Annotated in this window: 53 protein-coding genes (2 of these 53 running past the window's edge); 36 read left to right on the top strand and 17 right to left on the bottom strand. The window is 40.7% G+C overall.

Annotated elements, in window-relative coordinates; translation table 11 throughout:
* The 3 genes from EXT43_RS17405 to EXT43_RS17395 form a co-directional block, all read right to left on the bottom strand.
* Positions 1-36, bottom strand: partial view of a sulfotransferase gene (locus EXT43_RS17405; RefSeq protein ID WP_130167559.1) — the 5' portion only. The gene continues 1449 nt to the left of window position 1, outside the view; 36 of the gene's 1485 nt are visible here — the first part of the coding sequence; it begins with the start codon at positions 34-36; the stop codon falls past the left edge of the window.
* A 145-nt stretch (positions 37-181) separates the two neighbouring features.
* Positions 182-2767 (bottom strand): TonB-dependent receptor, encoded by a 2586-nt coding sequence (locus EXT43_RS17400; RefSeq protein ID WP_062565544.1) that lies wholly within the window; start codon positions 2765-2767, stop codon positions 182-184.
* A gap of 297 nt (positions 2768-3064) precedes the next feature.
* Positions 3065-3217, bottom strand: a complete 153-nt coding sequence (locus tag EXT43_RS17395; protein WP_082401749.1) for an oxidoreductase-like domain-containing protein — start codon at positions 3215-3217, stop codon at positions 3065-3067.
* A 106-nt stretch (positions 3218-3323) separates the two neighbouring features.
* Here EXT43_RS17395 and EXT43_RS17390 point away from each other — a divergent pair, with 106 nt between their 5' ends.
* The gene (locus tag EXT43_RS17390; protein ID WP_054563995.1) at positions 3324-3734 is read left to right on the top strand and encodes a hypothetical protein; all 411 of its coding nucleotides are present in this window, start codon (positions 3324-3326) and stop codon (positions 3732-3734) included.
* An 88-nt stretch (positions 3735-3822) separates the two neighbouring features.
* A complete protein-coding gene (locus EXT43_RS17385) occupies positions 3823-5184 on the top strand; it encodes a leucyl aminopeptidase family protein (protein WP_130167558.1) in 1362 nt (453 codons plus the stop codon).
* A 1-nt stretch (position 5185) separates the two neighbouring features.
* Here the strand turns inward: EXT43_RS17385 and EXT43_RS17380 are convergent, their stop codons facing one another.
* Entirely contained in the window at positions 5186-5572 is a 387-nt protein-coding gene (locus tag EXT43_RS17380; RefSeq protein WP_062565543.1) for a VOC family protein, read from the bottom strand.
* A 69-nt stretch (positions 5573-5641) separates the two neighbouring features.
* Complete coding sequence (locus EXT43_RS17375) at positions 5642-6715, bottom strand: ketoacyl-ACP synthase III (protein WP_054563970.1); 1074 nt, start codon at positions 6713-6715, stop codon at positions 5642-5644.
* Between the two features lie 151 nt (positions 6716-6866).
* Here EXT43_RS17375 and EXT43_RS17370 point away from each other — a divergent pair, with 151 nt between their 5' ends.
* The 14 genes from EXT43_RS17370 to EXT43_RS17305 all read left to right on the top strand — a co-directional run bounded on the left by EXT43_RS17370 (position 6867) and on the right by EXT43_RS17305 (position 21700).
* Positions 6867-8177: an amidohydrolase family protein gene (locus EXT43_RS17370; protein ID WP_130167557.1), complete on the top strand. Its 1311-nt coding sequence runs from the start codon at positions 6867-6869 to the stop codon at positions 8175-8177.
* A gap of 8 nt (positions 8178-8185) precedes the next feature.
* The gene (locus EXT43_RS17365; protein WP_054563972.1) at positions 8186-8590 is read left to right on the top strand and encodes a DUF4440 domain-containing protein; all 405 of its coding nucleotides are present in this window, start codon (positions 8186-8188) and stop codon (positions 8588-8590) included.
* A 17-nt stretch (positions 8591-8607) separates the two neighbouring features.
* Positions 8608-9819: an ATP-binding protein gene (locus EXT43_RS17360; RefSeq protein WP_130167556.1), complete on the top strand. Its 1212-nt coding sequence runs from the start codon at positions 8608-8610 to the stop codon at positions 9817-9819.
* The gene (locus EXT43_RS17355; protein WP_130167555.1) at positions 9816-10349 is read left to right on the top strand and encodes a response regulator transcription factor; all 534 of its coding nucleotides are present in this window, start codon (positions 9816-9818) and stop codon (positions 10347-10349) included. Before EXT43_RS17360 ends, EXT43_RS17355 begins: the two co-directional genes overlap by 4 nt.
* Positions 10350-10501: 152 nt before the next feature.
* Positions 10502-10906, top strand: a complete 405-nt coding sequence (locus tag EXT43_RS17350) for a DUF1761 domain-containing protein (RefSeq protein WP_130167554.1) — start codon at positions 10502-10504, stop codon at positions 10904-10906.
* 39 nt (positions 10907-10945) lie between these two features.
* Entirely contained in the window at positions 10946-11197 is a 252-nt protein-coding gene (locus EXT43_RS17345) for a hypothetical protein (RefSeq protein WP_054563976.1), read from the top strand.
* Positions 11198-11309: 112 nt separating this feature from the next.
* Positions 11310-11771 carry a hypothetical protein gene (locus EXT43_RS17340; protein WP_130167553.1) on the top strand — a complete coding sequence of 154 codons (462 nt, stop codon included), beginning with the start codon at positions 11310-11312 and terminating at the stop codon, positions 11769-11771.
* Positions 11772-11929: 158 nt separating this feature from the next.
* Entirely contained in the window at positions 11930-12199 is a 270-nt protein-coding gene (locus tag EXT43_RS17335; RefSeq protein WP_054563978.1) for a hypothetical protein, read from the top strand.
* 183 nt (positions 12200-12382) lie between these two features.
* Positions 12383-14365 (top strand): TonB-dependent receptor, encoded by a 1983-nt coding sequence (locus tag EXT43_RS17330; protein ID WP_240701531.1) that lies wholly within the window; start codon positions 12383-12385, stop codon positions 14363-14365.
* Positions 14366-14388: 23 nt separating this feature from the next.
* A complete protein-coding gene (locus EXT43_RS17325) occupies positions 14389-16128 on the top strand; it encodes an ATP-binding protein (protein ID WP_130167552.1) in 1740 nt (579 codons plus the stop codon).
* Positions 16125-17495 carry a sigma-54 dependent transcriptional regulator gene (locus EXT43_RS17320; protein ID WP_130167551.1) on the top strand — a complete coding sequence of 457 codons (1371 nt, stop codon included), beginning with the start codon at positions 16125-16127 and terminating at the stop codon, positions 17493-17495. The genes EXT43_RS17325 and EXT43_RS17320 overlap by 4 nt, the downstream gene beginning before the upstream one ends.
* 213 nt (positions 17496-17708) lie before the next feature.
* Positions 17709-18668, top strand: a complete 960-nt coding sequence (locus EXT43_RS17315; protein ID WP_058584269.1) for a porin — start codon at positions 17709-17711, stop codon at positions 18666-18668.
* 57 nt (positions 18669-18725) lie between these two features.
* Positions 18726-20156: an SLC13 family permease gene (locus EXT43_RS17310; protein WP_240701534.1), complete on the top strand. Its 1431-nt coding sequence runs from the start codon at positions 18726-18728 to the stop codon at positions 20154-20156.
* Between the two features lie 191 nt (positions 20157-20347).
* The gene (locus tag EXT43_RS17305) at positions 20348-21700 is read left to right on the top strand and encodes a coniferyl aldehyde dehydrogenase (protein WP_130167583.1); all 1353 of its coding nucleotides are present in this window, start codon (positions 20348-20350) and stop codon (positions 21698-21700) included.
* A 21-nt stretch (positions 21701-21721) separates the two neighbouring features.
* Here the strand turns inward: EXT43_RS17305 and EXT43_RS17300 are convergent, their stop codons facing one another.
* Complete coding sequence (locus tag EXT43_RS17300; protein ID WP_054563984.1) at positions 21722-22444, bottom strand: tetratricopeptide repeat protein; 723 nt, start codon at positions 22442-22444, stop codon at positions 21722-21724.
* 546 nt (positions 22445-22990) lie between these two features.
* Here EXT43_RS17300 and EXT43_RS17295 point away from each other — a divergent pair.
* Together EXT43_RS17295 and EXT43_RS17290 are read left to right on the top strand one after the other, a co-directional pair.
* Positions 22991-23839, top strand: a complete 849-nt coding sequence (locus EXT43_RS17295; protein WP_130167549.1) for a DUF6279 family lipoprotein — start codon at positions 22991-22993, stop codon at positions 23837-23839.
* A 224-nt stretch (positions 23840-24063) separates the two neighbouring features.
* Positions 24064-25095, top strand: a complete 1032-nt coding sequence (locus tag EXT43_RS17290) for a GGDEF domain-containing protein (RefSeq protein ID WP_130167548.1) — start codon at positions 24064-24066, stop codon at positions 25093-25095.
* A 21-nt stretch (positions 25096-25116) separates the two neighbouring features.
* On the opposite strand, the gene EXT43_RS17285 is transcribed toward EXT43_RS17290, so the two are convergent.
* Positions 25117-26061 (bottom strand): LysR family transcriptional regulator, encoded by a 945-nt coding sequence (locus EXT43_RS17285; protein WP_055199166.1) that lies wholly within the window; start codon positions 26059-26061, stop codon positions 25117-25119.
* Positions 26062-26179: 118 nt separating this feature from the next.
* Between EXT43_RS17285 and EXT43_RS17280 the strand changes: the two genes are divergently transcribed.
* From EXT43_RS17280 to ppiC, 7 genes are all read left to right on the top strand, one after another.
* Positions 26180-27346, top strand: coding sequence for an efflux RND transporter periplasmic adaptor subunit (locus tag EXT43_RS17280; RefSeq protein WP_130167547.1), 1167 nt, complete (start codon positions 26180-26182; stop codon positions 27344-27346).
* A gap of 6 nt (positions 27347-27352) precedes the next feature.
* Complete coding sequence (locus tag EXT43_RS17275) at positions 27353-30499, top strand: multidrug efflux RND transporter permease subunit (RefSeq protein ID WP_130167546.1); 3147 nt, start codon at positions 27353-27355, stop codon at positions 30497-30499.
* The gene (locus EXT43_RS17270) at positions 30492-31898 is read left to right on the top strand and encodes a TolC family protein (protein WP_130167545.1); all 1407 of its coding nucleotides are present in this window, start codon (positions 30492-30494) and stop codon (positions 31896-31898) included. The genes EXT43_RS17275 and EXT43_RS17270 overlap by 8 nt, the downstream gene beginning before the upstream one ends.
* A 13-nt stretch (positions 31899-31911) precedes the next feature.
* Positions 31912-32934, top strand: a complete 1023-nt coding sequence (locus tag EXT43_RS17265) for a zinc-binding dehydrogenase (RefSeq protein ID WP_063529861.1) — start codon at positions 31912-31914, stop codon at positions 32932-32934.
* Positions 32935-32936: 2 nt separating this feature from the next.
* On the top strand, positions 32937-33335 hold the full coding sequence (locus tag EXT43_RS17260; protein ID WP_062565528.1) for a DCC1-like thiol-disulfide oxidoreductase family protein: 399 nt from the start codon (positions 32937-32939) through the stop codon (positions 33333-33335).
* Between the two features lie 136 nt (positions 33336-33471).
* Positions 33472-34026, top strand: coding sequence for a lysoplasmalogenase (locus EXT43_RS17255; RefSeq protein ID WP_165385117.1), 555 nt, complete (start codon positions 33472-33474; stop codon positions 34024-34026).
* A 63-nt stretch (positions 34027-34089) separates the two neighbouring features.
* Positions 34090-34368, top strand: coding sequence for a peptidylprolyl isomerase PpiC (gene ppiC / locus EXT43_RS17250; protein ID WP_054552145.1), 279 nt, complete (start codon positions 34090-34092; stop codon positions 34366-34368).
* Positions 34369-34537: 169 nt separating this feature from the next.
* Here ppiC and EXT43_RS17245 read toward each other — a convergent pair whose 3' ends face one another.
* Positions 34538-35194, bottom strand: coding sequence for a hypothetical protein (locus EXT43_RS17245; protein WP_130167543.1), 657 nt, complete (start codon positions 35192-35194; stop codon positions 34538-34540).
* An 88-nt stretch (positions 35195-35282) separates the two neighbouring features.
* Positions 35283-36965 carry a hypothetical protein gene (locus EXT43_RS17240; protein ID WP_130167542.1) on the bottom strand — a complete coding sequence of 561 codons (1683 nt, stop codon included), beginning with the start codon at positions 36963-36965 and terminating at the stop codon, positions 35283-35285.
* Positions 36966-37487: 522 nt separating this feature from the next.
* On the opposite strand from EXT43_RS17240, the gene EXT43_RS17235 reads away from it, so the two are divergent.
* The 3 genes from EXT43_RS17235 to EXT43_RS17225 all read left to right on the top strand — a co-directional run bounded on the left by EXT43_RS17235 (position 37488) and on the right by EXT43_RS17225 (position 38766).
* On the top strand, positions 37488-37775 hold the full coding sequence (locus EXT43_RS17235) for a type II toxin-antitoxin system RelE/ParE family toxin (RefSeq protein WP_130167541.1): 288 nt from the start codon (positions 37488-37490) through the stop codon (positions 37773-37775).
* 10 nt (positions 37776-37785) lie between these two features.
* A complete protein-coding gene (locus EXT43_RS17230; RefSeq protein WP_058584281.1) occupies positions 37786-38115 on the top strand; it encodes a HigA family addiction module antitoxin in 330 nt (109 codons plus the stop codon).
* Between the two features lie 129 nt (positions 38116-38244).
* On the top strand, positions 38245-38766 hold the full coding sequence (locus EXT43_RS17225) for a YcxB family protein (protein ID WP_130167540.1): 522 nt from the start codon (positions 38245-38247) through the stop codon (positions 38764-38766).
* A gap of 112 nt (positions 38767-38878) precedes the next feature.
* On the opposite strand, the gene EXT43_RS17220 is transcribed toward EXT43_RS17225, so the two are convergent.
* Positions 38879-40285, bottom strand: coding sequence for a TIGR00366 family protein (locus EXT43_RS17220; RefSeq protein ID WP_130167539.1), 1407 nt, complete (start codon positions 40283-40285; stop codon positions 38879-38881).
* A gap of 152 nt (positions 40286-40437) precedes the next feature.
* On the bottom strand, positions 40438-41658 hold the full coding sequence (locus EXT43_RS17215; protein ID WP_130167538.1) for a Xaa-Pro peptidase family protein: 1221 nt from the start codon (positions 41656-41658) through the stop codon (positions 40438-40440).
* Between the two features lie 129 nt (positions 41659-41787).
* Between EXT43_RS17215 and EXT43_RS17210 the strand changes: the two genes are divergently transcribed.
* Positions 41788-42867 (top strand): Xaa-Pro peptidase family protein, encoded by a 1080-nt coding sequence (locus tag EXT43_RS17210; protein ID WP_130167537.1) that lies wholly within the window; start codon positions 41788-41790, stop codon positions 42865-42867.
* A 15-nt stretch (positions 42868-42882) separates the two neighbouring features.
* On the opposite strand, the gene EXT43_RS17205 is transcribed toward EXT43_RS17210, so the two are convergent.
* Together EXT43_RS17205 and EXT43_RS17200 are read right to left on the bottom strand one after the other, a co-directional pair.
* Positions 42883-43491 carry a flavin reductase gene (locus EXT43_RS17205; protein ID WP_130167536.1) on the bottom strand — a complete coding sequence of 203 codons (609 nt, stop codon included), beginning with the start codon at positions 43489-43491 and terminating at the stop codon, positions 42883-42885.
* Positions 43492-43501: 10 nt separating this feature from the next.
* Complete coding sequence (locus EXT43_RS17200) at positions 43502-44248, bottom strand: SDR family NAD(P)-dependent oxidoreductase (RefSeq protein WP_130167535.1); 747 nt, start codon at positions 44246-44248, stop codon at positions 43502-43504.
* A gap of 422 nt (positions 44249-44670) precedes the next feature.
* Here EXT43_RS17200 and ppc point away from each other — a divergent pair, with 422 nt between their 5' ends.
* Positions 44671-47316, top strand: a complete 2646-nt coding sequence (ppc, locus tag EXT43_RS17195) for a phosphoenolpyruvate carboxylase (RefSeq protein ID WP_062565520.1) — start codon at positions 44671-44673, stop codon at positions 47314-47316.
* Here the strand turns inward: ppc and EXT43_RS17190 are convergent.
* Positions 47313-49352, bottom strand: coding sequence for a tetratricopeptide repeat-containing sensor histidine kinase (locus tag EXT43_RS17190; protein ID WP_062565519.1), 2040 nt, complete (start codon positions 49350-49352; stop codon positions 47313-47315). The two genes, ppc and EXT43_RS17190, sit on opposite strands and share 4 nt — an antisense overlap.
* Positions 49353-49689: 337 nt before the next feature.
* On the opposite strand from EXT43_RS17190, the gene EXT43_RS17185 reads away from it, so the two are divergent.
* Both EXT43_RS17185 and cdd read left to right on the top strand, forming a co-directional pair.
* Complete coding sequence (locus tag EXT43_RS17185) at positions 49690-50058, top strand: hypothetical protein (RefSeq protein ID WP_062565518.1); 369 nt, start codon at positions 49690-49692, stop codon at positions 50056-50058.
* Positions 50059-50223: 165 nt separating this feature from the next.
* Entirely contained in the window at positions 50224-51150 is a 927-nt protein-coding gene (cdd, locus tag EXT43_RS17180; RefSeq protein ID WP_130167534.1) for a cytidine deaminase, read from the top strand.
* On the opposite strand, the gene udp is transcribed toward cdd, so the two are convergent.
* Positions 51142-51897 (bottom strand): uridine phosphorylase, encoded by a 756-nt coding sequence (gene udp / locus EXT43_RS17175; RefSeq protein WP_058584290.1) that lies wholly within the window; start codon positions 51895-51897, stop codon positions 51142-51144. The two genes, cdd and udp, sit on opposite strands and share 9 nt — an antisense overlap.
* A gap of 145 nt (positions 51898-52042) precedes the next feature.
* Between udp and EXT43_RS17170 the strand changes: the two genes are divergently transcribed.
* From EXT43_RS17170 to EXT43_RS17155, 4 genes are all read left to right on the top strand, one after another.
* Complete coding sequence (locus EXT43_RS17170) at positions 52043-52822, top strand: DUF2189 domain-containing protein (RefSeq protein WP_054564098.1); 780 nt, start codon at positions 52043-52045, stop codon at positions 52820-52822.
* A gap of 289 nt (positions 52823-53111) precedes the next feature.
* On the top strand, positions 53112-54221 hold the full coding sequence (locus EXT43_RS17165; protein WP_055198846.1) for an arginase family protein: 1110 nt from the start codon (positions 53112-53114) through the stop codon (positions 54219-54221).
* A gap of 124 nt (positions 54222-54345) precedes the next feature.
* On the top strand, positions 54346-55038 hold the full coding sequence (locus EXT43_RS17160; RefSeq protein WP_130167533.1) for a transporter substrate-binding domain-containing protein: 693 nt from the start codon (positions 54346-54348) through the stop codon (positions 55036-55038).
* Positions 55039-55177: 139 nt separating this feature from the next.
* Positions 55178-56464 (top strand): hemolysin family protein, encoded by a 1287-nt coding sequence (locus EXT43_RS17155; RefSeq protein WP_130167532.1) that lies wholly within the window; start codon positions 55178-55180, stop codon positions 56462-56464.
* 28 nt (positions 56465-56492) lie between these two features.
* Here EXT43_RS17155 and iadA read toward each other — a convergent pair whose 3' ends face one another.
* Entirely contained in the window at positions 56493-57659 is a 1167-nt protein-coding gene (gene iadA, locus EXT43_RS17150) for a beta-aspartyl-peptidase (RefSeq protein ID WP_130167531.1), read from the bottom strand.
* 11 nt (positions 57660-57670) lie between these two features.
* On the bottom strand, position 57671 holds a 1-nt sliver of the coding sequence (yfcC, locus tag EXT43_RS17145) for a putative basic amino acid antiporter YfcC (protein ID WP_130167530.1). Its footprint extends 1409 nt past the window's final position; a 1-nt sliver of its 1410-nt coding sequence is all that appears in the window; its start codon lies off the right edge, out of view; only part of the stop codon is in view: it crosses the right edge, with 1 base visible at position 57671.

Here is a 57671-nt window from a genome sequence, read left to right as displayed (position 1 = left end):
TTCATTCAGTAGTTGATTCGCTTTTTGTAACAGCATAGGAATGGCGGGTTATTTGTTATTTTTATTTACTATAAAACGAAAAAGGCGAAATGTCTTTCGCCTTGGTTAACTATAAATATCCAGAATAAATCCGGGGTATCGACTTTCTAGGTTGATTGCTCAACCTAGAAAGCTGTTCTATTTAGAAAGTATACGTAGCTTTCACGTAATAGAAGCCGCCGTTGATACCATATGGCGACGTTTCGTAGTATTTACCACCCCAGTTATTGTTAGGGATGCCAGTACTGTCATAGAAATCAAGTTTCTCTGCTTCTTGGTCGAATAAGTTTGTCGCACCTACAGAGAAGCTAAGCTCTTCAGTTAGGAAGTAAGTCACTTCTGCATCAATCGTTACTGCAGCATCAGCTGTTTTCGCTGTTGCATCGTAATCTACGTGTACGCCTTGGTATTCGCCATAGTAGTTAACACGTGTAAATGCAGAGAAATTCTCCCACTGTTGTGCCCAGCTAAGCGTTGCTCGGTGATTTGGTAAGTCATTTTCTAAACGGCTTACTTTAAACTCACCAGTAATGTCTGTTGACTTAGTTACTTCAGTGTCGTTCCAGTTGTACGCTAAGCTGAATGTTGAACTACCGCCTAGTAGGTCAGTTGAATAGTTAGCTACAGCATCAACACCTTGCGTTGTTGTATCAAAGTCATTCGTGAAGAAGCTTACTTGAGCTAAGTTTTGTACGTTTGGTACACCCGCTGCTTCAAGTGTATCTTTATCAGCTTGGCTTAACTCAATTTTATCTGATTGACTGATACGGTCATCTACTTGGATGTTGTAATAGTCAACAGTGAAGAATAAGTCACCAATTGTCCAAACTGCACCAAATGTATAGCTTTGTGATTCTTCAGGTTCAAGCTCTGTACCACCTAATTGCACGGCAATTGGGTTTGTTGGTGGTAAAAGTGCTGAGTCAACAAGAACACCGCTGCTTAGGTTTGTTTGAACGTTACTTACATTTGCTTGACCAACAGTTGGTGCACGGAAACCTGTACTGATTGAACCACGAATGTTTAAGTCTTCAGTTAAGTGGTATTGACCAGTTAACTTGTAGTTAGTTGTTGAACCAAATGAATCATAATCTTCATAACGTAACGCTAAGCCCATTAGGAAGTCTTCTGTGAATGGTGCTTCAACATCAACGTATGCAGCATAGTTACGACGTGTATACTCGCCCGCATCAGATGGTTTGAAACCAGGGAAACCATTTGAACCGATACCAAAACCTTGTTCTGTTAGTGGGCCAGCTGTGAAAGACGCTTCGTCACCAGAAACAACTGTGAATGTTTCTTCGTGCCATTCTAGACCACCGGCAACGTTTACATCGTAAGCTAAGCCAAAGTCAAAACCTTTTGATAAATCAGCATTAAAGTTTTTCTCTAACTGTGAGTATTTACCTGGGCTGAAATCGCGCGGGCTTTCTGGGCCTAATGATGCATTGATTGTGTCGTAGATGAAGTAACGAGATTCGTTGTAACCAACTGTACCGCTTAAGTCATAGTAAGCACCTTCAAGGAAACCAGAAGTGATTTCACCTTTAGTACCAATTGTTAATGCAGTATCTGTGATGTTACCACCGAAGTTAGGTGTAAAACCGCCTGGAAGCATTTCGTTAAATGCAAAACAGTCTGGGTTGTTAGCAACTAGATCGATGTATCTTTGGTTATCTAAAACGTTATCATCAATCATGATATCGGTAGGACAGTTACCGCTCATATCGCCAGTTAAATCACCAACAAGCAGTGTTTCACCGCCGTCATTTGAGTAAACACCTGGACGAGTGTGTGGGTTACGATAGTAGAAACCACCACGTACGTCACGCTCAGAGTAGTTACCAAACATGTAGAATTCAGATGAGTTGCTTAACTCAAGACCAATGTTACCAAAGATTGTAATATCATCATCAACTTCAGGTGCACCCCAAATTTGTGCTAAAGAAGATACTTCAGGTACGCCTGCAGCGTTAAGTGCCGCCGCATCAGGGCGTTGTACTGAACGGCTAGTTGCATCAGCTGTTTTATATTGGAAGCTTAAGTTAGCAAAACCACTATCGGTAAATGGTAGACCCACGTTACCTGAAATTTGTGTTGTATCGCCATCACCTTCGTAGTATTCGCCTTGACGAATTTCGAATGAACCACCTTCAGAGGCATCTTTTAATACAAAGTTCATTACACCAGCGATTGCATCAGAACCGTACTGTGCCGCAGCACCGTCACGAAGTACTTCTACTTGCTTTAGGGCAATACTTGGAATAACTGAGATATCAGCACCTTGAGCACCATCATTGATACCACCACCTAAGAAGGCAATAACTGATGCGCGATGACGACGTTTACCATTAACAAGTATTAATGTGCTGTCAGAAGGAAGACCACGTAAGTTAGCAGGGCGTACAAGTGACGCTGCATCACTAATTGGGTTTTGGTGAACGTTAAAAGAAGGAACTGAGCCTTTTAAAAGCTCTAGCATATCGGTGTTGCCGCCTTTATCTAGCTCTTCACCACCAATGATATCAATTGGCACCGGTGAATCACCGATTGAACGTGGCGCAGAACGAGTACCTACCACGGCAATTTTTTCTACGTTTTTGTTAACTTTCGTTTCTTCTGCTGCTTGCTCTGCAGCAACAACCGAACCCGACACAAACAGACCTGCTGTTGTTGTCGCTAGAGCAAATTTAATTGCTTGTTGTAGCGCATTATTTTTGAATTTCATTCTGACTTCCCCAGTTAGAATATTTATGATTATGTCACCGAAGTTAAATAATAAACTTGGTGTAAATCTCTTATACAGCCTGTAAATTTATTTTGCAAATTGTTAATATGATGTTGTTTTTGGCGTTTTTATTTGCACGTTATTATTGTTTTTTTAATTATGTGCATGAAATAAAAGGGGATAATTTATTCTTATTTTTTCTTTTAAGCGTAAGAAAGTATATAAAATATCTAAAAATATTTTAAAAAAGGAATTTTTTGATTGGTTTTTAAGCGAAATTGGATTTGGAACGGTCTATTAGGCTTGTTGCGGAATGTTGTTTAATTGCCATTGCTTTAATTTTTCTCGGTATTCATCCCAAACACATGGGCAACAACTACCACCACCACAACATTCATCTGGGGCCGGCTTTTGGGGTTTTGGCTCAGCCTGTTGTATAGGTGTGTTCATGTTTAATACTGAAAAATAATTACGAATAGAGTATTAAGAATAAAACAAAAACTAATATAAGTAAATTATGCTTTGTGAACTTCACATGCTGTGTGAAAATAACCAAATGCGATTATACAAAGTTATTCATCGAGCCCCATTCAGAGTGGCTAAAATTACCAAAAAGCGTCAGACTCTACGCTTCAAGCGCGCTATGGTAGCACTTAAAATCGCACTTGCCCAAGAAAAGCAAGAAACAAAAGAGATGCTTCATATCTATAGGCGATACACCCAAGGCCAAGCTACTAAAGAAGAATTGCATACTGCCAATGAGCAATTTTTAGATATATTAAAAGGACTCGGTTTAGGCGTATTTGCTGTATTACCCTTTGCACCCGTGACAATTCCTTTGGTTGTAAAACTGGGTCAATGGGTTGGTGTTGATGTGCTACCTAGCTCATTCAATATTAATAAGTCGATTAAAGAGATTGATCAACAAGTAGAAAAAGAAGAAAAAGAGAAGCAAAACAAAGACTGATTAGGTTTTGCTTATCTGATTTTGCCTATACCTTTTGTATCAAGATATTGGTATGCTTAAATACCTTTTCTTTATATCGAGTCGTTTAATGAGTTCATTAATTCGCCATTCTTCTACGGGAATTCCCCTGTCATTTATTGCTAAAGCTGACCTATCAACGTGGTTAACCGAGCAGCCGCAAGCCTTACAAAATTGGCTAACGAATTGTGATTTTAAAAACAAAGGCATGGCCTTAATTGCTGATAGTGAAACCGGTTCACTTGAGCATGTGTATTGTTTAGTTAATGATTTACAAGACTTTTGGTTAGCAGGTGACTTATCAAAAAAACTGCCAGCAGGTTGTTATCAAATTCAAGGTGATGACAAATTTGTAGAACAAGTAGCGCTGGGTTTTGTGTTAGGTGGTTACGAGTTTAGTGAATATAAAGAAAAACCATCGCCACGTGCCACACTAGCTATTAAAGATGAAAGCTTAGTTAAGCGTTTATCGCAGCATGCAAGTGCTATTAATTTAGTGCGTGATTTAGTTAATACGCCTGCTGCAGATATGATGCCGCAACACCTATCACAAGTGATGGCTGATTTAGCCGACACCTTTGATGGTGAGTTTAGTGAGTGGGTTGGTGATGAATTATTAGAGCAAAACTACCCTACAATTCATATGGTTGGTCGTGCGTCTGAGAATAAGCCTCGCTTACTTGATTTACGCTGGGGCGCAAAAGATGCTCCACAGATTACCTTAGTCGGTAAAGGCGTGTGTTTTGATTCAGGTGGTTTAGATTTAAAACCAAGCTCAGGCATGCGTAATATGAAAAAAGACATGGGCGGTGCCGCGCATGTTATTGGTCTTGCCCAGTTAATTATGGCTGCCAACCTACCAATTCGCTTACGAGTACTGGTACCTGCAGTTGAAAATGCGGTTTCTCGAAATGCATTTAGACCAGGTGATGTGATCAAAACTCGTAAAGGGATCACAGTAGAAATTGATAACACGGACGCTGAAGGTCGTTTAGTGCTGTGTGATGCACTTGCTGAAGCGCAAAACGATAACCCCGATCTTATCGTTGACTTTGCAACCCTCACTGGTGCTTGTCGTGTAGCCCTAGGTACTGAATTACCGGGCTTTTTCGCAAATAACCGTGATGTTGCTAACAAATTGATGGATGCAGGCGAAAGCTGCCATGATCCTGTATGGCAACTTCCGTTATTTGATCAATATAAAGCATTATTAAAAAGTGACGTAGCTGATATTGCTAACTGTGCTTCCACTCCTTTTGGTGGTGCGATCACTGCTGCTCTTTATTTAAAAGAGTTTATTGAGCCAAGTACTCCTTGGGTTCACTTTGATGTTATGGCTTGGAACTTACGTGCATTACCAGGTCGCCCTACAGGTGGTGAGGCATTGGGTATTCGCGCCGTGTTCAATTACTTACAAGATCGCTTCCAATAATCTAGAGTTGGTAAAGCTCTAACGGTAAATCATCGGGATCGGCAAAAAACGTAAATTGCTTCCCGGTGATTTCATCCACTCTTATTTCTTCAACCGAAATGCCTTGTTGTTCTAAGTACTGCTTAGATTTTGCAATATCAGCAACTTTAAACGCCAAATGGCGTAGCCCTTGTGCCTCTGGATAGCTGGGTCTTTGTGGCGCTCCAGGAAACGAAAACAATTCTAATTGGCTACCATCAGGAAGTGCTAAATCTAACTTATACGAGTTACGTTCAGCACGGTATAGTTCGTGGATAATCGGCAGTTTTAATACTTCATTATAAAAATGCTTTGATTTTTCATAGTTGCTACAAATGATTGCAGCGTGATGTATGCCTAATAATTCCATTATATAGTCCATTTTTTGCTCATAAAAAAACGCGGACTAAGCCGCGCTTTTCTATAAATAATAGGGGTATTATTCTGCCGCTTTACATGCTGCAACAGCTGGTGCAACAAGTTCAAGGCCTGTTTTATCACACTCAGGTAAGGCTGCATCAGACACTGCAATAGGTGTCACGCGTTCGCCCCATTTAATGTAACTTGCCGCCCACGTTAAACCTGCACCAAAGGCCGCTGACATAATGTTTGAGTTAGGTTTGATAAGGCCTTGCTCAACAGCTTCACAAATTGCAATCGCAATTGTTGCAGCAGACGTATTACCGTAGTCGGCAATGTTCACCATTACTTTTTCATCAGCTACTTTCAAACGTTGCTGAATAGCTTGGATAATACGTAAATTGGCTTGGTGAGGAACTAATACGTCAATGTCATCAAGCTCTAACTGTGCTTGGTTCAGCACGTCGTCACAAGCTTCACTCATACCTTTAACAGCACGCTTGAAGATTTCGCGACCTTCGAATAATAAGTTAGACGGGCCAATTGGCTCATACTTATTTAAATCGCTACCAAAGTTTTCGATGTGCAAGATATCGCGATCTTCACTGTCACAGCCTGTTTTAGTTGCAAGTAAACCTGATGGTGTATCTGAGGCTTCTAATACAACGGCACCAGCACCATCACCGAATAATACAGCACTGTCGCGGCGCGCCCAGTTGATGTACCAAGTCATGCGCTCAGCAGCAATAACAACCGCTTTTTTGATCATGCCCGCACGAATTTGTGCCGTTGCTGCTTGTAATGCATATAAAAAGCCTGAACATGCAGCGTTAGTATCCATTGCTGCTGCGCCAACTGCACCAATATTTTTTTGCACTAAAGAGGCTGTATTTGCCACCATAGTTGAAGGTGTACAAGTCGCAAGAAGTACAAGATCAATGTCTTTACCATCAACCCCAGCACAAGCAAGCGCTTGCTTTGCGGCAACGGTCGCTAAATCGGCAGTAGAAACATGGCTGACACGGCGAGATTTGATGCCTGTACGTGTTGTGATCCATTCATCATTGGTATCAACAATATTGCTAATTTCATCATTGCTGATGCTTGCTGGTGGTATACATTTACCCCAGCCAGTAATTTGGGCATAAGACATAATGTGTTCTCTTTATGTGGTCAGACTTGTTAAATTTTTCCGAAGTTATATCAAAATTCACTTGTTAACACTAGTTCATTGCTGCGCTATGTCGTAAATAATGGCATTTACTGAGTATTTAAGTTAAACCTAGTATAAAAAAGAGGCGATTATGAAAAAAATAAACCTAAAAATAAGCACATTATCGGTACTGTCTTTATTATCTACGTTTGCTGTTAATGCACAAACCACCATTATTCATGCTGGAAAGATGCTGGTAGGCACTGATCAAGATGTCAAAGAGCAGCAAACGCTGGTTATTGAAGACAATAAAATTGCCGCAATAAAAGCTGGTTTTCTAACAAAGCAGCAATTAAACCTCAGTGATGCAGATGTTATTGATTTAAAAAATCAGATGGTATTGCCGGGTCTGATTGATATGCACGTTCATGTTACCTTTGAGCGAGATGCAAAACGTAACCCTCACCAATGGGCAACTGAATACGAAGCCGATTACGCTCTGCGTTCTCTAAAGTACTTACAACGTACGGTTGATGCAGGTTTTACCTCTGTGCGTGACCTAGGTAGCAGCTATCAAGTTATCTTCCCATTAAAGCGAGCGGTTGAACGTGGCGACATTGTTGGCCCGCGCATTTTTGCAGCAGGGGATATGATCACACCGACCGGTGGTCACGGTGATATGCATGGCTATCGCCGTGATATCACCAAAGCGACAGAAGGGGCTGGCTTAGGTGTGTGTGATGGCGCAGCCGATTGTACTCGAGCAGTGCGCGATGTAATTAAAAGCGGTGCCGATGTGATTAAAATAACCGCGACAGGTGGTGTTTTAAGTAATACAGCGGCAGGGGTTAATCAGCAATTTACTGATGAAGAACTCAGTGCCATTGTAAACACAGCCCATCATTTAGGCCGCAAAGTGACCGCTCATGCTCATGGCACAGAAGGTATAAAAGCAGCACTTAGAGCAGGTGTTGATTCAATCGAACATGGCTCTTTTTTAGATAAAGACACGGTTAAGCTTTTCAAAAAGCAAGACGCGTATTTAGTTCCAACCTTACTCGCTGGCGCAACAGTTAAAGAAGAGGTACTTAATAATCCGAATATGCCAAAAGCAATTGCTGATAAGGTCGAAGTAGTTGCGCCAAAAATGGAAGCATCGTTTAAATTGGCGTTAAAAAACAAGGTTAAAATAGCCTTTGGTACAGATTCAGGCGTATCTAAGCATGGTGATAATGCTAAAGAGTTCGAGTTATTAGTTAAATATGGCATGACACCAAAACAAGCTATTAAATCAGCCACCGTTGAAGCTGCTAAACTATTAGGTCAAAGTGATAACCTCGGTGACTTGAGTGTTGGTAAACAAGCAGATATTATCAGCGTGAATATGAATGTACTTGATAACATTAGTGAACTTAGTCAGGTTCAGTTTGTTATGAAGGGCGGTAAAGTGCTCAAACAGTAAGGGTTACTATGGGCGGTAAAATTAAAGAGACGTTATTTAATCATTTAATTGATGCAGAGCGACAGCTCCTTGAGCCAGAGGTACGTCAATCTGCTGAAGCGCTTGATGCATTACTTGATGATGATTTTATTGAAATAGCCGCTGATGGCACGTCATTTAATAAGTTCCAAGTTTTAACCCGCCTGCCAACTGAGGTGGTACCGCAGTTTTATAATCAACATTTTAAAGGCCGAATGCTTAGTGATGATATTGCACAGCTAAGCTATCAAGCAGCCTTTAGACGTTCAGCTCGCTCAGAGTTTAACTACTCAGTTCGTATGTCACTGTGGCGTTTTAATGGTAAACAATGGCAAATGGTGTTTCATCAAGGAACGCCTTGTGCTGTTTTTACAATTTCAATGGACGATGATTAAGCTTTAAAGAGTCCGTTATGCAAACCGATCCGGCGATCAGTCGCCTACTAATTTTAAGAAGCGCCGCAATCGCCGTGCAGTTTGTTGCTGTGATTGCAGTGTATTTTCTTTTTGAATACCAAATCCCCTTACTGCCTTTACTTGCTGTAATTTGTATTGAAGCAATCTTTCAGCTGTTAAGTATATTCGCTTACCGAAATGTCACGAAAGCAAGGCCAGCAGGTGTGTTAATGCAGTTGACAGCCGACTTATTGTTTTTAACTATTTTGCTCTCCTTAAGTGGTGGAGCAACAAATGCATTTGTTTCGTTATTACTGTTACCAATCATGATAGCGGCGGTGACTGTTAATGCGAAAGGGCTTGCTTACACAGCTGTGCTGGCAATCGCAGCTTATAGTTTTTTACTGATAAAAATGCCCGAACACACCATGCACCAAATGCAGATGACTCATCATTTTATTGGTATGTGGGTTAACTTTGTTATCAGCGCCATCGTTATTGCCTTTGTAATTGGCACATTAAACAGCACGTTAAGAGCCAGAGAAGCTACTATTTCCCGTACCCGCGAGCAACAATTAAGGCATGAGCAATTATTAACGCTTGATGGCGCTGCCGCACAAGTAACGCATCAACTTGCAACGCCGATAGCAAACTTACAGCTGTTATTTGAAGAGCTTAAAGAGCAACAAGCTGATGACCCCATTGTGCACGAAATGGCCAAGCCATTAGCTCAGTGTAAAGAGCAACTTGCTCATTTTAGGTCACTTTCAAATGCACTAAGAACCGGTGAAACACAACAAGTGATTAGTGCTAAAACACTGCAAAACACTATTCAGGATGCGATGACACTGCATTTTCCTGAGCAAAGCTTACAGTGGCTAAATGACGCCCCTGATTGTTCGATTTTAAGTGATGCCATGCTGTTACCGGCTATTTTAAACTTGTTGCAAAACGCCGTATCGGCAAATAACCATAATCAGCAACACTGCATCGAAGCTAAGTGGCAAATCGATGAGCAAATACTTTCATTGTCGTTACGTGATTTCGGTCAAGGATTTAGCGAGCAACAAATGGCATCATTAGGCGGTCAGCTCATGCCAAGTAGCGATGGAATGGGAATGGCAGTTATGCTTTCTAATGTAACCTTAGAGCGCTTAAATGGCTCATTAACACTAAGTAATCACCCACAGCAAGGCGCGATTGCGATGGTTAGTTTAAAAATTGTATGAAACTTTTAATTATTGAAGACGATGTAAACCTAGCCAGCACGCTTGCGAGGCGCTTTACAAAACAAGGCTTCACATGTTCACTTGCTCATAACGCTGAGCAAGCTTTACAAAAAACAACCACTTTTGAGGCAAGCCACTTTCTGGTGGATTTAAAACTCGGGGATGATAACGGCCTTGCGCTAATTAAACCTTTAAGAGAACAATTTCCTTCAGCTCGTATCGTATTGCTCACGGGGTTTGCCAGTATTGCCAGTGCAGTAGAAGCGATACGTTTAGGTGCTGATGACTACTTACCAAAGCCTGTCGATTTCAATTCATTATTAAAAACAATCTTGGGTGATGTTGAAGCTGGTGCCTCATCGGTAAACCCAGAGCCAAGCCAAATAATGTCGCCAGAGCGTCTTGAGTGGGAGCATATTCAACATGTATTGCATAGCAACAATGGAAATATCTCTGAAACTGCGCGCCAACTGAATATGCACAGAAGAACCCTACAACGTAAATTGCAGAAAAAACCCGTACAACACTAAATTGATTGTTTATTAAACTGAAATAATTCTGCGGTTAATCCTAAAGTATGGTTTAGATATTAATAGGTACAAAACTCAGCCTTTTTGATTTGCTGCATCGCTGATCCTTAACTAAAGTCAAATTAAACCTGTTAGTTGTATGAGTCTGGCGTATGCATTTTTCAGAACTTAATTACTTCGCGATCTTTTTTGCTGCCCTTGCATCTTTCTTATTGGGCACTGTGTGGTATTCACCTTGGCTTTTTAAACGTATTTGGATGGAAAGCTGTGGTTTAACTGAACTTGACCTACAGAGTATTAACCCAGTTATGGTGTTTGGCGGCAGCTTTGTTTTATGTTGTTTAATTGCATTTAGTTTATCGTTATTTATTGGCGCAAATGTCAATGTGGGAGTAGCTGTTGGCACAGGGTTTATTATTGGCTTGTGCTGGGTTAGCTGTGCTTTAGGGATTGGCTATATTTTTGAACAACGCCCATTAAAATTGTTCTTAGTTAATGCAAGTTATTCAATATTACAGTTTTCTGTTATCGGCTTAGTTTTGGGGCTCTGGCCCTAACATGTTAAGGTAAGGTTTTATTTTAGCAATGTAGTTGTAATGGCAAAACCAAATAAAAAAGGCCCGACCAAAACAGTCGATATTTTTTGCTCACAATGTAAAACTCAATTATTTAAATACCGTAAAGGCGGAAAAGGGGCGTTGGTTAAATGTTTTGTTGAACGTATTAGCCAAGACTTTACCAATGAAACAGGTATCTGCCCTGACTGCCAACGTCAATTCGCCCGCGAAACCATGATCCGCGGCGCACCTGCTCTAAAAATTATCGGTGGTAAGGTAACGCATAAGTAGATTAGTATTTGCCACATCTTTGATGTTTAATTTAATGTTAGTTAAAGAGTATTAATACCATTTCTGTAAATTGGCTTTACTGGGAAACAAAATCAACAAGGAAAACATTAACTTGGTTAAACATGCATTTGCTGCTTTGCTTATGGTTTTTGGCGTTTTGCCCATTTTGACTTCATGTGGAGAGACAGCTTCAAAAATAAACAACAATGAATATGTGTTCGTAAGAGCTATAAACCCAAGCGATAACCTATACAAATATGGCGCATTTAGACTTAAGCCTATAAAAAATGAAGCTAATGTCGTTAAATTCGATTGGATTACTGTCGAGTCCTCAAACAGCATATTGAAAATAGAAAGTGACACTACTCATTTAGGCAAATCATCCTTTTATGTGGCAGATGGTCTAAAGTTTGATGTTTTTTACCTTTCTTTATCTATTGCTGATCAAGCCTCTTGGTGGGTAAATGAAGTGCCTGCGGAGTTTAAAACCATGTATACTACTGAATTTTGTCAATCATCTTTGACAAAGCTAGAGCAGCTTAACCATGAAGATCTGAGTATTTGCTTTGAGTAAATATTAACTGTAATTAAAATACGGACATTTATCCTCGTTTATCCCTCATGCTCTGGTACTATTGACCGGTTTGCTGTTTCAATGAATGAAAACAACCCTCCCCATGGATTGGGCCAGTTGTATGGGTATAAACACATGAACAAAATGGACTCACGCACGTGATAGCACTTTTATTTGATATTATTGGCATGACAGGCACATTCTTAGTGGTTGGTGCTTTCTTTTTATTACAACTGAATAAAGCATCGCCAACCGGCCTTGTGTATAACATGATGAACTTAACAGGTGCAATTCTGTTACTGATTAGTCTTTGTTATAACTTTAACCTTGCTAGTTTTGTTATCGAAATTTTCTGGATAGCGGCGTCACTTATTGGTTTATATAAGTACATCAAGGCAAAGCGTACTGCTAATGTTGAAACAGCTTAATTAAGCTTAGCTCAATAAAATTAAAACCCATTTTTAGCTGAAAGTGGGTTTTTTTGTATCTACTTCCGAGAACTCTTCAACTAAAACTATAAAAACATTGCAAGCTTGCCAATCTTTTGTATTAATAGTGTAAACAAGGTGTTGCTTTTGCAGCATGGGCTATTAGTACAGGTATCTCGCAGCGTGAAGCTTTTAAGATGTTCAGCACTTTTTTCAATTGCAGTTGCCTCAACCATTCCAATGGTTGCAAATGCGACTGACGAGCAAGACTTATTCTCTTTAAGTTTTGAAGACTTGCTTAATGTGCAAGTCGATATTGCTAGTAAAACCAGCGAAACCTTGTCATCTGTTCCTTCAACCATGAGTGTATTTAGCCGTAAACAAATTCAAGCGCTTGGTGTTGATAACGCCTATGAGGTAATGAATTTTGTGCCAGGTATGCAATCAACCCGTGGCGATTGGGTTGGTGCTGTGCCTAAAGATCATGCTCGAGGTGTATACCTTGATAGCGGCAATGTACTGGTGATGATCAATGGTGAGCGTGTCAATGAATCATCATTTGGTAAAGCCTCTGTTTACATGCCTTATATTCCTATTGAAATCATTGAAAAAATAGAGTTTATTCGCGGTCCAGGCTCGGCGCTGTATGGCAGTAATGCGTTTTTAGGGGTGATGAATATTGTTACCTCTAAAGAGCGAAATGCTCTGCAACTTGTGGTTGGCAATAATGGTCGCTACGGGGCAACAGGGCAGTTCAATACCTCTTTAAGTGATGATACCGAACTCTTTGCGATTTTTTCGTATGATCAAAAAGACGGCGAAAGCTACCCGCAAGGAGTAAAAGATCCTCTTGAGGCGCTTTACCTAGAAGCAGGTGTTGATTACAAAAAGCTGCAATTACGTGCTCGTTACAACGAAACCTCTCTTGATGAATTTTTAAACCTTGCCGGCTATTCAACGCAAAATCAACACACCAGTGATAACACCTTTGTTGGCGTTAAATATAACTGGATTAATAACGATAAGTTAAAGCTAGACTCTAGTTACTCGTACACTAAACATAATATCTCAAGTGCTGGTTTAATCGCTGCGTTTGACGATATACCTGACTTTTTACTTGGTCCAGCTTGGCAAACGACCGATAGCAAATTTGAGACTGAACTGAGTTATCAATTTGAAAATCAATGGCAGCTTGCAGCGGGTATAGAATACGCAGAGGCTAAACAGGTCGAAGCTGGGGTGCGTACTAATTACTATGATGATGAGTCGATGTTAGTCATTATTGGCCCCGCTTATTATCAGCAAGGTATCGTGACTGTGATGGACTTTCCTGAATTTGCATCACTTAAATATACCTTCGAAACATATAGCGCCTACGGGCAGTTAAAAGTACCTTATTCAGATGCACTTACTTTATTTGTAGGGGCACGCTATGACGATGTGAAAGACATCGACAGCAAACTTTCGCCTCGCCTTGCGGGTGTTTATGTAATAAACCCAGAGCATACCGTTAAAGTGCAATATGGCGAATCGTTCAGAACACCCGTTACGAATGAGCTTTTTTCAAATGATGATGTCACAGTAGGTAACCCATCGCTTCGCTCTGAGTCGGTAAAAACCACTGAGCTTGTTTGGCATTATCAGACCTCAGAGTTACAAGCTAATGCGGTGCTTTTTTATAATGAACTCAATGATTTTATAAATATTGAGCCAACGCAATCTAATGATGCCTTGTTTACTTTTACAAACTCATTTAACACCCAAAACAGCGGTATTGAGCTCGATGCTACTTGGCAATCAAGTAAAGAGTTCTCTGTAACAGGTACCTATACGCAATACTTTGAAGACCCAATTAATGCGAGCTTTAAGCGTTTTGCAAGCTTAGTGAGTAGTTATAATTTATCTGACAGCTGGCAAGTGAGTTTAAACCTACTATGGCGTGATAAAGTAGAAGTAAGTTCAGTTACCGGTGCTCACTTTAAACAGTCTGCCTATAGCTTATTAGGTGGCAGCTTAAAATGGCAACTAAACGCTAACAGCAAACTAATGCTCAAAGTAGAAAACCTGTTAGGTAAAAAATATAATGTGTTTGATCCACGAATGGACAATGGCGCTGTCGCTGGTACAACAGAAGATTTATCGTTACACTACCAGTTCAATTTTTAGTTGCTCTGCTCTCAAAGGTTTGAATGTCGTCATTAAGTAAAAAGTTAGTTATTGCAGGTGCAATGCTTTTATTGTTGCTTGTATTAGTTTTTTACGTTGGACGCGCTCACGACTATCAACAAGCAGAGCAACAAAGCCGTGTTCAAGCTACTCAGTTAAGTCATTATTTTTCAAGCGAATTAGCCCGATTTAAAACAATTCCGACTCTAGTGAGTGCCAATGATTTAGTTAAATCTTTTGTGGTTAAGCAAGGTATAGGCGAGCAAGCCGTTAATTATTATTTAGAAGATATTCAACGTGCCAGTGGTGCATCAGATGTCTATTTAATGGATTTAACAGGCTCGGTCGTGGCAAGTAGTAACTGGCAGGTTGATTACACCTTTTTGGGCAGTAATTTTGCTTTTCGGCCTTATTTTTATTTAGCCAAGCAGGGTGAAAAAGTAGCTTATTTTGCTTTAGGTATGCGCTCAAGTGAGCGGGGCATTTACTTTTCAGAGCCGGTTATTGATAAAGGCAAAGTTATTGCCGTTGTCACTTTAAAAGTGAATGCTAAAAAGTTTGAACAAGACCGCCAGCTACTTAATGCATCAGACAGCACCCACTTCTATATCGCATTAGAAGATAGCGTTATTGTGATGTCAGACGTTGAGGACTGGCGATTAAAGTCACTTGAATCGCTTAACGACGAACAAATGGCTGCTTTGGTTAAGTCGCGCCGCTACTTGTCTCATAAACCGAGTTTACTTAATCATAATCATAAGTCTTTAAGTGAACAAACCGCACAGCAAAATATTCAGCTTAATGGCAAGCAAGCGCGCTTTATTAGTGCCACAGAAACAATAGACATTATAAACGCCAAAGCCAGTGTGCTGGTGGATGTAACTAATGTGGAGCTTGCGCAAATACCTCGACTGCTTTGGTTTAGTGTGTTTTATGCTATTGCTGTTGTGCTTATTCATATGGCTATGGTGCGCTTTGCGGGCTACAAAAAGCTCTTGTTTTCAAGACATAGCCTTGAGCAAGAAGTAATTGAACGAACCCAAGCGCTCGAAAAAGCGCAAAAAGCACTGATCCAAACAGCCAAGCTTGCAACGATAGGTCAATTAAGTGCGGGCATTAACCATGAAATCAATCAGCCCTTAAGTGCCATGAACACTTATTTAGTAAGTGCAAAAAGGTTGCTTATTAAAGGCAATATTGAGCAAGCCAGCGAAAATTTAGTACTGGTGCAATCTCTAATAGAGCGTGTTCACAAAATTGTCGCTCAGCTTAAGCATTTTAGTAAACCCGCACAAACCCAACTTAGGCAGCAAAGCTTAGCGAGCATGTTAAAAAATGCGTTAATGATCGCCAGCGCCCAGTTAAAGCAAGACGATATCGAGGTAAAAGCTGCTGATATTGATGCAAACATAACGGTGTGGGTCGACAGCGTTAAGTTTGAACAAGTCTTGGTAAACGTGATCACCAATGCCAGCCAAGCAATGAGTGAATCTGAAAAGCGCGAATTGAGTTTCGACCTCGAACTATTCGACGACCGCGTTAAGCTATCAATTCTTGATACAGGCCCAGGTATTGATCAACACGCATTAGGTAACATCTTTGAGCCATTTTACAGTACTAAAACCAGCAACGGTTTAGGTTTGGGTTTATCTATTTCACGGCAAATTATCGACTCATTTAACGGTCGATTATCTGCGCATAACCGCCCTGAAGGCGGCGCACAATTTATAATAACCTTACAAACAAATAAGGAACCATCATGAGTGTAGTTGCAGCGACCTGTAATCAGGTAATCGTTATTGATGACGAAGCGGTGATACGCGATTCATTAAAGCAACTCCTTGAGATTGAAGGTTATCAAGTTCAGTGTTTTAGTGAGCCAACTGCGGCACTTTCAAAATTGAGTCGTCGCTTTGAGGGAATTGTTTTAAGCGACATAAACATGCCAAAAATGGACGGTTTGGCATTTTTAGAACAAGTGAAAGCCTTTGATAGTGAGCTACCGGTTATTTTTCTTACCGGCTTTGCTGATGTATCAGTTGCCGTTAAAGCCATGCAACTTGGCGCTTATGATTTATTCGAAAAACCACTGACCGAGCAATTGTTAGACTGTATCGCGCGAGCTTCAGAAAAACGTGCCTTAGTGATGGAAAACCGCGCCTTAAAAATCGCAGTAGAGAAAACCTCTGCGCCCGGTGTGCGAATTTTAGGTGAAACCGAGCAAATGCAACAAATGATGCATTTACTCAATGCAGTTATCGATACTCCCGCTGATGTTTTAATAGAAGGTGAAACAGGCACAGGTAAGGAGTTAGTTGCCCGTTACTTGCACGATCAAAGTAACAGATCAGCGGCTAATTTTGTTGCCATAAACTGCGGTGCAATCCCCGAGCAACTGATTGAAAGCGAACTCTTTGGTGCAGCCAGTGGTGCATACACAGGTGCTACGCAATCTCGCCAAGGTAAGTTTGAATTTGCTAAAGGCGGTACTGTCTTTTTAGATGAAATAGAGTCAACGCCTGCAAGTTTACAAGTAAAGTTATTAAGGGTGCTTGAAGAGCGTAAAGTAACGCCTGTAGGTGATAACCACGCCATTGATTTAGACGTGCGTATAGTTGCAGCTACAAAAGTAGACTTAATGACACTGGTCGAAGCGGGGGAGTTTAGAGCCGATTTATATTACCGATTAAACTTAGTTAAAGTGAGTATTCCGGCATTACGAGACAGAAAGGCCGATATTCCACTGCTGTTTAAACATTTTAGCTCGATAGCAGCGACACGTTTTCATAAACCGCCTGCACCACTAAGTAGTGAAGCAAAGCAGCGACTTCTTGCCTACGATTGGCCGGGTAATGTGCGAGAGCTTAGAAATCAGGCTGAACGTGCGGTATTGCTAGGCTCTGATCTGGCCTTTGCCTCGTACAGTGATGCAAACAGTGACAACGAGCTTGCTCAAGACTTAAGCCTTGCCGAGAAAATTAGCTTTTATGAGCAGTCACTTATCGAAGAAGCGCTAGAACGAAACAACGGCAGCATAAAAGACACCATGGTCACATTACAAATTGCTCGTAAAACTCTTTACGACAAGATGACCAAGTACGGTATTAATCGCGAAATGTTCAAAGACTAAGCAACCCTCTCATATAAAACTCTTCATAATGGGTGGAACTGGTGACAGCACATTTTTAAAAATGTGTGGATATCCACCCATAAAAAACAGCCTCTTTTACGTCAATAAAGTTAATTCACTGTTATTTAAAAGCTTTTTTAAAATTAACTAAGTTGGCAACCAACTTGCCTTAATAGTTAGGAACAACAATTTGAACCTAATAAGGGGCGCATAATGACAACAATATTCACTCATACAAAAACACGCGTAGCAGCGGCTGTGATTTTAGCGAGCACAGCTGGCTCAGCAATGGCAGCAGACTACGCGGTATACGGTAAAGCAGAAGTTCAAATAGCAAACACAGATACAGGCGTTATGCGCTATGCAGATGAAGGTACGCAAATCGAAGCACCTTTTTCTCGTATTGGTATTAAAGGTAGCCACAAACTAACTGAGTCGCTTAAAGCAGTATTCAAATACGAAGTACAAGTAAAAGGTTTTGAGCATGACGATACAAGTGAGCCATTTTCAGCTCGTAATACTTACTTAGGCCTTGCAGGTGATTTTGGTGAAGTGGTTGTCGGTCGTAATGACACTCGTTTTAAATACTCAGAAGGTAAAGTCGACGGTTTTAACGAAACCCAAGCAGATATTGCTCAGTTGATCCCTGGTCAAGACCGTATCGGCGATACCATTACCTACAGCTCAAAAACATACGGTGGCGCATCACTAGCGCTAACTTATGCACCAAAAGATGACAGTAGCAACGATGAAGATGGTTTTGCGGCAACGGTTATTTATGGTGACCGTGCATTAAAATCTAAAGACTACTATGTTGCTATCAGCCATGTTGATGCACTTAATAAGTTAACAGCAAGCCGCGTTGTTGCAGCATGGAAACTTGAAAACCTACAGTTAGCGGGTTTATTCCAGCGCAGCGAATCAACCGACGGTACGAAAGAAGGCAATGGCTATGCACTTAGCGCAAGCTATGCAATCGATAAATGGGTACCTAAGCTGCAATATGTTAAAGACGACTCAAAAATTCGCCATGCTGAAGAAGGTAAACAATGGACAGCAGGTGTTGACTATGTTTTTGATAAACAAACCACAGCATACTTATTCTATACTGATTTAGATTTAGAACTTGAATCAGACAACAGCGTTGCAATTGGCCTTAAATACAAGTTCTAAGGAGTCGGTATGTCATTAGTAAATCAAACAAAAGATGGCTCACAGCCACGCCCATTAATGAGCACAGTGATGTTACTACTGGGCCCATTAGTAATGTTATTAACGTGTTTAATTGATCCACCAGCGGGTATGAGTGTATCAGCACTACGTACCGCAGGCCTTGCATTTTGGATGGCTACTTGGTGGGTAAGCGAAGTTGTGCCAATTCCTGCTACTTCATTATTGCCACTGGTTATATCACCTCTTGCTGGCATTGCAGCAATCAAAGGGGTCGCGTCACCTTATGCACACCCTTTGATCTTTTTATTCTTAGGCGGCTTTTTGATCTCAATCGCGATGGAGCGTTGGGGTTTACATAAGCGTATTGCACTTAATACCATGCTTCGTGCTGGTACTAAGCCAAGCCTACAAATTTTAGCCATGATGTTAGTAACGGCATTTTTATCAATGTGGATGTCAAATACAGCAACTGCTGTGATGATGTTACCAATTGCTATGTCGATTACTATGTTGGTTAAACAGTCTAACCCTGAAAATGATCAATTTGGTAAAGCATTATTATTATCAATCGCTTATGGTGCAAGTATCGGTGGTATTGCTACTTTAATTGGTACCCCACCTAATGCACTTATGGCTGCGTATTTATCAGACAGCTACAAAATTGATATTGGCTTTGCTGAGTGGATGAAAGTAGGTGTACCTCTTGCAACTGTTATGCTGGCTTTATGTTGGGTTTGGTTAACTAAGTTTGCTTATAAAGTAGATACCGATTGTGCTAAAGCAGCAAGTAAAGATACTAAGTCGTTATTCCTATCGCAGTTACAAGAGCTTGGTGCAATGCAGCGCGCTGAAAAAGGCGTAGCAGCCGTGTTCGTTTTAGCGGCAGTATGCTGGATCTTCAGACCTGTACTTGCCGACTTATCGGGCTTAAAAATCTCTGATACGGGTATTGCTATTGCTGCAGCATTATTATTGTTCGTGTTACCGGCAAACAAAGGTGATGGTGAGCGTATTCTTGATTGGGAAAGTGCCGCTAAAGTACCGTGGGGCGTGTTACTACTATTCGGTGGTGGTTTAACACTGGCTGCGCAAATTAAATCATCTGGCCTAGCTGAGTATATTGCTCACATGATTGAAGGGGCGAGTGCAATTCCATTGGTGTTAAGTGTTCTAGCAGTGGCAACCTTAATCACTTTCTTAACTGAGATCACTAGTAACACAGCTACAGCGGCAGGTTTCTTACCACTTTTAGGCCCTGTTGCTGAGTCAGTATTTGGTACACCGCTGGTATGGGTCATTCCAGCGGCTATTGCGTGTAGCTGTGCGTTTATGATGCCAGTTGCGACACCGCCTAATGCAATAGTGTTCGGCTCTGGGCAAATTCAAATGCGCGATATGATCCGCTCTGGCTTTGCACTGAACATAATTGCTATTGCGATGATCACGGTAGTTACTATGACTATTGCCGCAGTGGTATTTGGTTTTTAGTTAAGCCTTTAAGTTTTCAACCTATTCCAACCAATAGCAGCGCTCACTATGAGCGCTGTTTTTACATTTATAAAGTTGCTCAGATAAATTTAGCTAGTTATAGTGGCTAAAATCGTTTATCAAGAGATGATGTTTTGACTGATATACACGCACAATTACAGAGTGAATTTATAAAACTCAACGATGCTTTTATGGCCGAGCCTTATTTAGCTATTGAACAGCGTATAAAGCTTTTAAAAACGATTAAATCCCGCCTAATTGAAAATGAGCAAGCCCTAGTTGCAGCAACAAGCAAAGACTTTGGTTACCGTACTGAGTTCGATACGGTACTGGGTGATTTACTGCCAACGGTAAAATCATTAACCGACATCATCAAGCGCTTACCCAAATGGTCACGAAACGAATCACGCAGTGTGGGTATCAGTTTATGGCCTTCATCGGCACATATTCATTACCAACCTAAAGGGGTCGTGGGTGTTATCGCGCCATGGAATTACCCCATTCAATTAGCATTAGTACCGGCTCTTAGCGCATTAGCGGCGGGTAATCGCGTGATGTTAAAACTAAGCGAATTTACCCCACATACCAATGCTGTTATCAAGCAGATAATGGACGGTGACGTTGCTGAGCACTGTATTATTGTTGAAGGCGAAGCCGACACTGCCGCCTCTTTTTGTGATTTACCTTTTGCTCATTTACTATTTACTGGCTCAACATCAGTAGGGCGTAAAGTGATGCAAGCGGCCAGTAAAAACCTCACCCCAGTGACCCTTGAGTTAGGCGGTAAATCGCCGGTTGTGATTCTTGATGATGTGAATATCAAAGAGGCTGCAAAAACCCTGTTATTCGGCAAGTTAAACAACGCAGGGCAAATATGTGTTGCTCCTGATTATGTGTTTGTGCCCAAAAAGCTTGAGCATCAGTTAGTTCTGCAACTCAGTGAGCTGTATAAAAAGCACTTTAAACAAGGTGTTGAAGGTAAGAATCTCACCTCGATTGTCTCTGATAGGCAATATCAACGTTTAATTGCGACATTAAATGATGCAAAAGACAAAGGGGCTCAAGTGTTCGAGCCAATAGAAGGGCATCAAGTCGATGAACTTAAACATCGCATGGGTTTGCATATTTTAACGCAACTAAATGACGATATGCGGGTAATGCAAGATGAGATCTTTGGCCCTTTACTGCCAATTATGAGTTATGAATCACTGCAACAGGTGATTGACACCATCAATGCCGATTCATCACCTCTTGCCTTGTATATTTTGGGTCATGACAAAGACAAAATAAGTAAGTTAAGTTCATCAATCAGAAGTGGTACATTGGCAATTAACGATGTATTGATGCAAGTAACAGCCGATCAGTTACCATTTGGTGGTATTGGTGAGTCTGGGATGGGGCACTATCATGGTATTGAGGGCTTTAAAACCTTTAGCCATGCAAGAAATACCTTAGTATCAGGTAAGTTTAATCCTCGTACCAGCTTGTTGCTAAAGCAAAATAAGTTGCTGATCAAACTATTAAAATGGATGTACTTGCGCTGATAAGCGCAAGTACAAAGCTCATTATAGACGCCCGTCAGGTGCGTATAAACCAGCCTGAATTTTTGCATAAATCGCGTCTGCTTTTTCTTTCGCAGCTTCAATTTCTGCAGGCATCATATTGCGCTCGTCAAGCTTACGGCTATGGCTTGCATCCATGTTGCCGTTGTATTCAGCAATGGTATTCCAAATGTATGATTTCTCGAGGTTCTTAGGAACACCTAAACCTTCATAATACATCAGGGCCATATTGAACTGAGCAAGAGTAAAGTTATTCGCTGCCGCCTTTTGGTACCAGCTGAGTGCTGTGCGGTAATCTTGAATTACCCCTTCGCCATTGGCGTACATAACCCCTAAATTAAACTGAGCTGCCGGGTGATTTTTTTGTGATGCCATTTCATATAATGAAATTGCTTTTTCTTTATCAAGTTTGACACCTTTACCTTCTTGATAAAGTACACCTAATGCAAACATTGAATCAGCATGTACTTTTTTTACTGCCTTTTCGTACAACTCTGCTGCTTTACGGTAGTCGCGTTGCACACCAAAGCCACCTTCGTACATTTTAGCAAGCTCATACATTGCAGGGGCATAACCTCTGTCTGCAAGGTAATTAAATTCATGAAGCGCTTCTTCAAAACGACCTTCATTTGCCGCTAATTGGGCATCTTCAAGACTGGCATTTGCTAAAGGTGACAAGATTAACGTGCTAGCGAGCAATAGTGATTTAAAATTAGGCTTGATCATAGTCTGCCTCCAAATGTGTGTTAGGTATCAATAACAAAGCATTGAGCTATTGATAAAATGCATTGCCAAACAGCCACTGAGCAAAACATCACTTTTAGTTTAGACCCAACAGCTGCAAATGCCCAATTTATAGACAGCGGCAAGCTTTGCAATTAACAAGTAGGCTTAAGATACAGATTTTACAGAAAAATTAAAGAAATAAAAAAAGCCCGTAGCGGGCTTTTTCGTGTCATATCTACCGTCACCGATATGAGCAATGTAGCAAGTAAAGTGTAACGTTTTATGTCTATGTTCGGGTCGAGGAAACAGACGACAATCAAGAGTTACGTCTTGAACTAACTTGGTTAAACAGCATCAAAGCCTTTAACAGCATGATGTTGCTGTGAGAATAGTTTAGCGAACCAAGTTGTTGATAACGATTATTACTTAGGTTTAATCGTTCGTCAACACCTAAATGATAATTAATTTCATTTAATTGCGGTTGCTGAATTTTTGTTCTTAGTGGTAAGTTTACTTTGTTTTGAAACAGGATTTGAAAAAACTACAATGAAAAAGCTATCAAAGTATTTAATCGTATTTAGTTTGTTGTTCACCGTTGCTGGGTGTTCTCCTAGCTTTACTTACAATAACTTGGATTGGTTATCAGGGTTTTGGATTGATGATTATGTTGACCTCAACAGCGACCAAACTGATAAATTTAAGCATATCGTCAAAACCAGCCGCGATTGGCATCGAGAAACACAACTCCCTTTATACAAACGTGATCTTGAAAGCTTAAAGTCCATGTTAGATAAGCAAGTTGATCATAACGAGCTTAAAGCACACTTCGTACAAGCAAAGCAGCATTGGCAAACGCTGGTTGATAAAATCGAGCCTGAACTTATTGATTTAGCAAACTCTCTTTCATATGAACAGCGAGTTGAGTTTGTTGCTGCACTGCAAGAAAACATTAACGATGAGTACAAAGAACACGAAGAGAAATCGCCTGAGCAACATAAAAAAGAACGTTTAGAAGAAAACCTTGAAAACTATAAAGAGTGGTTCGGTACCAAGCTATCTGCACAGCAACAAACACTGATAGAGAACTCATCAAATACTCGAGTCAGTACATTTTTACTGTGGATGCAATACAAACAAAAGCGTTTAGATACATTAAAAACGCTGTTTATGCAAAAGCAAAAACCAGCAGATTTTAACCAACAACTTGCTGTTATTATTAATGATCGTTTTGCCTTTATGAGCGATGAGTTAGTTGCCGCCGATGATAAAAATCTCGATAACTACGTTAACTTACTATTGGAGCTAAAGCCTACGTTAACCGAAAAACAACGTCGTAACATTCACGATGAGTTTGATGAGTTAATTGAAGAGGTCAGTGACTTGATTAATGATTAGCTGCTAGGTGCTCGCTGTATTTGGACGCGCTGTAAAATCGCTTCCTGTTAGCATCTTGTACCTCATAGCACATTTTATGATTTGAAAATCAAAATTAAAAAGTATTAGTTTTTCTGGTGTTTATGTAAACGTTTGCATTTTTATGCAAGTTTGCTTAATAATTTGTTCCTATAATTCTTGTTTCGCGTTAAAATTAGGCAACTTAAACAATAACGAGAAACCTGATGGATATTGGGGCGCTAAGAGGCACTCAAGCATTACGAAATAACGTTCTTAAATGGATGGGCTTTTGTCTTGGTGTACTTGCAGGAATATTCGCTGGTTTTAATCTTTTTATTAATGACTTTTTTGTTCTTGGGGCATTAGAAGTCGTTTTTGCATCGTTTTGTTTTTATATCTTTTTTTATACTCGAAAACGCAACGGTCATCTTTGGCAATCACTCACATTGTGCGTTTTCTTATCGCTACTCATCACGTTAGGCACGTATCTCAGCGACATTAAAAGTTTGTTGTTTATTTGGACTTGCTCACTACCGGTCTTGTTTTATCTGTTATTAGGTAAACAATACGGCAAAGTTTTGTCGCTGATAGTGGCTGTGCTACAAGGTGTTATTCTATTAACCAAGCCAAGTCTTGAACCTCTCAATAGTATTAACTTTTTACTTAATTTTTCGTTTACCTACATCAGTATATGGGCGGTGTCTCATACTTTTGAGAATAGTCGTGCACAATACGGTAAGCGGCTCGAAAACTTAGCCTTACTTGATCCTTTAACCGGGGCAGGTAACCGCTTAGCGATGACCCATTATTTTGAAGTTGAGCTAAAAAACAAAAATGGTTTGTTTATTTTAATGCTAGACCTTGATTACTTTAAGAATATTAATGATCAATACGGCCACGATGTGGGCGACCGCATTTTAATTGAAGTAACCAGTTTCTTCAGGCAGCGCATTAACAGAGGCTATGTTTTTCGTATTGGTGGTGAGGAGTTTGCTATCTTCTTACCTGACAGCGACCCGCAAAGTGCCTATGAATTTGCAGATATGCTGCGCGAGCACTTAGCAACAACCATCCACAACATAGACGAGCAAGCTATTAATTTGACTATTAGTATTGGTGTGGCTTGCTACATGCCAAACCAAACCCTTAAAAACTTTATTAAGCGTGCTGACGATGCACTATACCAAGCAAAACAGCAAGGCCGAAATAGAGTGGTAACGGCTTATGAATTAAGCAAACAAAATAAAGCGAGTTAGTGGCTATTCAAGCTTAGCAAGTTAGCCTTTGTACATAGTGTCAAAGTCAGGAATGTTTGCTTCCCATACTGGAATATCTTTGCCTATGTATTCACGCATAGCATCAAAGAATAAACGTGTTCTTACAGGTAAGTCTCTGTGTGGGTAAACTGCATACACCGCACTGTAATCGAGTAATTCCATATCGGTTAAAATAGGCACGAGATCGCCACGTTTAACTTCATCATCAAGAATAAAAGCCGGTGCTAGCACATAAGCATTGCCTGAGATAGCCTTCATCAAAAGTACTTCGGCATCGTTCGCACGAAAGACGCTTTTGATATTTTGTTCAATAATATCGCCATCGGCATTACGATAACGAATACCGCCAATGCGTTTACTTGGGCTTGAATAGCTAGCAGCAGGTAATTCTTTTAAGTCTTCAACATGTTTAGGCATACCGTATGTTTCGATGAACTCAGGTGAGGCTAAAAGTAACATACGGTTGCGGGCGATTTTACGAGCAATGAATGACGAGTCTTTTGGTTCGCCAACACGAAACGCTAAATCATAGCCCTCTGATACTAAATCAATCAGTCTGTCGTCTAAACGAAGCTCTACTTCAACTTGCGGAAAACGCTTTTGAAAGTCATTAATTACAGGCTGAATATAACGCTTACCGATAATACTTGATGAAGTAATTTTTAAAGTACCACGGGGTTCTTGGTGGTAATTCTCTGCAAGTCTTACGGTATCAGATAACAAATCTCTCAGTTCAGCTGCTTTTTTTACCATTTCAGCGCCAGCGGCAGTCAACGAAAAAGAGCGCGTGGTTCGATTAAGTAAACGCACTCCTAATTCATCTTCAAGACGGCTAATTTGTTTTGAAATGACAGAGCGGTCTATATTTCTAGACTCTGCGGCTTTGGCAAATGAGCCTCGTTCAATCACTTCAAGCAACATTAATAAGCGGCTGGTGGTATCCATAGCAGTTCCTTAAACTTTATTGGTGCCATTCTGGCATTAATGAATTTAAAAATCTATCATTTTTATCCGCTAATTAGTTACGTAACATTGTCTCCAATCTATTAACAGGAGAGTCGTGATGAACAAATCTATTCTTGCAGTGGCAGTGACCATTGCGAGCTTAACGCTTGCAGGGTGTGGCACAGAAGCCAATCAAGCAGCGCAGCAACAGCAATTACAACCTATCGATGTAGCACAAGTACTTGTTAAGCCAGTTCAAAATTGGCACACCTATACAACGCGTTTAGAGGCGCCACAAGAAGTTGCGCTTATGCCGCGTGTTTCGGGTGTTATCAATAAAATTAACTTTAAAGAAGGTGATAGCGTTAAAGAAGGTGATTTGCTTTTCACCCTTGATGCTCGTCCATTTGCTGCCGTAGTAGATAGCTTAAAGGCACAAATCGAAAGTGCTAAGGCAGCACTTGAGCAAGCTAAAAGTGAAGCAAAACGCGCAGATCGCCTAACAGAGCGAAAAGCGATTTCAACGGAGCAAGCTGAGTCTCGTAAATCAACACTAAGACAACGCGAAGCACAATTGCTAGCACTACAAGCTGAGCTTACTGCCGCTGAGCTTGATTTAGCATTTACTCAAGTGCGTTCGCCAATTGATGGCGTTGTATCTCGCGCGAATATCACCAAAGGTAACAATGTTCTTGCAGGTCAAAGCGTATTAACAAGCATTGTTTCAAACCAGCAAATGTATGCTTATTTTGATATTGATGAGCGTACGTGGAATCGGTCATTTGCTGATGTGACAGCGCAAAGTGAACAAGCGGTTGTGATGCAAAAAGTGGGTCAAACCAGCTTTAACTACAATGGCAAAATCAACTTCATTGATAACCAAATCAACGAAACTACCGGCACTCTTCGTGTACGTGCAGTGTTTGAAAACGATGAACAACAATTACGTGCGGGTTCATTTGCTCGTATCAAACTTGCTGCCAATAAAGTGAGCGAAAAAGTCATCGTGCCAGAACGTGCAATTGGGACTGATTTAAAGAATCGCTTTGTACTTACCGTTGGTGAAGGCAATGTTCTTGAATATAAATTAGTGACTGTGGGTGAGCGTTACGGAAGCTTACGAGCGATTACGTCAGGTCTAAACGAAAATGATGTGATTGCTGTTAATGGCCCGGCGCGTGTTGGTCCTGGTATGCCTATTTCACCAAACACAGTCACTATTAATAGCGATGGAATTGCATTCACTCTTTCAAATAATCACTCAGATTTGGTTGCTAAACAGTAGGTCAAAATGAAATTTTCACACTTTTTTATCCAGCGACCCATCTTTGCAGCGATGCTGTCGCTTATCTTTCTCATCGCAGGGGCAATCTCGTTATTTCAATTGCCAGTGAGTGAGTACCCAGAGGTAGTGCCTCCGACTGTTGTTGTGACGGCAAGTTACCCGGGTGCAAACCCAACGGTAATTGCTGAAACAGTGGCGACGCCGCTTGAGCAAGAAATCAATGGTACTGAAAACATGTTGTATATGTTTTCGCAAGCAACCAGTGATGGTCGCATGACGTTGACGGTAACCTTTGCATTAGGCACTGATTTAGACCGTGCACAAGTTCAAGTGCAAAACCGTGTAAATAGTGCACTACCACGCTTACCGCAAGAAGTTCAGCGTTTAGGTGTTGTAGCTGAAAAATCATCACCAGATTTAACCATGGTGGTGCATTTATATTCACCTGAAAAAACGCATGATACAACTTACTTAGCGAACTATGCTGATTTGTATATCAAAGACCAAATTGCACGTCTTCCTGGTGTGGGTGATGTTCGTATGTTTGGTGGTGGTCAATATTCAATGCGTGTTTGGCTTAACCCTGATGCACTCTCTGCACGTGACTTAACAGCCATGGACGTAGTAAATGCATTACGCGCGCAGAACCAACAAGTAGCTGCGGGTAGTTTAGGTGCACAACCAACTTCGAATAGTAATCAATTTCAAATTCTGATGAATGTAAAAGGGCGCTTAAGCTCAAAAGAAGAATTTGAAAATGTGATCATCAAAGTAGGTGAGCAAGGTCAGCTTACACGTTTAAGTGATGTTGCACGCCTTGAATTAGGCCAAGACACTTATGCACTAAGAGCGATGTTAGATGGTCAACCAGCCCTTGCTATGCCGGTATTCCAGCGCCCGGGGTCAAATGCGATAGAGCTTTCTGATCAAGTGCGTGAAACCATGAAAGGTTTATCAAAAGACTTTCCGGCTGGTGTTGAATACGACATTGTTTATGACCCAACTGTATTCGTACGCGGCTCAATTGATGCTGTTATTAAAACGCTACTAGAGGCAATTGCGTTAGTGGTTATTGTTGTAGTGGTGTTCTTACAAACATGGCGTGCATCGGTTATCCCGCTTATTGCGGTACCGGTGTCTTTGATTGGTACGTTTGCGGTAATGCAATGGCTTGGTGTATCTATTAATACCTTATCGTTATTCGGCTTGGTACTTGCCATTGGTATTGTTGTTGATGATGCCATTGTTGTAGTTGAAAACGTTGAGCGTAATATAGAGCAGGGCTTATCACCCCTTGAAGCAACCCGTGTCGCGATGACCGAAGTAACAGGGCCAATTATCGCCATTGCACTAGTACTGTGTGCGGTATTTATTCCTACTGCTTTCATTACAGGTTTATCTGGTCAATTTTATAAGCAATTTGCATTAACCATTACTATTTCGACGGTTATCTCAGCGTTTAACTCGTTAACACTATCACCTGCATTATCAGCGCTGTTACTAAAAGGCCATGATGCAAAACCAGATCGCTTAACTAAGTTATTAAACCGTGTATTCGGTAACTGGTTATTTAAACCTTTTAACCGCTTGTTTGATAAAGGCGCCAATGGCTACGAAAAGCTGGTACAAAAGCTAATTCGTATGAGTGTAATTTTATTAGTTGCTTATGTTGCGCTTGTTGGTGGCACAGTTAAATTGTTTGATGCAGTACCAGGTGGTTTTATCCCACAGCAAGATAAGCAATATTTAGTGGCTGTGGCACAGCTACCAGATGCGGCAAGCTTAGACAGAACTCAAGAAGTCGTGCAAGAAATGGAACAAATTGCATTACAAGTACCGGGTGTTGCAAACACAGTGTCGTTTCCTGGTTTATCGGTGAATGGTTTCACAAATAGCCCAAATAGCGGCATTATGTTTACTCCACTAGCACCTTTTGAAGAACGCCAAGATCCGAGTATGTCAGCAATGGCAATTGCGGCTCAGTTAAATCAAAGGTTTGCGACTATTGATGAAGCGTTTGTTGCGGTATTCCCGCCACCACCAATTCAAGGTTTAGGGACAACAGGTGGCTTTAAACTACAAATTGAAGACCGTGCTAACAAAGGCTTTGAGGCACTCTTTAATAGCTTACAAGCAACCATTGCTAAAGCACAGCAAGACCCTGCGTTAATGGGCCTATACTCAACCTTTAGAATTCAAGTACCACAAATGGATATTGACATTGACCGTGAGCAAGCGCTTATTCAAGGTATTCCACTTGATGAAGTATTTAATGCCTTACAAGTGTACTTAGGTTCTGTGTACGTGAATGACTTTAACTTGTTTGGTCGTACTTATCAGGTTAATGCACAAGCTGATGCCGATTACCGTCAAGATCCAGATCAAATCTTGAATCTTAAGGTACGTAACCGTATGGGTGAGATGGTGCCATTAGGCTCTGTATTAACGGTCACGCCTACAACAGGCCCAGATCGTGTAATGCACTATAACGGTTATCCAACAGCTGAACTAAATGGTAGCCCTGCGCCAGGTTATAGCTCAGACCAAGCACAGCATGCGATTGAAGTAATCCTTGCGGATACATTACCAAATGGTATCGAGTTTGAATGGACAGAAGTAACGTATCAGCAAATATTAGCAGGCAATACCATGGTGTATGTTTTCCCACTGGTTGTATTACTTGTGTTCATGGTACTTGCTGCGCAATACGAGAGCTTAAGATTACCACTGGCTATTATTTTGATTGTGCCTATGACGATTTTCTCGGCCTTGTTAGGTGTGTGGCTTGTTGGTGATGACAACAACATCTTCACGCAAATTGCACTCATCGTACTGGTTGCACTGGCAAGCAAAAACGCCATTTTGATGGTTGAATTTGCACGAGATCAGCATAAAACGGGGCTGTCTCACCTTGAAGCCATTATTAAAGCTTGTCGCTTAAGACTTCGCCCAATTTTAATGACGTCAATTGCCTTTACAGCAGGTGTTGTTCCCCTTGTTTTAGCAACTGGTGCAGGTGCAGAGATGCGTCATGCCATGGGTAACGCAGTATTCTCAGGCATGATTGGTGTAACCGTGTTTGGCTTATTGTTCACCCCGGTGTTTTATATGTTAGTAACTAAAAAATCGCAGAAGGAGCAACATGATGCATAAGCCTCTTCAAGCAATCTTTAAACACGGCAAACTAGTTAGTGCAATGCTGTTAGCCGGAGCACTGGCAGGCTGCGCACAAAGCGTCGATATGCAAGAGCAGCAAGTGAGCCTGACACAATTTGTTAGCGATACACAAATTGGTGAACAAAACGAAGGTGCGAGCGAAAATAATTGGTGGCGCCGTTTAGATTCGCCGCAGTTAAACAATTTAGTGACTGATGCATTAGCAATGAATCACGACCTAAAAACCAGTCAACTTCAACTTGATGCAGCCATTGCCCGTTTAGGTGCAGCCCGCGCGGATTATTATCCGCAGGGCAGCCTAAGCGTTGGGGCAGAGCGAAGCAGCTTAGATGGCGCTATTACGCGCCAATCAAACGCAGGGGTTAATGTTAATTGGCAGCTTGATTTGTTTGGCCGTATTACCGCGTTAGTCGATGCTGCTAATGCAGGTGCACTAAACCAAGCAGAGCAGCTAAGAGCATTACAGGTTGAAGTGGTTTCAGCTGTGGTACAGGGCTATGTGAGCTATCAAGGTAATGTACAAAAGCAAGCTATCATTGAGATGCAAATCGAGGCGCTCGAGCAAAGTATTGATGTGCTCAAAGCGCGAGTAGAAGAGGGGGTTGCGAATGAACTTGATCTTAACCGCACTCTTGCCCAGTTAAAGCAACAACAAGCGCTTATTCCTGAGCTTAGCTACTTGCAATATCGTGACCTCGCAACCCTTGCGGTGCTAACTGGGCGACTTGCAAGCGATATAACACTGGTTGAAGAGCCTGAGTTATTAAGCCATGAATTTAGCGTGTCGTTTACTAAAGCCAGTGAAGCAATGGCACTCAGACCAGATATCACCAGTGCTTTATATCAGTTTAGTCAGGCTTATTCGCTAAGTGTTGCCGCCTCAAAAGCATTACTGCCAGATATTAGTCTGGCCGGGTTTGCAGGTGTGGTGAGCTTAACCAGCAATGGCTTAGAAGATACCGTGCAACAATGGCAAGTAACGCCAAAAGTTGAATGGTCATTACTCAGCTATCCTGCATTATTAGCGCAGCGTGATGCACAGCAAGTTTTAAGTGAAGCCGCTTACAGTGACTATCAAAGTAAAGTATTAAAAGCCATTAGCGATAGTGAACTTACTTTACAAAGGCTAGTCAAACAGCAGCAACAGTTAAGTTATGCTGATCAACGTTTTAATTATGCGAATAAAGCATTTGGTCAAGCTCAAGCAATGTACCAAGAAGGACAAATTCCTTACTTAGAGTTGTTAGATGCGAGACAGGATGTTTTAATAGCGCAAGAGAACGCTGTTGATTCAACAATTGCTTCATTACAGGCCAAAGTAAGTGCTTATCAAGCGTTTAATGGTCGCTGGAGCTTTGAACTAAACAACCTTTAACCCAGAGTATTCAATGTCACATATTCAACAAACTACAGAACTTCCGTCAACAATGCGCGCGCTTGCACTGCTTGAGCCAAATGACGCGATTGCGTTATCTGAGCTTTCTGTGCCAGTACCGAGCCCTGAAGGCAACGAGCTCTTGATTAAAGTTGAATATGTGGGCTTAAATCATGGTGATGCCAACTTTGCAAAACAAGGTTTTTGCAAATGGCATTACCCCCATGTATTAGGCCATGATGCTGTAGGGGTGGTTGTTCAAGCAAATAAAGGAGTATTCCCAGGTGTGGGTGCACGTGTTGTATGGCACGCCAGTCTTGGTGACCAAGGTGTGTTATCTGAATACACAACGGTACCAAACTATGCGGTATCGGTTGTGCCAGATAACGTATCACCGGCAAACGCTGCAACTTTACCTTGTTCAGGTATGACGGCATTAATTGCTCTTGATAAGTTGCAGCTAAGCGAAGGGGATTCACTGTTTATTGATGCAGGTGCAGGCGGCGTTGGCCAATTCGCTATTCAATTTGCTAAGCAACGTGGCGCAACTGTGTTTACCACTGCCAGCAAACACAATCATAAGTTACTTAAGCAATTAGGTGCTGATGTGGTGTTTGATTACAAAGACCCAAAACTTGAAGATAAGATTCGTCGTGAATTAGGTCCGCAAGGTTTTGATGCGGTGCTTGATTGTATTGGTGGCGATACTACTATTCGCAACGTTGAGCTAATGCGCTTTTGTGGCCGTATTGCCTGTTTAAATGAATTACCTAAATTTGAACAAGAACTTATGTTTAGGCGCGCACCAAATATAGGCATTGTATCCTTAGGCGGAGCGTGGCTTGCAAATAGTTTATGTGCGCAACAAAAGCTGAGCTTTATGGGTAACTTATTACTCGATAATGCAGCCCGTGGTGAGATCAAACTACCACAAATCCATGCCGTTGATTTTAACGCTGAGGCTGTTTCAGCAGCTTTAAATAAACAACTTGCAGGTGGCTTTACTGGTAAACAAGTCGTGCAAGTAAGCGGTTAATTTTGCAAACTCACTGCCCAGTCATCCTGTTTGATGGTCAGTGTAATCTGTGCCATTTTTGTGTGCGGTTTATTGTTCGCTTTGATAAGCAAATCACTTTTAAGTTATGCCCAATGCAAAGCGATAAAGGTGAGCGTTTATTAAAGGCTCATGCAGTTAAAGATCCACTTTCCTCAATGTTAGTCATTGATAAAAACCAGCTATATAAACAAAGTGATGCTGTGTTATTTATCGCAACTCAACTAGGTTTTCCATTCTCTTTGGCTAACGTTTTCAAGCTACTGCCAAAATGCATTCGCGATCGTATGTATGATTGGGTTGGTCGTAATCGTTATCGTTTTTTTGGCAAACGGACACAGTGTAAGTTACTGACTGAAAGACAAAAGCAGCATTTTTTATAAACATTTAAAGCAAAGCTTGCTATTCTCATTATTGGGAACAAACAACAATAATAACAATATGAACATTCTCTTTCTAATCCTAAGTTCGGTTTACATTGCTTTACTGCTCTTACAACTAGCATTGCCACAGCCTATTATGGCGCTATTTAAAACATTACCAATTGGTCTGTTAATTGTGATGGTGTTAAAAGCACGCAGTCAGGTACAAAATCGCACTTTTATTACTTTATTATTCGCTCTTAGCTTTTCAGCACTAGGTGATGTGCTGCTAGCCCTTGATACGGGGCAATTGTTTATAGGCGGTTTAGCGGCATTTTTTGTAAGCCACGCTTTTTATATCATTACCATGTTGCCAATCAAAAGCTGGCGACTAGACGTTGTACTTCTTTATCTATTTTTGGCCATCATCGTTTTTTGCTTATTTTATCCAAACTTAAATGACATGCTCGTCCCTGTGCTTTTCTATATGTTGGTACTTACCATAATGGCAAGCCTTACTTGGATGACGGATAAGTCGAACGGCTTTTTAGTGTTAGGTGGGGCAGTGTTTGTTATATCAGACTCTATTCTTGGCCTTAATCGTTTTTATTTAGAAATAGCGCATGCAGATATCGCAATAATGTGTAGTTATTATTTAGCGCAATTTTGTTTAGTAAAAGGGTTTTTGCAAGCAACGAGCAAACATAAATAGCCTTAGTAGCTCAGTGGTGATTGCCGTGATAAAATATTCGCGTTTTAATTTTCGAGATTTTCCATGGCAAATACAGCGCACGCACTGCACATTCTTGTTAAGCACAAAGAACAAGCTGAAGACATCATCAAGCAACTTAAAAAGGGTGCTAAGTTTCAGACTCTAGCTAAAAAATATTCAACCTGTCCATCGGGTAAAAAAGGCGGCGATTTGGGTGAATTCAGACGCGGTCAAATGGTGCCCCAGTTTGACAAAGTAGCATTTAGTGGCGAAATCTTAGAACCACATTTAGTTAAAACGCGCTTTGGTTGGCATGTGATCAAAGTGCTATACAGAACTTAAAGATTAAAGCATGCCTAAAACTAATAAGACATGTCGTTAGCCCTTAATATTTATTATTAGTGAGTTGAAGCCTGTGGTTTTAACTCATTTTTGGACAGAAACAATTTAGCGCCGAAGGATGGCTCTGTGCCATAAGGAGACATTCATACCTTAGTCACTTGTTAGGTGATTATTCGAAAGAGCGCCACCTTTCGACTTGCTCTCTAATCTTTATAGGGTTGACTATCGTGTTCCCACAACCAGCAATATAGTCGCATACATCCTCAATAGTTGTATTCTTGAATTTACAGCGATTGAAATAGGCTTTCAATTTTTGCTCATGACGTTTGATGGGTCTATGCCTAGAAGCAATAACCCAATACAGGATATTAAAGAAAGCATCATGATGCTTACCACCAACGCGTAGTATATTTGCTAAATCTTCATGTACAGTAGAATCCAATGAAAGGGCATCTCGCGCACTGAATCCAATTCGATTTGCATGCTTCACATAATATTCTTTTTGTTCATGAAATAATCCCCACGCCTTATCAAAGTCCCGCTCTTTAACTGCCTGCTTAGCCTCACTTTTCGCATCAGCAGCTTTGCCAAGGTAATCATTAGTATCGAAGCAATAACTGGAATTGTGTATTTTGTCATCTACATTACTCTTTTTAGAGTACGATGTTGTAAACATAGTCCCTGAATACTTGGCATCTTTCATACCACTACGCGAAACAACCTGATTGCTTACCACTTTTTGAGTCGAAGAGGCTCTTGTTTGTGCAAGAGTGACTACAACCACAAGCACCACTACTAATAATATAATAAGTGTTATTATTCCCATTATTAACTCTTCTCATGGTTTAAAATAAGCGCACAAACGTAATCACCTAACGCTTAAATCAGCCGCGCGCTTTTTGCGTCGGCTGAATTTACTTGTTTAGTCGCTTTTTTACGTTAAACAACATGCCGACTGGCGACATATTAACTTTCTTGTTTTCTTCAACAAGTTCCTTGATAGAAGACGGTAATTCCTTTAATTTTGGCGCGCCGAGAATCTGGTCTGCCCCAATCGCAGCTAAAGCCCATATAGGTGAGCCAGTAGCTGCCGCAGTGATTCCCAATGTACCCGTAACAAGCCAAGAACCTATATCTGACCCGGCAAACTTCCAATTTTTTGCTCTAAGATCTTTTATGTTTGCCTTGTGATTTTCAAACGCTTCATTAATATTATCGAATATCTGATCCCTAGTGCGATGAAAATTATTGGGGTTACTAGAGGTTAATTCCTGAACGCCCTTACCTAATATCCCCCTTATTTCATCTAGAGCACCTTGTTTTCTGACTTCAATAAGAGCATCTGGCGGTACTCGCCCCAACCACTGCATATCGCCGTCAGAAAGGCCTTGCAGCCCCCTTGTAATATGCAAATCTTTGGTGTGGGTAGCGATCTCTGCATCAAGAGCATCATATTCCATTTTCCATGCGAGATATTGCCAAGATGTTGGAGCATCAACTAAAGGCGAACCTCTGAGCCTTCTTGATTTTATTAGTAGCTCATTACTAACAGACATTCTTCCCACAGCTTGATTGGCAAGTATTACCCCTGGGTTCTTTGTTCCTATGAGTTCAGATTGCGGTGAATTGATAGCTCGTTCTAACTGGCTAGCAATATCACCCTGCCACTCGGTATCAAATAGGAGCCTAGATTTATCATCGATTGCAGCTATAGCTCTCTCAATGGTGTCTAGTTCATGCGTAAATTCTAAGAGTTCCTCTATTGACTCAAATTTACGACCGAATAGTTTTCCGGAGTGCTTCAAGGAGTCTGCCAAACCGAGCTTATGAACGAACTCTCTCTCTTCACTTTTTATAGCAGTAATGTCAGGCAAAACTACAACAATAGGAATATCAACTTCCGCACATGCCAACTGTTTGTACTGAAGGATATTCATTGCATGCTTAATAATGTAATAAGCTTGATCTGCGGGTTTAGAGTTTTGGAAAATATGCTTTGAACGAAGAAACGGATCTGGCAGTATTATGGTATCAGTATATATTCCACACTTTGATGCTATATTTTCATCATGTGCTGGAAATAGGTCGCCTCCGAAAACTCCTTTAATATTATTGTGTTGGTCTTCGACGTGTGCATGCGCAATTTCTCCCAGTTCAGACCAAAACTCTTCAATAAACTCCAAAAGCTTGTCTAGATGTTCAGTAATCTCACGAATTGATCCCTCACTTTGCATTGCTGCTCTACCAGCATCGTGAGGTGTCAGTTTTCGCTTGAGCATTAATTCGTAAAAATGGCCGAAATTCTGTTCAAAGAAATTGAAATATGAAGTTTGGACTTCGGATAAAGAGGCGAGTTTTTTCAATTCTTCTCGGTCATGCATTGCTGTAACACCCAATGCCATAGATCTAACAAGCCCATCTACGGTATCAAGATCAACTTCGCCATCAGGTCCTACGCGAACAGCGTTTAGGCTATCAACGACCTTTAATTCTTCGGCAATTTTCACTTTGCCTTGCGTCATTTGTTCTTGCAAAACTTTGAGCCGCCTGCGTAACCTTTCTTCGTACTCCATTTCTTCTTTAGTTTTTTCAGACACATTCATTTCCTTGAGCTGACGAATTAACATTTTAGTATTTATGCGACACGCAGTTTGTGTTGCATAATCGCTTGTTGGACTGAGCCGCTACCTGTTCGGTGTGTCAGAGTTAGTGTTGTTTATGCTATGGGAATTTGCTTTTTTTTGGCCTAAGTGGTATCAAGCCAAGGTTACTGGCGAGCCTATCGCATCTAAGCAATCCCTGCGTTACTCAGCGTTTATTATGCTTCCATTACAACTAAGTTTGGCTAAATAATCAACTATATTTTTTGCACAATTAAAGCAGCTATTAGAGTGTTTACACTAACTTGTTTTGGGGCATAATCAAGGTAAGGCTTATTTTCTGATTTTGGCACAGAACTGTCCTTCAGCACCAACCCATTTATATCCAAAAATGGTTTTCTACGAATAAGTTTATACACGACAAAAGTGCCTGGAGTACTTTTTAAATATATGTGTTGTGCACATTGCTACTGTGCGCTACTATTTGTATATTGATGCACAATAGGACAGTGCAAGGATATGGCTGTAGATTTTAAGGATGAGTGGCTCGAAGCATTCTATGAAGAGGATAAGCGGCATCGATTAATCCCTAAGGTTATCGAGAATGCTTTATATCGTAAGCTAGAAATATTAGATGCAGCAAAGGCTGAATCTGACTTAAGAGTACCACCAGGTAATCGGTTTGAACATCTTGAAGGTAACTTGAAAGATTGGTGTTCAATACGAGTGAATAAACAGTATCGATTGATTTTTAAGTGGGTTGATGGTGTAGCAGAAAACACCTATTTAGACCCTCATAAGTATTGAGGTAAGAGTTATGCGTATAACAAAGCGTCGTCCTGTGAGTGTAGGTGAAATGCTGAAGCTAGAGTTTTTAGAGCCTATGGACATTACATCAAAAACTTTAGCTGAAGCTATGGGTGTGCATAGAAATACGGTTAGTAACTTGATCAATGGCGGTAGCTTAACAGCGCCACTTGCAATTAAACTGGCTGCTGCCTTAGGGAATACACCCGAGTTTTGGCTTAATATCCAGCACTCTGTAGATTTATGGGATACGAGAAATCGTTATCAAGAAGAAGCTAAATCTGTAAAACCTTTGTTTTCTGCTCAAGAAACTTCACTACGTACATCACAAACTATTTAAAGAAGTCTTAACGTATATTGTTAATACACTCTACAGGTTAGGCTGTTGAGTGTTCACAGCTTAATTAGTTGCTTTGTACCAAGGGACTTTGTATTTATGGAACTTTTATTATAAGGATATATTCAATTCATGATTAAAAACATAACCATTACAAAGCAAGATTACTTAGAGTATTCCAAATTTGCAGTGAGTAGGCTGTGTAATGCAAAAAGTAAAGCAAGCTCTAGTTTTCTTAAGAGTATGATCATCTGGTTTGTATTGGCTGTAACTTTTATGTCTGTGTTCCAATTAAAGTCTATTCGTTTTAATGATTTTCATTGGCAATCTGCGCTGATCACAGCAATTCCTTTTTCGATATTACTTATTGTTTTTCTATACAACATTAATAAATTCAAAAGACTATCAATTCCAAATGATAATGGTTTAGTGATTGGAAAGAAAAGCTTAGAGTTTCAAGCTGACGGAATAACTGAAATAAATAGTCTAGGACATTGCTTCTATAAATGGGAAACAGTAGAGGTAATTGAAGAACATAAAGGTAACGTGTATATCTTTGTCGATAAATTGTCAGCCTTGATCATTCCGGCAAATTCATTTGCTAGTGAAGCTGAAAAAGATGAGTTAAAAGCTTTCGTACAGAAGTTTTTATAATTAGCTTTTTCATCTGACAATATTTCGTGGCATGTAATGCACAGAGCCACGCTAACACACAGGTGTTAGCGGGCATCATTAACTTAGGAGCCAATTAGCTCACTCAACTAACTTAATTTAGTGTGGGCTGCACATCTAAACCATAGCCAAACATCACTGCTAAAACTAATACAACCGATGCTGCGACCATTAGTTTGATCAGTAGTGGCAAACAGAATCTAAACCAATATCCGTAAGGCACACCAGCCATGCCTAAAATACCCATAAGTACGGCATTGGTAGGGATGATCATATTTGAAAAGCCATCACCAAATTGATAAGCAAGCACGGCGACTTGCCTTGGTACACCGACTAAATCACCTAGTGGCGCCATTAGTGGCATGGTGACATAAGCTTGCCCTGAACCAGAAGGAATAAAGGTATTAAGCAGGGTTTGAATAACCAACATACCAATTGCAGATATTTCAGCTGATACATAAGAAAGCGGTAACGACATGCCATGTACAAGGCTATGCAGGATTTGGCCGTCTTCTAAAATTAGTGCAATACCCCGTGCTACACCAATTAACACTGCAGTAGTAACAAGATCAGACACGCCTTCTATAAATTTGTTAGCTGCTTCATCAGCAGACAGTTTGCCTAAAATGGCGACAACCACACCCCAAGCAATAAAAACACCACCTAGCTCGTATAAGTACCAGCCCTTCGTTGCGATGCCCCATACTGCAATTGCAAGGGTAATAATAAAGCTGCCTAAAATGAGTTTATGGCGCAGGGCAAGTGCTGGGTAACTTGTTGCTGTTTGATTTTCCAGTGGGCAAGGCACGCCAATCATCATCGATTTAGACGGATCGTTCGCTACCTTTTTGGTGTATTGCCAAACATGATGAAAACCAATGAGCACAAATGGAATGAATATAGCTAAACGTAACCACAGACCAGAGTAAACAGGAATACCTGCAATTTGCTGTGCGATTAATACCGTAAATGGGTTAAATGCCGAAACACCATAACCAATACCATAACCTGCGACTATCATACCTACGGCAGTCATTGCATCTAGGCGCATTGCCTTACAAAGCGCTACAAGAATAATAACAAAAGGAATATATTCGCCGGCGGTACCAATACTGCTTGATGCTAAGGCAAAGCAAAACACCACCATAAAGATTAATCGTTGTGGTTTTTTACCGTGTCGCTCTAAAAGCCTACCAATGAGAGCATCAACAGTGCCTGTGGCACGTGCAACAGCTAATACACCGCCAACAATTAACACAAAGAAAATAACATCTTGAGCAGCAGCAAAAGCGCGAGGTATGGCTTGTAATAAATCCCATGGAGTTAAGTAATGGCGCTCAGCAACTGTTTGATAGGTGCCCGCAACAACCATTTCTCGGCCTGATTCACTTAATGTAGTAGTGAAAAAACCTTGTGGTACTAACCAAGTAGCAATAAGCGCAACAACCATCATGCACAGCAGCAGTATCAGGGTATGTGGAACTTTAAAACGTAAACCCATTTATTCTCCGTAATTATGTTAGGTTAAATTCTTGAAATCATAACATGATAAAAGCTGATAGGTTGTCTCTAAAATGTCCACACTGTTAATGATTGTAATAATTCAGATACAAAAAAGGCCAGAAAACTGGCCTTATAAAGTTAATTTGAATTTTATTTAGCTAAACCAAATGGGTCATCAATGCTATGAGCAGGCTCGGTAAACCAGCGCGGGCCTTCGTCTGTCATATAAAAGTGATCTTCTAAGCGAATACCAAACTCATCCGGTATTACTAACATAGGTTCGTTACTAAAACACATACCTGTTGCGAGTGGGGTAGGGTTACCACCCACTAGGTATGGCCATTCATGAATATCTAAACCAATGCCATGGCCTGTTCTGTGTGGGCAGCCTGGTGTTTGATACTCTGGTCCCATGCCATTTTCGGCGAGGTACTGCCTTGCAGCATCGTCTACTTTGCCACATGGCTCACCATTTTTTGCGGCAGCAAAAGCAGCAAGTTGGGCATTTTTTTCGTGTTGCCAAAACGTACGTTGGCGATCGGTTGCTCCACCAAATACATAAGTACGGGTAATGTCAGAGAGGTAATCATGTACTTTACAGCCAGTATCAATCAGTACCACATCACCTTTTTTAAGGGTTTGCGGGTTTTTAACGCCATGCGGGAAAGACGACGCAACACCAAATAACACAATACAAAAATAGTTACCCGGTGCGCCGACTTTTTGGTGCGCTTTTTTAATAAAGGCTTCAACCTCAGTTGTGGTGATACCTTCATAAAGCATACTTGCCGTTGCTTTATGTACTTCTAAAGTCATGTCCATTGCACGTTGCATTAAGGCAAGTTCATTAGCTGACTTATGCATGCGGCAGTGAGCTGTTACGCACTGTGCGTTAACAATATTGTAATTGCCGTTCGCTTTATTAATGCCGTCGTAGATGAAAAACTGTGCGCTTTCATCAATACCAAGGGTACCATCTTTGCTAATGCCCATTTCTGTAAGAACATCTACACACAGTTGATAAGGGTTTTCGTGTTCTTGCCAGCCACGAATTGGGCCATCAATCACCATAAAATCGTTTAAGCTGCCGATTTCAAAAAACGGTGCTATGTATTGCACATCACCTTTAGCAGGTAAAATAGCGCCAACTAAACGCTCACTTGCGTACCAACGCATACCTGTAAAGTAGGCTAGGTTAGTGCCTGCATTTAAGTATATTGCATCAATATTGTTTGCTTGCATATACGCTTGTGCCTTTGCGATACGCGCATGAAATTCGTCATTTTGAATAGGGGTTAAATCTGTTGTCATATCTGACAAAGAGTCAAGCGCCTGCTCTGGCGTTTGTGTGCCAATACCGTATGTTGTCATTGTGTACTCCTTGGTTTTTTGTGCATTGTGGCTTGAGTAAACAGCTGATGCAAACTCACTGCGACTAATCGCATAATATTCGTATTTATGGACATAACTGTTAGCATGCGCAAAAAATAAGGAGCGACAATGCAAGTTAATTACTTAAAAAGACAAGCTGAATTTAAAGCCTTGCTAGAGCAACACGGTTACAGCGCCATGTTAGTACTTGGTCATGAAAATATTCGTTACTTAAGTGGTTTTAGCGGTAATGCTGCTTATGCATTAATTACTCAAAATGCGTGTGTGTTGATCACTGATTACAGATACCACCAACGTGCAATTGCTGAAACAACAGGGTTCGAAATTGTTTGTCGAGACAGAGACAACGAAACCCTTGGCCATTGTATAAATAGACACCTTAACCCGAACAGCCATGTCGCATTTGATGCAAGTTATGTCACGGTAGCAATTTGGCAAGGTGTGGCAGATGAGCTAAGCGGCCACACTTTAACAGCGGTAAACGGTTTAATTGAAAAACTAAGACGCGTTAAAGATAGCTGGGAAGTTGCACAAATTAAAGCTGCTGCAGCCATCGCTGATGAAGCATTAGCACAAACGCTACCTTATTTTAAACCGGGTGTAACTGAGCGTGACCTTGCGTTAGAGCTTGAATTTAGAATGCAAAAGCTCGGTTCAGAAGGAATGTCGTTTGCTACTATTATGCTGTTTGCAGAACGCTCAGCCTTGCCGCATGGTAACCCGTCAGATCAGGTTTTAAAGCAAGGTGATTTTGTAACCCTTGACTTTGGTGCGGTTGTAAATGGCTATCGCTCTGATATGACCCGCAGTTACATCATTGGCGAAGCGTCAGAAAAACAAACCCGTATTTATAATACTGTTCTTGATGCACAAAATGCGGCACTAGAAATGGTTAAACCGGGTGTTAATTGTTTAGATTTAAATGCTATATCAAACAAGGTGATTGCTGAGGCGGGCTTTGGCGAATACGCCGGTAAAGGGCTTGGGCATGGTTTAGGGCTGTTTTTACATGAAGTGCCATTTATTAACACATTGACAGACTACAACCTTGAAGTTGGTAATGTGATCACCATTGAGCCTGGCATTTATATACCAGGCTATGGTGGTGTGCGCCTTGAAGATGACATAGTTGTCACCGAATCTGGCTTTGAGGTGTTAACCCATGCGCCTAAGCCATTTATAATCTAGTGCTTAAATTAAAGGTTATTTTTTAGCATACGCTAAGCGGGCTAAACGTTCAGTTACATGGTAACTATCAAGCCCGCTCACTGCGACTGTGTCAATGGCTTCAATATCGACAAAGCCATCTTGTTGCAAGCAAGCCTCATCTAAGTAGATATCGGTTATTTCACCTATGATCAGCTCAGTGCCATTGATGGCAAGGTGGTGGTGTTCTTTCAGCTCAAGCGCATATTTAAGCTTACTTTCTTTAACAAAAGGCGCTGTACAGTCATTTAGGTATTCAGTAGTAAGCCCTGTTGCATCAAATTCTGACTCGTCCTTGTCGTAGCGTGCCGATGTTTGATGTGCTTTGTTATAAATGTCTTTGTTCACGTGGTTAATCGTGTACTGCTTAGTGGCTAATAAGTTCTCTAGGGTATGGCGAGGCACTGAATGAGGCCTGATGATCATACCTACTAAAGGGGGATGTGCTCCAAGATGAAATACTGAACTGACAATCGCTAAGTTAGTTTGGCCATTATTATCTTGTGTGCCGACTAAGTTGGCACTTTTAAACCCCGACAAACTATTAATTAGATGGGCGCGGTAGCGGTTTTCTAAATCAGCAATGGCTTGTTTTGTTAAATGCATAAATTTCCTGTTACCAGTCTATGGGTTTTCCTTGCCAGTCAAAGTAGGCAGGGTTGTGTGATTGTTGTAAATAGTCAGCATCACTTATCAATAAATACAATTGCTCAGCTACAAACTCAGGGGTAAATAGCTTTCCTTCGGGCACATTTGCCTGAAAAGGTTTTGATAATGGCGTATCAGTAGTACCTGGGTGAAATAACACGCAGTGGCATTTTTTATAGCGTCTGCTAAGTTCAATTGCTGCAGATTTAAATAACATATTTAATGCCGCCTTCGATGCCCGATAGCTATACCAACCGCCTAACTTGTTATCACGAGTGCTACCAACACGTGCACTAAGGGCACACACCACAGTTGAAACTTGTGGCTTTAAAAGCGATGAGAATAACGTCACACAGCGAATTGGTAGTAGAGCATTTGTCATCATGCTATTTATAAAGTGCTGCTCAGATATTTGTTCAAGTTTACGTTCAGGCACATTATCTGGATCATGCAATAGGCCGTTAAATATCATCAACTGGGCCAAATCATATTGGCCACCGGCAAGTTCTTTCGCAATACCACTTAAGCTTTGCTCTGAGTAGTCAGTAATAAAATGCTGGTGGCTTATCTCATTGCTTATAGATTCATTAAAACTTGCCTTAAATTCACCTCGACTGATGGTTACGATATGACCCGTGTTTATTCGTTTATATAGAGTGGTGAAATAGGCATTTGCAATTTCACTGCTTGCACCGCACAAAATATAGAGTTGCATTTTGACCTGTTATAAAAATATTTGAAAATTTTTTCGCTCAAACTATCACCAACTAATAAAGTGATAGTAGCTCTGTTTGTCTTGATCTAAACCTACAAACACATAAAAAAGGCGGGTAAAAATTTGACCATGCAAACTTTAAGGATGCCTTAAATTACGGGGATTTTACCTTTTAAATTGGTAAGTCCATTTTACCAATTGAGCTGGCTTTAACGCTTTGCAGCTGACTAAGCTGCGTATTTATTACACTTTTATGTTTATAGATTGGTTATTCTTTTTTACGAGTATGTTAGAAAATTCGATCTATTAAATTAACGCTGACAATGATATTAATAAAAGGGATCAGTGTTTAGCTGCGTTCGTGCTTGGCTAAATACTGTGCAGTAAGTACTTTCAACTTAGTTAAAGAAAGGAGTATGAGAATGAGTGAACAATACGCTGCACTTCGCGGTAATGTTAGTATGCTTGGACAAATGCTGGGTCAAACCATTAAAGATGCACAAGGACAAGCCATTTTAGATAAGGTAGAAGAGATTCGTGCTTTATCTAAATCGTCACGTAGTGGTAACGAAGCCGACAGACAAGCGCTTATCGAAGTACTACACGCTCTCACAGATGAAGAACTATTACCGGTTGCACGCTCATTTAATCATTTTTTGAATCTTGCTAATGTTGCTGAACAATTTCATACCGTATCTCGCTTTAATGATGTTGGTTTTTGCCAACTAAACCCTCTCACTCAAACATTAAAAGCGTTAGCAACAGCATCAAAGCAAGGTCAAGTTGATCCTAATCACTTGGCGCAAACACTCTCAAAACTCCACATCAATTTAGTTCTGACGGCTCACCCAACTGAGGTGACACGCCGTACAATGATCAATAAACACGTAGAATTAAGTGATTGCCTTGCCTCTTTAGAGCGTAAAGACAACTTACCTAGTGAACGTGCAGATTTATTAAACCGCATTGCCCAACTTATTAGCCAAGCGTGGCATACCGATGACATTCGTCGCTCACGCCCAACGCCAATTGACGAAGCTAAATGGGGTTTTGCGGTTATTGAAAATAGCTTATGGCACGCTGTTCCGCGTTTCTTACGTGAGTTTGGCGAAGACGTAAAAGCAGAGCTTGATTTAGAGCTACCTATTGATTTCAGCCCAATTGAATTTACTTCTTGGATGGGCGGCGACCGTGATGGTAACCCGTTTGTAACTGCTGAAGTCACACAGCAAGTACTTGATCATGGTCGCTGGATGGCACTTGATTTGTATTCGCGTGATATCGAAACGCTAAGCAATGAGTTATCTATGTCGGATGCAAGCGATGAGCTTATTGAGCTTGCGGGCCAAGACTTTGAACCTTACCGTGCGGTACTTAAAAAATTAAAGAATCAAATTGCTGAAACTGTGACGCATTTGGGCGCTAAAATTAAGAAAAAGCGCACTGATTCTGAAGATTTAATTACCGATATCGCGCAAATTAAACACCCAATCGAAGTGTGTTATCGCTCGCTTATTAAGACCAACATGAAAGTAGTTGCCGATGGCTTGCTACTTGATGTTCTGCGCCGTATTAATAGCTTTGGTCTGCGCCTTGCAAAACTTGATGTACGTCAGGATTCATCGCGTCATGGTGATGTTTTCTCTGAGCTAACACGTTATTTAGGTTTAGGTGATTACCATCAATGGCAAGAAGAAGACAAACAAGCGTTTTTACTTGCTGAGCTAAACTCTCGACGTCCGCTAATTCCAAAACATTGGCAACCAAGCCCAGAAGTACAAGAGGTGCTAGATACATTCGATGTAATCGCAGCGCAAGATGCTCAAACATTTGGCTTGTATATTATCTCGATGGCACGTACCGCATCTGATGTACTGGCAGTGCAGTTATTGCTTAAAGAAAGTGGTTGTAAGTTTAACTTACCGGTTGCGCCATTATTTGAAACGTTAGACGACTTAAATAATGGTAAAGAGGTTATCGAATGTTTACTTGATAACACTTGGTACCGAGGTCATATTCAAAACCAGCAAAATGTCATGATCGGCTACTCAGATTCAGCAAAAGATGCAGGTATGATGGCTGCCGGTTGGGCACAATATGAAGCTATGGATAAGCTGGTACAATTAGCCGAAAATCGCGGTATTGAACTTATTTTATTCCACGGCCGTGGTGGTACTGTTGGTCGCGGTGGCGCGCCAGCTGCCCAAGCTCTTCGCTCACAGCCTCCAGGTTCATTAAAAGGTGGCCTACGTGTAACAGAGCAAGGTGAAATGATCCGCTTTAAGTTTGGTTTGCCTGCTGTAGCGCTACAAAGCTTAAATATTTATGCCGGTGCAGTTCTAGAAAGTAACTTGTTGCCGCCACCAGAGCCTAAGAGCGAATGGCGTGATGTTATGGAGCTTATTAGTGCAGATTCTTGTGAGCATTACCGTCAAGTTGTGCGCCATGATGAAAACTTTGTGCCTTATTTTAGAATGGCAACGCCAGAGCAAGAGCTTTCTAAATTACCACTTGGTTCTCGCCCTGCGAAGCGTAACCCGAACGGTGGAGTAGAAAGCCTTCGTGCTATTCCATGGATTTTTGCATGGAGCCAAAACCGTTTAATGCTTCCAGCTTGGTTGGGTGCATTAACAGGCCTTAAAGCTGCTTTAGATAAGTATGGCATCGAGACACTTCATGAAATGAGCTTAAAATGGCCATTCTTCCGTGCTCGTTTAGAGATGCTAGAAATGGTATTTAGTAAAGCAGATACATGGTTAAGTGCGCATTACGATGATGCACTAGTAACTGAACAATATAAGCCATTAGGCGTGAAGCTACGTCAAGAATTGAGCGAGGCGATTGAGCTTGTTCAGTCGCTTAGCCCACAAAAGAGCTTACTTGCAGACCAACCTTGGATCAAAGAGTCAATCGCACTTCGTAACCCGTACACAGATCCACTTAACTTATTACAAGTCGAGTTACTGCGTCGTTCACGCGAAGCTGACGAGGGATCTGAAGGCGATATTGATAATGCCTTGATGATCACTATGACAGGTATCGCTGCAGGTATGCGTAATACCGGTTAATAGCTAGTATCATCGACCAATCGAGCATCGATTGGTAGGCTAATAACAAATCGTGCGCCGTGGTTACATGGCTCGGCGCCGATTTTCCCTCTTAGGTTATATTTAACCGCGTTAAATACCACGTTTAAACCAAGCCCTAAATGATTTCCGCCTAAATTAGTGGTGTAAAATGGCGTAAATATTTCATGAAGTATTTCGTCGTTTATTCCCACGCCGTTATCTTGGTAAGTAATTTCAACCACATGTGTATAGGCTTTAACTGTTACCTCGACAACACCTTGGTCAGAATTAACAAAGCCATGCTCGCAGGAATTAATAACCAAGGTTTTTAATACATCACTTAAGATAGTTGGATATGACGTAATAACAGCCTCATCACCATGAATTTTAAACTCAATTTGCTTACCAAGATGTTTACTCAAAGGGTATAAACGATGACTAATAAAGCTTGGTAGCTGTATTTTGCTCATTGGTTTATCAAGGTGAATAGACACATTGAGCGCTTTGAATTCTTCGACAATTCCGGCAAGTCGATTAATGCTACTGATCACCAACTCTTTAGCGCTATTGGTATCGGTAATAAACTTATGAAAATGTTTGCTAGAGAGCTCTCGGGCTTTAAATTTTTCTTCTAAACCTTCCATGTAATCATCGATTAATGAACTTGCGGTCACTATGGTGCCAATAGGGGTATTAAGTTGATGCGCCATACCAGATACCAGTGCTGTTAAAGAGGCTATTTTTTCGATTTCAATCAGATGATCTTGTGTATCTTTTAACTGCTCTAATGCTTTAGTTAATTTTTGTTTTTGTTTGTCTATGCTGTTAATGGCGATAAGTGAGCCAAATAAAATAACAACTAAACAGATGCTTACTACAATCGTGAGGTCTTTAAATGCGTTGGCTTTAGTTGCTTTTATTTGCTCAGCACGAGTTAGGTTAGAAATTCTTACTTCTTTTGCGGCAACATCGGCTTCTGCAAGTGCTTTTGCTAAATTCACTTTGGCTTGTCTGGTTAAAATAGCGGCGTTAATGTACGAATATTGTTTATAAGCGCTAAGTGCATTTACATAATTTTTTTGTTGCTCGTAAAGCTCTGCACTTAATTTGGCAATCGATAATAGGGTTTCAAAATTAGTATGGCTAACAGTGTGAGTATCAACGGATGCAAGCGTTGTGAGTGCTTTATCAGTATGTCCTTGTGCCTCATACGTTTCTGCTAAACATAAAATAATATTAAGTTGCTCATTCTCAAGTTGTTTATTTTCAATAAGCGTTGAAGCCTCGTTGAGTACCTTTTCTGAGTCTTCTAAAAAACCTTGAAAACGTAATACTTTGGCTTTTAAAACAAGGCTTGAAGCAAGGTGAGTGGTGTAGTTGTGTTGGCTTTGCAGCCCAATAGCTTCATTGATAATCTTGAGTGCTTCTGGATACTGTTTTAACCCAATTAAAGCTAGCGCTAAATTATTACTTGCAAATGATTCGTTGAGAGTTTGATTTTTACTGTGGGCATAATCTCGATAGTATGTGAACGAGTCGGCAGCTTCTTTATAACGGTTTAAACGTAGCTTTACTAAAGCGATATTATTTTCGGTTTGATAAACTAAACGCTCATCTCGAGATTGTGCAAATGGCATGGCATCGCGATAGTACGCTAAGGCTTCTTCATATAGACCTAAGCGCGCATAAATGCCCCCTGAAATATTAAAATAGCCATACATGAGGTCTTTTTCATCAGATTGAGAAACCATATTCATGTACTTAACAATGGTTTCCATGGCTTGTTCAAGCTTGTCAGTCTCAAGCAAAAACCAAGCTTTATAATTAGTGACTATAATCTTTTGTTCTAGTGTTAGTTCGGTAGTTTCAATCAGCGCATTGACAAACTCAAGCCCTTCTTGAGGTGAACTGGCGTAGCTTTGCCTTATTGAGGTTCTAAGCTTTTCAAATTCTTTAATGGGCATCGCTTTAGGTGTTGTTGAAATTAATAAAATCAACAAGGTAAAGCCAAATAATATAACCAATCGCGCTTTCATGACACACCAATCCATTTAAAAGTGAGCTTAAAAAACGCTCACCCATTTTGCTGTCTAATTAACGCTAAATATTATAAATTTTAACTAAATATAGGTTTATCTGAAAAAGCTGATTCTATGAAAGGAAAACTCATACTTGTGTCTAAAGTAAATAAGATATGAATTTGCATAACAACTCTTTAAAGTAGATCTAATCCTAAAATCTGAATTTTACAACTGGTCATACCTATTTTATTGCTAGGTATTGACTAGAGAGGCGATATTAATAAAATAGCCCAGCTTTTTGGTTCAGCTACCGTTAAGCCAAATCAACCCCCACGCTTTTTTAGAGTAACTTATGCCAAACGTGTCTACTTGCATCACTTATGATGCATCGACGTCACTCGTGATGATGACGTTAAGAGGGACTGCTAGTGCACAGGATGTGATAAATTTTTACCAAATTGCCCAACAATATTCAGAATTACATGGGTCAGAGAAAATACTCGTTGATGTGTCTGAGATGACGCACAATTTCGCACCTGCTGATTTATTCACCATTATGCCGGAAGTGGCAAACTCTTTGAAAAAAGCTGTTGTAGCAATAGTTGTAAGTTTTGATGGTTTTATGCACGACTTATTTATGCAAAAAGCAAAACGCTATAACTTACAAGCTGAAAACTTTGAATGTTTTAACAAAGCAAAAAATTGGCTGGTTCGTCAATAATTGGTCGAGCTAGTCATCGCTTTTTTGTTGTGTATATCTGGGCTTACAAATACCGCTAATTTTTAGCTTTTATTGTGCGATTTACCTTGATGTTTACCGCCAAAACCTAGCAATTCATTACGTAACCTTTTAAACTGTTTAGCCAATTAATAATTATAATTTGTTATGACAGCAACTAGGATAGATGCAAGCAAACTAGCTCAAAATTCAGAGCCGTTTAGCTTCAATGATCAACAAAAAAATTCTCTTTTTGCCCAGCTTAAACAGCAACGTGGCATCTTATCTCAATCTGATATTTCTTCTCTTTGTCAGCAGTTTCAAGTTAGCCAACTTGAGTTACTAAAAGCCTGTGTACCCGTCGCAAGTTTATTTTCTGTCGCGCCTATTTCTAAATTCTATGTGGGCGCTATTGCAGTAGGGTTAAACAAGCAAGGCGAAACAAATTTCTATTTTGGCGCAAATGTTGAGTTTTCTCATCAAGCATTGAGTTTGGTCGTTCATGCTGAGCAATCAGCCATTAATAATGCATGGCTTAATGGCGCGCAAGCAGTGTTAAAAATTGCTATTAGCGATGCACCTTGCGGTTACTGCCGTCAATTTATGAATGAATTGAGCACCGCAGACTCACTTGAGATTTTATTGCCAGAACGTGACTTTAATCTATATGAGTTATTACCTTATTCATTTGGCCCAAAAGACCTAGGCAATGAAGCCTGTTTATTTTCTAATAAGCAAAGCGATAAACAGTTTACTGATCTTTCGATTGCTGATAATAAACTTATTCAATTGGCACTCAATGCATACGTGCCTTACACAGGTAACTTTAGTGCGGTTAAATTAACGACTTTTGATGAAGGTGACTTTTACGGAAGTTATGCTGAAAATGCTGCCTATAGTCCAAGCCTTTCGCCATTACAAAGTGCATTGAGTCAGTTTTATCTTGCGGGCTTAACCTTTGATGATAAAACAGTTAAGTCGATTACCTTGTTAGAAACACAAGGGGCAGAAAATCAATATGAGGTGGCTAAAAGTGTGCTGGCAAGCTTTGCAAACCCACCAGCATTTGAGCACTGTGTTGCTAAACTAGTTTAGCAACAGTTTTGCAGCTTCAATGACGACGGCGACTGATTTTTTCTCAATCTCGCCGTGGTCAACATTCGGAATTTCTTGTTTAGTACGATTTACTAATACACCTGCAACACAGGCTGCGCGTAAGCCAAGGGCGGCACACATAGTAAATAGTGTTGCTGATTCCATTTCATAATTCATCACGCCTAGTTTTTGCCACTCTTCACAGCTGCCTTGGAATGAGCGAGGAACATATCCAGAATAAGTATCGTAACGTTCTTGACCCGGGTAGAAAGTATCACTCGATGCAGTAATACCAATGTGGAAATTAATTCCTAACTTATCACATGCATTTACCATCGCTTGTGTTGCAAAGAAGTCAGACACAGCAGGGTAGCTTAGTGGTGCGAAATGCTGGCTAGCACCATCTAAACGAACTGAAGCTTGGCTAATTAAAATGTCGCCTTCGTTAATGTGTGGCTGAATTGCACCGGTCGTGCCAATACGCAAAAAGGTATCAATACCTAGCTGAGCAAGCTCTTCAACAGCAATTGATGTAGATGGGCCGCCAATACCGGTAGAACAAACTACAACGCTGTGCCCGTTTAGCTCACCTCGGTATACATGAAATTCACGGGTCTTCGCTAAGCATTCAGGGTTATCGAGAAGTGTTGAAATGCGTGCTGAGCGGTCAGGATCGCCAGGGACAATCGCAAGGGTTGCGCCGTTTAAGTCCTGACGAGTAAGCCCTAAGTGAAATACCTTTTCCATTATTAAACCTTATTTTTGTCTAAAGCGTAATACTTTAATCATATGTGTTTAAAGTACAGGACAGATGTCCTATTAGATCACCAATGTTGCAAGAATTGCACAGATAACCTAAACCTAAAGAAGTAACGATAAAAGAGGATATATTATGCCTGCTTCATCTTCTATGAGTAAACACCATGAGTTTGCACGCTGTTTAGAAAGCTCGAAAATTTCAATTGGTGCGCCTTTTCATTGGTTAGCACTTGCATTTAAAGATATCGCTAATGCGCCCATACTGAGTCTAGTCTACGGATTAGTATTTACCTTGATACCTGCGACTATCATGTATTTTGTTTATCAGTTTGATACGCACTTAGTTATATTGCCTGCAGTCGTTGGCTTTGCATTAATTGGTCCTGCCTTTGCTGCCGGACTTTACGATGTCGCATGGGAGCTTGAAAAAGGCCACAAACCCACTTTAATGCACAGCCTTAAATCGATGTTTAGAAACCCTGCAGGTGAATGGGGCTTTGCGGTGTTATTAATGGTAATTATGATTGTTTGGATGCGCTTAGCTGCACTTATTCATGCATTGTACCCGAACGTTGTTAACCCGAGTTTTGAGCAGTTATCTGCGTTTTTAACGCTCGGTAGTATTGTCGGTGGTATCTTACTGGTCACTGTATTTGCTATCTCAGCGTTTACCCCGCAAATTATGATGGAACGCAGAGTTGATATTATGACTGCGGTAATTTCTTCAATGAATGCGGTTAAAACCAATTTCGGTGCCATGGTTGTCTGGGCTGGTTTGATACTATGTTTAGTATTTGTCGGCTTTATTACAGGCACTGCTGGGTTTATTGTCATTATGCCTTTATTGAGCTACGCCAGCTGGCATGCATACATTGCCGTTATCAAAACTAAGAAGCCAAGAGGCTACGAATAATGAGTATTCACTTCGTTTGAATATAAATCTATAGCGGCAATCACCTAGGTTGCCGCAAAATTTGACTTTCTTTTCGCGCATGTTATACCTGCCAAAATACAGCGCTCTTATTTGACTAGAGCAGTTTAAATTCATCTGCATTAAAATTATAACCATTTAATATCAGTGAGTTATAGGTTTGGTTGAGCAAGTGATTGTTGAGTCTCAAAAATCTAGACTATACACAAACTTAATTGCGTAACTTTTTTAATTACGCATGAATATGCAGATAAAGATCAGCGGAGTAGAGATGAGTAACACACAAAAAGCCTTCCACGAAAAACTAAGTCAGTGTCTTTGTCCTCCTGGCGATGGCGTATTTACAGTTAATACAGCAAAAGAACGTAAAGATGCGCTGCGTACTAAATTATACGGTCAAACAGATAATGTTGATGTGCTTTGGAAAGAGTCACTTGAAACACTGGCAGAGTCTGAACACAAAGCGGTAATTTTAGGTATTAGCTCTGACTGTGGCGGTGGTATTTTACGTGGTGCTAACTGGGGTCCATTATTTTTACGTTCTACTTTGATTGATCAACAACCACAAGCGCGCGCCTTTGATTTAGGCGATGTTCGTGTGATCCCGCATTTATTGCATGATAAATACCTTAACGATGCAACCATTACAAACTGTCAAAAAGCGTTATATGCTGATGAAAACAGCGAATATCATGTATCGCCTTTGTCTATCACTGAAGATGTCTGTGATGGCTTTTATGCAAATTACCCAGATAAGGGTATTTTTGGTATTGGTGGCGACCATTCAATTAGCTACCCGCTGACTAAAGCTTACTTAAAAGCAAAACGTGATGCAGGTAAACGCACTGCAATCATTCATTTTGATGCTCATACAGACTTATTAGTAGAACGTTTAGGTATCGATTTATGTTTTGGTTCGTGGTGTACACATATTCTTGAGTACTTACCAGCTCCACGTAACTTAATTCAATTTGGTATTCGCTCTAGTGGTAAGCCTAAGCAACACTGGGAAGACACGTTTGGCGTTAAACAACATTGGGCACACGAAATCATCGAACGTGGCGCTAAAGCTGTTGCTGAAGAAGTTATTGCGCAGCTAAAAGCAGATAATGTTGATGAGCTTTATGTGAGCTTTGATATTGATGCACTTGATGAAAGCTTTGCTTCAGCGACAGGAACACCAGAAGCCGGTGGTTTAACACCTCAGCATGCATTAGACATTCTAGTTGAATTGGCTGACGAGTTCCCAATTACTGGTGCTGACATGATGGAAATTGCACCATTCACAGATAGCTCATTAATCGGTCAGACAAGTTCTGAAACAACTCTAAGAGAAGGCGCTAAAATCTCAGCTTTTTTGATTAATGCAATGAATAAGTAATTGACTCTATAGCGGAAACACCCTGTTTCCGCTCATTCCTTTTTACTAAATAATATTTCAATATCTGCAACTTCGAGCTATATTATTATAAAAAATAATTATAATTTATTTGGTATCGCTCATCATGCGCTCAATTATCACCTTGTCATTGCTGCTTTTTCTGCAACCTTGTTTTGCAGCAATTACTGTGGTGACAGAAAATTTCCCTAATTTCCAATACCTAGATGAAAATGGCGAATTAACTGGCACTGTAGTTGATAAAGTTAAATCAGGTTTAGATAAAAGTGGTGTGGATTATGAGCTGTCAGTAAATTCTTGGTCAATTTCGTATAATGCTGCATTACGTGATAGCAATACCTGCATCTTTTCTATGGCAAGGCTTCCTGCACGCGAAGATAAATTTACTTGGGTGGCACAAATCGGTGGTTTTTCGGCGTCGTTCTATTCGTTTAAATCTGAGCAATTAAAAATAGCGAGTATAGATGATGCTAAAAAGTACCGAATTGCAGTATTAAAAAATAACTATTCACATATTTACTTAAAAGAAAACGGCTTTGATGAACGTAATCAGCTGATCTTACTTGATAGTTTTGACAACATTTATGATGTACTTAAAAGTAGACGCTCAAGTATAGATTTAGTCATCCTCAGCGATGAACAATTTAAATATGAGCGCGATAACGACAGCACACTTGAAGATTTAAAACCGATATTTAAACTGCCCGTTGGCACACCTCAGTTATACTTTGCCTGCAATAAAAATATCAATCCTGTGACTCTTGAAAAATTAAATAAAGGCTTTGCTGCTAACGATTAAAAATAGCACTTGTTGATTGCCACAAAGTGGCTATAATCAGCTGCTTTTTGTCCATTCTCGCCAAACTCTCGCTAGCCTAAACGAGCAAAAAGTTGTTTGCATTCAACACTCTGAATGCGCTTAATTATTAGGAGCTACAATGAGTGATTTACTCATTATCATGATTTTAATTTTGATCAGTGCATTGTTTGCAATGAGCGAAATTGCGATTGCGGCATCTCGTAAGATCAAATTACGAGTTATGGTGGACGAAGGCAACAAAAAAGCCCAAGCAGTGCTTAGCTTGCAAGAGCAACCTGGGGCATTTTTTGCCATGATACAAATTGCCCTCAACGCAATTGCCATTTTAGGTGGTATTGTTGGTGAGCAAGCATTATCTCCTTACATAGAACAAATCTTAGGCATGATTTATCAAGGCCCGTTATTGAGTCAAATCAGCTTTTTGATTTCGTTTTTGAGTATTACCTCTTTGTTTATTCTATTCGCTGACCTATTACCTAAACGGTTAGCCATGATTATGCCAGAGGCAGTTGCAGTTAACGTGGTATCCATTATGCGCTGGGTGACCTTTGCGCTCACTCCTTTTGTTGTTTTCTTTAATGGTATAACTAATTTGGTTTTACGCGCGTTTAAAGTACCCGCTGAACGAGAAGATATTGTCACCACAGAAGACATCGTCGCGATGATGGATGCAGGAGCCGAGTACGGCAGCTTACAGCAACAAGAATATGAGCTAATTGGTAATGTATTTGATTTAGAGGCACGCTTTTTATCGAGTGTGATGACTCCTCGCGATCAAATTGTGTTTTTTGATGTAAAAGCGGATGCTCAAGAAGTTGCAACCAAAATTATTGAACACCCTCATAATCACTTTTTAGTGTGTGATGGTAGTTTAGATAAATTAATTGGCTCGGTTGAATCAAAAGATATCCTTCGCAAGGTGCTAAAAGGGCAAACCGCTGAAATCGATAAAGAACTGATAAGCCAAGATATTTTTTATCTTCCAGAAACATTGAGTCTTTCAGAGGCGCTAAATACTTTCAAAAAAGCGGCAGAGCCGTTTGCCGTAGTGGTTAATGAGTATGCGCTAATGGTAGGTATTGTTACTGTTAAAGATTTAATGAAAGGATTTATGGGCGACTTAATTAGCCACCAGGGTGAAGAGTTAATTATTCAACGTGATAATTCATCTTGGCTGGTTGATGGTTTAACACCTGTGGTTGAGCTTGCTAAGGTACTTGAAATTGAAGAGTTTCCTGAACAGTCTCATTACGAAACTGTCGCAGGGTTTTTGATCTACACCATGAAACGCCTGCCTAAACGTGCAGAGTTTATTAATTACGGTGGCTATAAGTTTGAAGTTGTCGATGTTGAAGGTGTGAAAGTCGAGCAACTACTCGTTACTCGCATTTCTGAACATGTTTAGCATAGTGTTTAAGGCCGCCGATGCGGCCTTACTCAAAGGCGCCCTTCACAAGGGCTTTGCCTTTACTCACCATATGAACACCCTTTGACCAGCATTCTGTTGGCGCAAGCGTTGTTTTATTAAGTAACACAAGATCGGCATCTGCATTTTGCTTAATTACACCTTTATTTATACCCAGTATCTGCGCAGGGTTTGATGTAACAGCCATTAAAGCGTGTTCAATCGAAACATTATATTTTTGCACTGCTTCTACAAACGAGCCGTGCAATGTGGACTCTTTGCCTACTTCAAGGCCAAGCAGGTTAAAGCTTTTGTCAAAAATAGGGAGGCTGGCATGGCCATCTGAGCTCATGGTTAGTTTTGTTGGGTCGACTTTATTCTCTAAGCAATAAGCTAGAGCGTGTGCGGCAGAGTATTCACCATGAGCAAGGTCATACTCGGTTGTACTTGTTGTAAAATCGATAGTGCCACCGGCTTTACAAAACTCTACCCCAGCATTAAGTAAGTCGATATTACGATTCATGTGAGTTGGGTAAAATTGTGCCAGCGAAATATCGGTTAGCTTATCAACCTCATGCAATAACGATAAATGTGTATCAACAGGGCCAACATGAATGCTGACAGTGCCTTTTTTACCACTTAACATGCCGGCCACTTTTGCCTCTGCAGCCAGTTCTGCAAGCTGTTGCACTTTGGGTTGGCTGCTACGATGATCAGATATAGCAACTTCTCCCACGCCAATAAACTCATCTATGTACATTAAATCGCTGGTGATAGAGCCTGTCAGTGTTTTCGCAGGTAAATGATATGAGCCCGAATGACAAAAAACGTTGAGCCCAAGCTCTTTCAGCTCTTTTGCTTTAGCGATTAAATTACTATGAGTTCGGCTACTTGAGTCAGTGCCAAGAGCTGCAATAACGGTTGTTGTACCATGCAGTGTTGCATCAGTAAGGTTCATTTCTGGTGTTCTACTTGCAAAGCCAGCTTCGCCGCCTCCGCCAGTTATATGAACGAGTGAATCTACAAACCCCGGGGCCAAAATACAATGAGTGCCATCGACCGTGGTAATCCCCTGATAGGTATCGATGGTGATTTCAGGCTGTATATCAACTATTTTTGTGCCAGCAATAAGGACATCTTGAATGCCTAAAGGTGAGGGGGCGAAAACGTCTGCGCCTTTTATAAGTGTTAACATAATTAAATCTTT

The organism is Pseudoalteromonas sp. CO109Y (assembly GCF_004208935.1).
Classification (GTDB): Bacteria; Pseudomonadota; Gammaproteobacteria; order Enterobacterales; family Alteromonadaceae; genus Pseudoalteromonas; species Pseudoalteromonas shioyasakiensis.
Note: the sequence above shows the minus strand (reverse complement) of the source record. Positions and strands in the feature narration are given on the sequence as shown.

Bases quoted from the DNA above. Each gene is read 5' to 3' on its own strand.
- ppc (WP_062565520.1), top strand. From the start codon at position 44,671: ATGAGTGAACAATACGCTGCACTTCGCGGTAATGTTAGTATGCTTGGA.
- EXT43_RS17155 (WP_130167532.1), top strand. From the start codon at position 55,178: ATGAGTGATTTACTCATTATCATGATTTTAATTTTGATCAGTGCATTG.
- EXT43_RS17210 (WP_130167537.1), top strand. From the start codon at position 41,788: ATGCAAGTTAATTACTTAAAAAGACAAGCTGAATTTAAAGCCTTGCTA.
- EXT43_RS17270 (WP_130167545.1), top strand. From the start codon at position 30,492: ATGCATAAGCCTCTTCAAGCAATCTTTAAACACGGCAAACTAGTTAGT.
- EXT43_RS17400 (WP_062565544.1), bottom strand. From the start codon at position 2,767: ATGAAATTCAAAAATAATGCGCTACAACAAGCAATTAAATTTGCTCTA.
- EXT43_RS17325 (WP_130167552.1), top strand. From the start codon at position 14,389: ATGTCGTCATTAAGTAAAAAGTTAGTTATTGCAGGTGCAATGCTTTTA.
- EXT43_RS17380 (WP_062565543.1), bottom strand. From the start codon at position 5,572: ATGGAATTATTAGGCATACATCACGCTGCAATCATTTGTAGCAACTAT.
- EXT43_RS17395 (WP_082401749.1), bottom strand. From the start codon at position 3,217: ATGAACACACCTATACAACAGGCTGAGCCAAAACCCCAAAAGCCGGCC.
- EXT43_RS17185 (WP_062565518.1), top strand. From the start codon at position 49,690: ATGCCAAACGTGTCTACTTGCATCACTTATGATGCATCGACGTCACTC.
- EXT43_RS17170 (WP_054564098.1), top strand. From the start codon at position 52,043: ATGCCTGCTTCATCTTCTATGAGTAAACACCATGAGTTTGCACGCTGT.
- EXT43_RS17390 (WP_054563995.1), top strand. From the start codon at position 3,324: ATGCGATTATACAAAGTTATTCATCGAGCCCCATTCAGAGTGGCTAAA.
- ppiC (WP_054552145.1), top strand. From the start codon at position 34,090: ATGGCAAATACAGCGCACGCACTGCACATTCTTGTTAAGCACAAAGAA.
- EXT43_RS17235 (WP_130167541.1), top strand. From the start codon at position 37,488: ATGGCTGTAGATTTTAAGGATGAGTGGCTCGAAGCATTCTATGAAGAG.
- EXT43_RS17320 (WP_130167551.1), top strand. From the start codon at position 16,125: ATGAGTGTAGTTGCAGCGACCTGTAATCAGGTAATCGTTATTGATGAC.
- EXT43_RS17365 (WP_054563972.1), top strand. From the start codon at position 8,186: ATGGGCGGTAAAATTAAAGAGACGTTATTTAATCATTTAATTGATGCA.
- EXT43_RS17290 (WP_130167548.1), top strand. From the start codon at position 24,064: ATGGATATTGGGGCGCTAAGAGGCACTCAAGCATTACGAAATAACGTT.
- EXT43_RS17345 (WP_054563976.1), top strand. From the start codon at position 10,946: ATGGCAAAACCAAATAAAAAAGGCCCGACCAAAACAGTCGATATTTTT.
- EXT43_RS17215 (WP_130167538.1), bottom strand. From the start codon at position 41,658: ATGACAACATACGGTATTGGCACACAAACGCCAGAGCAGGCGCTTGAC.
- EXT43_RS17370 (WP_130167557.1), top strand. From the start codon at position 6,867: ATGAAAAAAATAAACCTAAAAATAAGCACATTATCGGTACTGTCTTTA.
- EXT43_RS17165 (WP_055198846.1), top strand. From the start codon at position 53,112: ATGAGTAACACACAAAAAGCCTTCCACGAAAAACTAAGTCAGTGTCTT.
- EXT43_RS17305 (WP_130167583.1), top strand. From the start codon at position 20,348: ATGGCCGAGCCTTATTTAGCTATTGAACAGCGTATAAAGCTTTTAAAA.
- EXT43_RS17220 (WP_130167539.1), bottom strand. From the start codon at position 40,285: ATGGGTTTACGTTTTAAAGTTCCACATACCCTGATACTGCTGCTGTGC.
- iadA (WP_130167531.1), bottom strand. From the start codon at position 57,659: ATGTTAACACTTATAAAAGGCGCAGACGTTTTCGCCCCCTCACCTTTA.
- EXT43_RS17360 (WP_130167556.1), top strand. From the start codon at position 8,608: ATGCAAACCGATCCGGCGATCAGTCGCCTACTAATTTTAAGAAGCGCC.
- EXT43_RS17160 (WP_130167533.1), top strand. From the start codon at position 54,346: ATGCGCTCAATTATCACCTTGTCATTGCTGCTTTTTCTGCAACCTTGT.
- EXT43_RS17200 (WP_130167535.1), bottom strand. From the start codon at position 44,248: ATGCAACTCTATATTTTGTGCGGTGCAAGCAGTGAAATTGCAAATGCC.
- EXT43_RS17280 (WP_130167547.1), top strand. From the start codon at position 26,180: ATGAACAAATCTATTCTTGCAGTGGCAGTGACCATTGCGAGCTTAACG.
- EXT43_RS17190 (WP_062565519.1), bottom strand. From the start codon at position 49,352: ATGAAAGCGCGATTGGTTATATTATTTGGCTTTACCTTGTTGATTTTA.
- EXT43_RS17295 (WP_130167549.1), top strand. From the start codon at position 22,991: ATGAAAAAGCTATCAAAGTATTTAATCGTATTTAGTTTGTTGTTCACC.
- cdd (WP_130167534.1), top strand. From the start codon at position 50,224: ATGACAGCAACTAGGATAGATGCAAGCAAACTAGCTCAAAATTCAGAG.
- EXT43_RS17255 (WP_165385117.1), top strand. From the start codon at position 33,472: ATGGCGCTATTTAAAACATTACCAATTGGTCTGTTAATTGTGATGGTG.
- EXT43_RS17310 (WP_240701534.1), top strand. From the start codon at position 18,726: ATGAGCACAGTGATGTTACTACTGGGCCCATTAGTAATGTTATTAACG.
- EXT43_RS17375 (WP_054563970.1), bottom strand. From the start codon at position 6,715: ATGTCTTATGCCCAAATTACTGGCTGGGGTAAATGTATACCACCAGCA.
- EXT43_RS17385 (WP_130167558.1), top strand. From the start codon at position 3,823: ATGAGTTCATTAATTCGCCATTCTTCTACGGGAATTCCCCTGTCATTT.
- EXT43_RS17205 (WP_130167536.1), bottom strand. From the start codon at position 43,491: ATGCATTTAACAAAACAAGCCATTGCTGATTTAGAAAACCGCTACCGC.
- EXT43_RS17315 (WP_058584269.1), top strand. From the start codon at position 17,709: ATGACAACAATATTCACTCATACAAAAACACGCGTAGCAGCGGCTGTG.
- EXT43_RS17230 (WP_058584281.1), top strand. From the start codon at position 37,786: ATGCGTATAACAAAGCGTCGTCCTGTGAGTGTAGGTGAAATGCTGAAG.
- EXT43_RS17245 (WP_130167543.1), bottom strand. From the start codon at position 35,194: ATGGGAATAATAACACTTATTATATTATTAGTAGTGGTGCTTGTGGTT.
- EXT43_RS17300 (WP_054563984.1), bottom strand. From the start codon at position 22,444: ATGATCAAGCCTAATTTTAAATCACTATTGCTCGCTAGCACGTTAATC.
- EXT43_RS17275 (WP_130167546.1), top strand. From the start codon at position 27,353: ATGAAATTTTCACACTTTTTTATCCAGCGACCCATCTTTGCAGCGATG.
- EXT43_RS17265 (WP_063529861.1), top strand. From the start codon at position 31,912: ATGTCACATATTCAACAAACTACAGAACTTCCGTCAACAATGCGCGCG.
- EXT43_RS17225 (WP_130167540.1), top strand. From the start codon at position 38,245: ATGATTAAAAACATAACCATTACAAAGCAAGATTACTTAGAGTATTCC.
- EXT43_RS17285 (WP_055199166.1), bottom strand. From the start codon at position 26,061: ATGGATACCACCAGCCGCTTATTAATGTTGCTTGAAGTGATTGAACGA.
- udp (WP_058584290.1), bottom strand. From the start codon at position 51,897: ATGGAAAAGGTATTTCACTTAGGGCTTACTCGTCAGGACTTAAACGGC.
- EXT43_RS17355 (WP_130167555.1), top strand. From the start codon at position 9,816: ATGAAACTTTTAATTATTGAAGACGATGTAAACCTAGCCAGCACGCTT.
- EXT43_RS17350 (WP_130167554.1), top strand. From the start codon at position 10,502: ATGCATTTTTCAGAACTTAATTACTTCGCGATCTTTTTTGCTGCCCTT.